Here is a 54748-nt window from a genome sequence, read left to right on the forward strand (position 1 = left end):
CTCCACTTTGTCCATCGCAAACGGTTGGTTGCACGAAATCAGACCTAGCAGAGCGACGGTCAGGAACAAGGCTCGCATTGTACTCTCTTGGTCACGGACATGCCGAGCACTGTACCCTGTCTTCACTAAAGGTTTGTCATTTGATCCGCTGGTTGCTCTCGTTTGAGACGGCACGGCATCGGGGCTTGTCGATTTTTGCCGACCGGATTGCCCAGCACAGTTAGCGTAGCCATATGGGAGGTGCGCCCTTAGGGAGCACTGGCATGAAGCTAGATGCGGAAACTTATTCCGACCTTATCACTTCGCTAGAGCAATCCGCGTACATTTTCGCCGAGCTAGCGACCCTTCAATCCCACGCTCGCTGTGCTGAGGACTACCTAAAAGCCGCGACTAACGCTCGCAACATGAGCTTGTTGCTTTGTCAGCGCGGACCCCTCGGTCCTTGGACAGTTGGTGAGCTTGCCGCATTTCACGCGGCGCTCGATCATTTTGCCGAATATGCGCGAGAGCGAGGCTGGTCCGGGTAAGGTTTATCGGCTGGCGAGCCCGTTTGCCGTAGGGCATCGCACACTCAAGTCTGCACCATTCGAGCGGGCGAACGAAGCCGCTGCATACCCTCGGGGACGGTTCTGTGACTAAGCTCACCGACCTGGCGCTCCTGTGTGCCAACTGTCATCGGATGGTCCATGCGCGCCGTCCTTGGCTTTCGATGGACGAGTTACGCGCATTGAGACAGCCGGAATAGCTTGCAACCTTGACGACGGGGCATATCTCATCCCCATGGATTTCAGAACGCCTGACGTCGGTCGGATCATGCTCGCGATGGCGAGAGTCATCTCTTGGCACGATGGTCAACGGCGGAAAGGCGAAGCCAACGAGCCCTATGCGGTTCATCTCTGTCACGTCGCCCAGCTTGTAGCCGAGGCGGGCGGCGACACGGACATGATCATCGCGGCGCTCTGTCATGACGCAATTGAGGATGCCAACGTTAGCCGCGACACACTGGAGATGTTGTTCGGCGAAGGCGTGGCGAGCCTGGTCGTGGAGCTAACGGACGACAAGACACTACCGAAGGACGCACGCAAACAGGCTCAGATCGACAACGCGCCGAAAAAGTCACCTCGCGCCGCCGTGCTTAAGCTCTGCGATAAAATCAGCAATGTTTCGGCTGTTGGGTCGTCGCCACCGAAGGACTGGAGTTCTGAGCGCCGCGCCGCGTACGTTGAGTGGGCTGAAGCGGTTGTCGCGAGATTGCCTGAGCCGGACGCTGATACGGCGCACGCGAGGGCTTTCCTAGAACGTGAATTCGAAGATGTGTGCCGGGTTGCGCTTCACAAAGTTGAGCTTTTGTGAGCGAACGGCGCTCCTAGTTTGTAGGAGGATCGGGCTAACGACCGGCGTCAGTTCTCTTTCGCGCAAGTTCGCGCGATTCAGCCATACGAAGCAAGCGAAGTACCGGGTTCTCGGCATCTGTTGAACTTTTCATGCATGCAATCTGCCGTTCAAGATCGTTTATGCCGAAACGCAGGAAACGTCCCAGCCGCATTGAAGGCTTGAACCCGAGCTTACGAAAAGTCGAAACGCTCATCCCGCAGTACTGAGATGCCTCCTTCTGGCTGAGATATTGCTTCATTCCGCGCGCTCCATCGTGGATGATGTGAGCACATGGTAAAGCGCGCGTCAACCGAAGAATCCGAGCACAAATAGCCGGTGTATGTCAGTTCAAAAAATGATCATTCTTGTAAAAAAAAGATTATATCACTGAAGAGGCTGAAGAGATTTTAGTTTGTTTCTCAAGTGTATCCTTAAGTCTGCATGTCTAGAATAATGTTCTCCCATCGTGGACGATTTCTGACCTAAGAAATCTGCAACATCATCTCTTGACCAGCCCTGTTCACGCAATTGGCTAGCGCAAGTGTGCCGTGTTCCGTGAAACGTAAGGTTCGGACGGACCTTACGCGTGTCTCCTTCGGACAGGCGGCGAATGAGGTCGTGAAAGGCGCTTTGGAGAGAACCAAGTTTCCAAGGATTGCCAGCCGTATTGCGGCAGATTATCCCATCGATTGGCAGCCTAGCCAAAAGTTCAGTCAGCACCTCAGGACGAATATAATGATTTAACTCAACGCCAGCCTTAGAGGTTTTTAGGTGAATATAATACTCTTCGCCTATAGTCTTTATGTGTTTAGTGTCAAGTCGACAGATGTCTCCAATTCGCAATCCTTGATATAAGCCAAGCATTATCGGCAACCGTAAGCTTGCATTACATTCTGCAATTACGATGTCGATTTCTGATTTCTCCCAAGCGAGGTTCGGGCGCTGGTCAGTTCCATCGCGCGCCGGACGATACTTGGGAACGGTTGAGACGGGGTTAGGCGGCTGAACAAGCCCACTTTCGATTGCAAACGAGAGAAGAACACTCAAGACAGCCCGAACACTGTTTGCACGGTGCCTGCCGTGTTTTCGGAAGACGCGAGCCAAAAGCGCCTGACACGCGACTCTATCAACTGCGCCAAGTTCAATACCGGACACGTCCGACAGGACACCAATGGAAGATACTCGCCTTAAGGTTCTTACGTCCGCTTCGTAGTCGGCTTGTGTGCGCGGGGAAAGAGCGCGCCAACGATCGCTTTTCCGGTACGCATCCCATAGCGCACCAAAGGTGCCCGGCTGCCCATTTTGCTCGAGCAAAACGGCTCGCTCATACGCAGTTACCGCTGCCAGATAGTCAGCCATAAAGCCGGCGCTTCCCTGCGGCGTGCGAAGCGGGGCTTTCCAATCGGTCCCTGAGCCCGGTATGGCTCGTCGATAGTACAGGTACTCCTTGCCTTTCACACGGACTCTGAGAACGTAGGGTGTCGCCGATCTGGCCATTTTGCAAATTCCAATTGCAAAACCGTTTAAACGAGTGTCAGAATTATATAGGGACTGCAACGAGATGGAAGAGATATTCATCTGGTGATGGAGCCGGACTTCAAATCCGGTGGGGGCCGCGAGCCGGTCTCTGGTGGGTTCGACTCCCACTCTCTTCCGCCATCTCGTTCCGCCGCTTTCCAGGAGCCGCAATGACGCCGGCGTCCAGCCCCGATGCAGTTCTGGCCGACTTCCGCGAAGCCGCCGCCGCGGCGGATCGCGCCGAGGAAGAGTATCGGCGCGACCACGCGCGCCGCCTGGAGGAGCTCGCCCGCGAGCGCACCTTCGCGTACCGGCGCTTCAACCTGGTCCGCGAGATGCTGACCTACGCGCAGGCGGTGGAAGCCCCGGATGGCGCGGCCAACGCGGCGTTGGCGGCGGTTCGGCGCGAGTTGAACTGGGACGATGACACGCCGGTCCGCACCGCAATCCTCGGCCGGCTTGAGCCTGTCGCGGCGGCCGTCGCCGCGATCGCGCTGCCGGGCGAACCGACCGAGGTCGATCCCGGCGCTGAACTCGGGCCCGCCTTGGCGGCCTTCGAGAGCTGGCATCTGGCGGAGTACGGCGCCCCATTCTGGGCGCTGTTCGACGTCTATGTGCCGGAGCGCCCCGTTGTCGACTTCTGAGGAGCCCGCCGACGACTTCGACGGCTGGGTCAAGGCCGAGTTCGCCGCCCGCAACGCGTTCACCGCGCTCGTGCTGCTGGTGAAGATCGGCAAGCGCCGGATCTCGCCGCTGCGCTCCACCTTTGTGCACGTGATCGGCGACGAGCTCGACTGGGGCGAGATCACCCGGCTGTTCAGCAGCGCGGGCGTCGCGTGGGACGGCGCGGCGTTCTTCCCGGAGGTCGCCAAGGCCGGCGGCCCGCTCGACAACGCCGCCGCGCGCCTGCGGCTGCGCATGCTGGAGACCCGGGTCGACGACGACCGCCTCGCCCTCAACGACGGCCATTTCTTCGACGCCTGGGGCCGGCGCATGCGGGTCGACGAGATCGGCTAGGAGCCCCTGAGGAGCGTTGGGGCGGTTGAAAAATTCAGGCGCCTTTCTCTCCGTCATGGCCGGGCTTGTCCCGGCCATCCACGCCGGAGCCCAGCGCGTGGATCCCCGGGTCGAGCCTGGGGATGACGGTGGAGGGATGGCGCATAGGCACCCAAGGTTTCCGGCCCCGCGCCGCTCCAACAATCCCCTCATCCTGAGGAGCATCGCCCCTTGGCGATGCGTCTCGAAGGACGAGGGTCTCCAGAGCGCCCGACGCTTCAGCGTCCTGGACCCCTCGTCCTTCGAGACGCAGGCCCAAGGGGGCCCGCTCCTCAGGATGAGGGGCGTTGGGGCGGTTGAAGAATTCAGGCGCCTTCCTCTCCGTCATGGCCGGGCTTGACCCGGCCATCCACGTCGGAGCCCAGCGCGTCATCCCCGGGTCGGGCCCGGGGATGACGGTGGAGGGTTGGCGGCAGGAGCCGGTCCGGCGCCTTGGACAGCGCGGCTCCGGTGCCCCCCCGCCCTCACACGCTGCGCGTCGCGCCGCCGTCGATGCGGATCTTCGTGCCCGTCACGTAGGAGGCCGGCTCGCCCGCCAGAAACGCCACCACGTTGGCGAACTCCTCGGGCGTGCCGTAGCGGCCGGCCGGGATCTGCGCCATCGCGGATTGCGCGATCTTGTCGATCGAGACGTTCAGCCGCTCGGCGTTGGCCTGGTCGAGCTGGCCGATGCGCTCGGTCTGGATGCGGCCGGGCAGAACCATGTTCACCGTGATGCCGTCCTGCGCGACCTCGTTGGCGAGCGTCTTGGACCAGCCGAGCACGGCCGAGCGGATGCCGTTGGAGAGCGCCAGGTTCGGGATCGGCTGCTCGATGCCGGACGACGCCACCGTGATGATGCGGCCCCATTTCTTCTCCTGCATGGCGGGCAGCAGGCGCTGGGTGAGGTGAAACAGGTTCGCCGCCATGGACTGGAACTGCGTCAGCCAGGCGTCGCGCTTCACGTCCTTGGCGACGCCGGGGGGCGGGCCGCCGGTGTTGTTGACCAGCACGTCCACGCCGCCCTCGGCCAGCAGCTTGTCGGCCGCCGCGTCGATCTGCGCGAGGTCGCCGGTGTCGAGCTTCAGGGCCGAGACGCGCCCGCGCACGCCGGCCGGCAAGGCGGCGATCCAGGCCTCGATCTTGTCGACGCTGCGCGCAGCCGCCACCACGGTCGCGCCTTCGGTGGCGAGCGCCCGCGCGATGGCGGCGCCGAGGCCGCGGCTGGCGCCAACGACCAGCGCCTTCTTGTTGTTCAGTCCGAGATCCATGGTCGTTCAACTCCCGACGCGGCATGTTGCAAAGCGCGGAGCCTAATCCGGCGCGCCGCCGCCGCATAGCGCGGAGGCGCATGGCGGATCGGCCGCAGCAGGCGGGCCGAACGGAAGCGCCGCGGCTGCGTTCTCGACCCGGAACCCAGAACCGGACGATGACCCGCATCCTTACCTACAACGTGCACCGCTGCCTCGGCGTCGACGGCAAGCTCGATCCGGCCCGGATCGCGGCCGTGATCGCGGCCTGCCAACCCGACATCGTCGCCCTGCAGGAACTCGACGTCGGCCGCAAGCGCACCGGCGGCGTCGACCAGGCCCGGCTGATCGCCGACCAGCTCGGCATGCAGATGCATTTCCATCCCGCCATGCGGGTGATGGAGGAGCTCTACGGCGACGCCATCCTGACCGCCCGGCCGTCCCGGCTCGTCAAGGCCGGGCCGCTGCCGCTGCGCGCCGGGGCCGAGCCGCGCGGCGCGCTCTGGGCCGCCGTGCAGGCGCAAGGCGGCGAGCTGCAGGTCGTCAACACGCACCTGGGCCTGCGCGGCTTCGAAAGGCTCAACCAGGTGCAGGCCTTGCTGGGCCCGGACTGGCTCGGCGGCCCGAAATGCACCGCGCCGTTTATTCTTCTCGGCGATTTCAACGCCGTGCCGCATTCGCGCGCATACCGGCGCATCGTCGCCAAAATGCGCGACGCCCAAGCCGCGCCACTGGTGCACCGGGCGCAGCCCACCTTCCCGGGCCGCATGCCGGTGCTGCGGATCGACCACGTCTTCGTGTCAGCCGGCGTCGAGGTGACGCGCGCCGAGCCGATCCGCACGCCGCTGGCGCGCCGGGCGTCCGATCACCTGCCCCTGTTGGTGGAATTCCGGCTCACGATCCCGAGCGCGCCCGCGCTGCGGATCAACGGCGCCGATGCGGCGTTGAGCCTTCCGGAGGCCGAGCCCGCATGACCCTGGCGCAAGACGCAATCCCGGCCCGCCGCTTGGCGGGCGAAAACGCCGGCTCGGCTGGCGAAGCCGTCCGCCCCTCACGGGAAGACGCCCGAGAGGCGGAGCCGGCCAACGAGGGCGGCCGTCGCCGTTTCTGGTCGCGACTGATCGGGATCGCGGCCGTGCTGCTCTCGGCCTTTCTGATCTGGCACACGCTGCGCCAATACAGCCTCGACCAGATCGTCGCCTCCGTGAAAGCGGTGCCGGCAGCCCGGCTCTGGGCCGCCGGCGCCTTCGCGGCCGCGAGCTATTGCGCGCTCACGGGCTTCGACTATCTGGCGCTGCGCTATGTCGGCAAGCCGTTGCCCTACTGGAAGGCCGCGCTGGCCTCCTTCACCAGCCTTGGGCTCGGCCACAGCATCGGTTTCGCGGGGGTGAGCAGCGGCGCGATCCGCTATCGTTATTACGCCCGCTGGGGCCTCACCATCGGCGAGGTCGCCAAGCTGGTGGTGTTTTGCGGCGTCACGGTCGGCGTCGGGCTGGCGGCTCTGGGCGGGATCGCGCTGCTGGTGCGCCCCGAGCTTGGCGCCCGCGTCACCGGGCTGGACGAGGGTGTCACGATCACGCTCGGCGCGCTCTGCCTTGTCACGGTCGCCGCCTATGTGGGGCTCGCGTTCCGCTACGGCGGCAAATCCGTGCGCTTTCGACGCTGGTCCATGGACATGCCCGAGTGGCGGCTTGCGGCCGCGCAGGTGGTCGTCGGGGCCGTCAATTTCGCCCTCGTGGCCGGCTGCCTCCACCAGGCGCTCGCCGCCCAGGCGGAGGTCGGCTACTTGCCGGTCGCGTCCGTCTACGTGATCGCCAACACGGCCACGATGATCACGCACGTGCCGGGCGGCCTTGGCGTGATCGAGAGCGTTGTCTCGGTGTTGCTGCCCGGCGCCAACCTCATCGGCGGCCTGCTGGCGTTCCGGGCCATCTATTTCTTCATCCCGCTCGGCCTCGCGGCGCTGCTGTTCGGCGCGAGCGAACTCGTGATTCGCAGGCGAGGGCGCCCGGCGGCCTGACGCGGCCGGCCGGCCAGACCCTGCAAACCGCGCCTCAACCGCCGAAGAGCTTGTCCAGCAGGCTGCGCTCGGGGGGCGGATAGCCTTGCCGCGGGGCGCCTCCGCCGCCGTTGGGCACGGAGCCCGGCGGCCGGAGCACGCCGTCGTCCGACACCACCCGTCGCGGCTGCGGCTGCGGCTGCGGGCCGCCCTGCGCCAGCGGGCTGATCGTGAGAGGCGCGCCGCGGGCCGCCACGGGGGCGGGCGAAACGAGGCCGTAGAGCGTGTCGGCTGGATTGCCGGAATCCGCCATCGGCACGCCGCCCGGTGGGGTGGGAGCCTGCTGATCGGCCGGCATGGGCCACATCTGCTTGTAGGCGCCGCCCGGCAACGGCGTCGGCGGGGTGGTGGCCAGCGCGGTCTTCATGAACCGGCTCCAGACCTCCACGGGCAGGTTACTGCCGCTGGTCTTCTTGGTCGGCGAGCCGTCGTCGTTGCCCATCCACACGCCCGCCAGCAGCGAGCCCGTGTAGCCGACGAACCAGGCGTCGCGGTGGTCCTGGCTTGTGCCGGTCTTGCCGCCCGCCTCCCAGCCCGGCAGGTCGGCCTTGCGGCCCGTGCCGGTGAGCAGCGTCTCGCGCAGCATCGCGTTCATCATGCCGACCGTCTGCGGCTCCAGCACCTTGCCGAGCCCGGTGCCGGAACGCTTGTACACGGTGACGCCGTCGCTGGTGCGCACCTGCGTGATCACATAGGGCTGCACCGCGATGCCGCCGTTCGCGAACGGCGCATAGGCCCCCACCAGCTCCAGCGCGGTCACCTCCGAGGTGCCGAGCGCGATGGAGGCGTTGGGCTCGAGCTTCGACTGTATGCCCATCCGGTGCGCGGTCGCGACAACGGCCTTGGGGCCCACCTCGACACCGAGCTTCACCGCCACGGTGTTAATGGAGAGCGCCAGCGCCTGCCGGAGCGTCACCGGGCCGCGATATTCGCGCGTGGAGTTCTCCGGCTGCCAGCCCTTGATGTTCACCGGGCTGTCGTCCCGCACCGTGCTGGGCGTCAGCCCCTTCTCGATGGCGGTGAGATACACGAACGGCTTGAACGCCGAGCCCGGCTGGCGCTTGGCCACGCTGGCGCGGTTGAACTGCGAGTCGGAGTAGTTGCGCCCGCCCACCAGCGCTTTCACGGCGCCGTCCGGCTGCAGCGCCACGAAGGCGCCCTGGCTGACGCCGAACTTGTCGCCCTTTTGCGCCAGCTCCTCCACCAGTGCCTTCTCGGCGATGTTCTGCATGCCGGGGTCGATCGTGGTGCGCACCACGATGTCCTTGTCGATGGTGCCGATATAGTCGTCCAGCACGTCCATGACGTAGTCGGCCGCGTAGTTCACCGAGCCGGCGCCGCCCGGCTTCACCGGCTGGCCGGGGTTCATCAGCGCGATCTTGGCCATGTTGTCGTTGACCAGGCCCTCGCGCGCCATGGCGGAGATCACCATCGCGCCGCGCGCCTGCGCGGCCTCGGGGTTGCGGTTCGGCGCTAGGCGGGACGGCGCCTGCACCAGGCCGGCCAGGATGGCGGCCTCGCCCAGCGTCACGCTGCGGGCCGTCTTGCCGAAGTATTTCTGCGACGCCGCCTCGACGCCATACGCGCCGGAGCCGAAATAGACGCGGTTGAGATAGAGCTCGAGGATCTGGTCCTTGGAGTAGTTGCGCTCCAGCCAGAGCGCCAGGATGGCCTCCTGGATCTTGCGCGAGGCTGTGCGCTCCTGCGTCAGGAACAGGTTCTTGGCGAGCTGCTGCGTCAGCGTCGAGCCGCCCTGCATGGAGGAGCCGCTGCGCGTGACGTTGCGCACCACCGCGCGGGTGATGCCCACCGGGTCGATGCCCCAGTGGTGGTAGAAGCGATGATCCTCGATCGCCACGAAGGCGTTCGGCAGGTAGGGCGGCAGCTCCTTCAGCGTCACGGTGCGGCCGCCCGTCTCGCCGCGATTGGCCAGCAACGAGCCGTCCGCCGCCAGGATGGCGATGTTCGGCGGCCGCTTGGGCACCGCGAGACTGTCGATCGGCGGCAGCTTGGACGCGTGGTAGGCCACGAGCCCGCCCACCGCCATCAGCACCCAGACGCCGAGCACGAATCCGTAATAGACCAGCGTTCCGAGGATGCCCCGCCGCTTGCGCCCCTTGGCGGCCGGCTTGCGGCCCCGCTCGGCCTTGTCGCCGCGCTCGGTCTTGTCGCCCGAGCCGCGGCCGCCGGATGAAGGCTTGCGAGAGGATCGCGCCATGCTGTTTCGCGGAGCGTCCGCGTCCTCGTCATCTGCCGGCGGCGTCGCGCGCACGGTCTCGCGGCTGCGTCCGTCGTCCCGCCTGCGCCGTGTTTCGGCGAGCGGGTCGAGCGCGGGAGCGATCACGGGGTCGAAAGTGGGGTCGCGGCGCCCGCCGCGGTTGCGCGGGGCGTCGCCGTCCCGGTCCGTGTAGCCGGGCCGATCGTCGCGGCTGAGCCGAAGGTCCAGCGACGCGGGCGCGATGGGCTTTCCGCCCAGCACCGGTTCGCGTCTTTCCCCCGATCGGTCCCGCCGGTCCGTCATACCCTCGTAGCGCCCCTGCTCGCGTGGGCGTCGCGCGACGGCCTTCTGCCGTTCACGATCCGCCTTGCAGCACATCGACGCTAAATGCGGCGGATTAAGGGGTCGTTAGCGATGGGGGTGGGGCCCTGCCGTCATTGCGAGCGCAGCGAAGCAATCCAGACGCGGGGCCCAGGCCTCGATCATCAGCTGGATTGCTTCGCTGTCGCTCGCAATGACGGGAGGAAAGGACTACTGCGCCGCCTCGGCGACGATCTCCTCATGCGCCGGCGCGCCCACCACCTTCGGCTCGGCCCGCGTCAGCACGCGGCAAAGCCGCGCTACCGTGGCCTTGAGCTCGTGCCGGTGCACCACCACGTCCACCATGCCGTGGGCGCGCAGGAAGTCGGCGCGCTGGAAGCCCTCCGGCAGCTTTTCGCGGATGGTCTGCTCGATCACGCGCGGGCCTGCAAAACCGATCAGCGCGCCCGGCTCGGCGATGTGGATGTCGCCCAGCATCGCGTAGGAGGCCGTCACGCCGCCGGTGGTCGGGTTGGTGAGCACCACGATATAGGGCAGCTTGGCCCGGCGCAGGCGCTGCACCGCCACGGTGGTGCGCGGCATCTGCATCAGCGAGAACATGCCTTCCTGCATGCGCGCGCCGCCCGAGGCCGCGAACAGCACGAAGGGCGTGCGCCGGTCCACTGCGGTTTCCATGCCCTTGATCACGGCCTCGCCGGCCGCCATGCCGAGCGAGCCGCCCATGAAGTCGAAGTCCTGCACGGCGATGGTCAGCGCCGCGCCCTCGACCTGGCCGACGCCCACCTTCACGGCGTCAACCGCGCCGGTCTTGGTCCGGGCGTCCTTCAGGCGGTCGACATAGCGCTTCTCGTCGCGGAACTTCAGCGGGTCGACCGGGACCTCCGGCAGCGCGATGTCCTCGTACTGCGCGTCGTCGAACATCGACTTCAGGCGCGCCACGGCGGACATCCGCATGTGGTAGTTCGAACCCGGGATCACGAACTGGTTGGCCTCGACATCCTTGTGGAACACGAGCTGGCCGGAATCCGGGCACTTGATCCACAGGTTCTCGGGCGTGTCCCGCCGCAGGATCGACCGGATCTTCGGCCGCACCACGTTCGAGATCCAGTTCATCGGGCTCGTATCCATGCCGTCTCCAATGCTCCTGGTCGTCGATCAGGCCGCCGCCTTCGCCACGCGCCGGACGCCCGACGCGACCTCACGCACCTTGGCGGCCACCGCCTCGACGGTGCCGGCCGTGGCCTTGCCGGACGCATCCAGCGAGCCCTTCAGCGCGTCCACCAGCGCGGTGCCGACCACCACGCCGTCGGCGCTGCGCGCGATGGTCTCGGCCGAGTCGGCGTTCTTAACGCCGAACCCCACCGCGACCGGGAGATGGGTATGGCCCTTGATGCGCGCAACCGCGTCGCCGATCTTGGCGTAGTCGCCGATGGCCGACCCCGTGATGCCGGTCACCGCCACGTAGTACACGAAACCGGACGTGTTGGTGAGCACCTTCGGCAGGCGCTTCTCGTCCGTGGTCGGGGTGGCGAGCCGGATGAAGTTCAGGCCGGCCGTGAGCGCCGGCACGCAGAGCTCCTCGTCCTCCTCGGGCGGCAGGTCGACGACGATCAGGCCGTCCACGCCCGCCGCGCGCGCGTCCAGCAGGAAGCGGTCGACGCCGTAGATGTAGATGGGGTTGTAGTAGCCCATCAGGATGATGGGCGTGTCGGCGTCCGTTTCGCGGAAGGCCTTCACCAGCGCGATGGTCTTGCGCAGGCTCATGCCCGCCCCGAGCGCCCGCAGCCCGGCGGCCTGGATGGAGGGGCCGTCCGCCATTGGGTCGGTGAACGGCATGCCGATCTCGATCACGTCCGCGCCCGCGGCCGGCAGCGCCTTGACGATGGCGAGCGACGTCTCGGGGTCGGGGTCGCCGGCCATCACGAAGGTCACCAGCGCGGCCCGGTTCTGCGCCCGCACGGCCGCGAAGCGGCGGTCGATGCGGGTTGTGGTCGCCTCAGTCATTCCATGCCCCCGAGATGCTCGGCCACCGTGAAGATGTCCTTGTCGCCGCGCCCGCAGAGGTTGACGATCATGAGGTGGTCCTTCGGCTTCTTGGCCGCGATCTCCACCGCCTTCGCGATGGCGTGCGCGGGCTCCAGCGCCGGGATGATGCCCTCGAGGCGCGACATCATCTGGAAGGCGTTCAGCGCCTCCTCGTCGGTAGCCGAGATGTAGTTCACCCGGCCGACATCGTGCAGCCAGGAGTGCTCCGGCCCGATGCCCGGATAATCGAGCCCGGCCGAGATCGAGTGCGCGTCCGTGATCTGGCCGTCGTCGTTCATCAGCAGGTAGGTGCGGTTGCCATGGAGCACGCCCGGGCGCCCGCCCGTCAGCGAGGCCGCATGGAGGCCCGACGACAGGCCGTGGCCGGCCGCCTCGACGCCATAGATCTCGATGCCGGGATCGTCCAGGAAGGGGTGGAACAGGCCGATCGCGTTGGAGCCGCCGCCGATGGCGGCGATCAGCGAGTTCGGCAGCCGACCCTCGCGCTCCAGCATCTGCTCGCGCGCCTCGCGGCCGATCACGCACTGGAAGTCGCGCACCATGGCCGGGTAGGGGTGCGGCCCCGCGACGGTGCCGATGCAGTAGAAGGTGTTCTCGACGTTCGTGACCCAGTCCCGAAGCGCCTCGTTCATGGCGTCCTTCAGGGTCTTGGATCCGGACTGCACCGGCACCACCTCGGCGCCCAGCATCTTCATGCGGAACACGTTCGGCTTTTGCCGCTCCACGTCCACCGCGCCCATGTAGACGATGCATTGCAGCCCGAAGCGCGCGCAGAGCGTCGCGGTGGCGACGCCATGCTGGCCCGCGCCGGTTTCGGCGATGATGCGGGTCTTGCCCATGCGCCGCGCCAGCAAGATCTGACCGAGCACGTTGTTCACCTTGTGCGCGCCGGTGTGGTTCAGCTCGTCGCGCTTCAGGTAGATCTTGGCGCCGCCGCAATGCTCGGTGAGCCGCTCGGCGAAATAAAGCGGGCTCGGCCGGCCCACGTAATGGGCGAGGTAGCTCGCCATGTCGCTGGCGAAGCCGGGGTCAACCTTCGCGGCCTCGTAGGCGGCCTCCAGCTCGAGGATCAGCGGCATCAGGGTCTCGGCGACGAAACGTCCGCCGAAAAGGCCGAAATGGCCGGTCTCGTCCGGCCCGGTTCGAAACGAGTTCAGGGTGGGTGCGCTCACGCTTTCGTCCTCGCTCGGCCGCAGCCGCTCAACTCACGCCCCGCGTGCGGCCTTCACGAAAGCCGCGATCCGCTCGGGGTCCTTGTCGCCGGGCGCGCGCTCCACCCCGGAGGACACGTCCACGCCCGGCGCGCCCGTGATCCTCAGGGCCTCGGCGACGTTTCCGGGCTCCAGCCCCCCTGACAGCATGAAGGGCTTCGCAAGGTCAAGGCCCGCCAGCAACCGCCAGTCGAACGCCACCCCGTTCCCGCCCGGCAAAACGGCCCCGCGCGGCGGCTTGGCGTCGAACAGGATGCGGTCGGAAACGGCCGCGTAGGCCGGAACCTGCGCGAGATCGCCCGCCTCGGCGACGCCAATCGCCTTCATCACCGGCAGCCCCGTGCGCGCCTTGGTCGCGGCCGTTCGCTCCGGCGTCTCGTGGCCGTGCAGCTGGATGATGTCGGGCCGCACCTCGTCCCGGATCGCGTCCAGCAGCGCGTCGTCGGCGTCCACCGTGAGCGCGACAACGAGCGCGCGCCCGCCAACCCGCTCCCGCAGCGCCTTCGCTTCCGCAATCGAGACATTCCGCGGCGAGCGCGGAAAGAACACCAGCCCGACCATGTCGGCCCCAGCCGCAATCGCCGCCTCGACCGTCTCGGGCGTGCGCAGACCGCAGATTTTCACCAGCGTGCTCATGGGCCGTGTCCTTGCCACGCTGGACCGAAACTGTCCACGACGGGGAGAGGGCAGCAAAAGGGCTCGCCCGCCCCACCGCCTCGTCGTGCGCGTCCCTCTCCCGCCTGCGAGAGAGGGGCAGGGGTGAGGGCGCCGGGCTTGTCCGATCCAAAGGACGCCTCGCCGTCATTGCGAGCCGGAGGCGAAGCAATCCAGTCTAAAGGCCGGGCGCGACGCCCGGCGGTGGGGCTGCTCCCAACCGCCTGGATTGCTTCGCTGCGCTCGCAATGACGGCGAGGCGCTGCATGGTCGTGCGCGTCCCTCTCCCGGGGGGAGAGGGAACACGCCCGCAATATGAAAATAATCCTTGACATTCCGCCCCGTTTCCCGCACCATTGCGCCACTCTCGACCCAGGGAGGGGGCGCTTCCGGAGCGGTCCGTTGCGGGGTCGGGGCGCGGCGCCTGCGCGGGTGGGATACCGGACCCACCCTCCCGGGAGGCCTTTCCGGAGCGGCCGAAGGATGGGTTCGGGGGTAAAAGCCCGGCAAGCCCGCCTATCGGCAGTCAGCCCGCCCGCCCCACACTACGGTGGGGCCGTGGACGCGGCCACCTTAACACCCTCGCGGTCGCTGCCCACAAGGAGCGGCCCCGAGGAAGGAGCGCGGGTCGGAAAGGTTCAAAATCGCCGGTCGCGAGGCGTCGGCCCGTCCGAATCCTACGCGTAAAACCCATGATGGGCCGGCGCCTCGCGGCGCCCCTCCACCAGATTGCCTCACCTCCGCCCGGGCGGAGAACGCGCACTCGTGCCCACCTCGAAGGCTCACACTTCTCCGCCGTCATCCCCGGCGGCGCGGAGCGCCGGGAAGGGGATCCAGGGGCCAAGGCCCGCACGGGACCCAGTCCCCTGGATCTCCTTCCCGACCCGCTTCGCGGGTCGCCGGGGATGACAGCGGCGGGAAACGGGCGCCTTCACCACACACGCGAGAAAGCCCAGCACGCCCTCACGCAGTCTTGGCCAGCTCCCGCTCGATCGCGGCGCGCACGGCCGGGTCGCCGGGCTCCACGCTGGTGGGGAACACGGCCGCGACGTGCCCATCCACGCCGACGAGGTATTTGTGGAAGTTCCAGCGCGGCGGGTCGCGGGGCTTTTCGGCCAGGGCCCAGCGGAAGAACGGGTGGGCGTCCGCGCCCAGGACCTTCGCCTTGGCGGCCATCGGGAAGGTGACGCCGTGCTGGCGCGCGATCCCGGCCGTTTCGGCCGAGGGGCCGGGCTCCTGCCCGCCGAAGTCGTTGGAGGGGACGCCCACCACGGTGAGCCCACGTCCCTTGAGGTCGGCGTACAGCGCCTGCAACCCGCCGAGCTGCGAGGAAAAGCCGCAGAACGAGGCCGTGTTCACCACCAGGATGGGCCGGGGCGCAAAGGCAGAGAGACGCAGTTCGCCGCCGTCCAGCTTGTCGAACGTGAAGCTGGACGCCGTGCGGCCGCTCATGGCCGGCGCGGAGGATTGCGCCAGGGCGCGACCTGCGGGCGCAAACGCCAGGGTGGCGAGGAGAGTGCGGCGGTCGAGAAGCATGGGGCGGCTCCGTCGAAAAATGCGCCAAGACGGGAGGCGCAGCATAAACCATTACGGGCGCGCAGGGCTGCCGGTTTCGCCATCCCGCTTGCCTTCGCGACCGCAAAGCCGCACATCAGCCCGATGACCGCTCAGCTTCCCTTCGACGCCGGCTTCGGAGTGTATATCCACTGGCCGTTCTGCGCGTCGAAATGCCCGTATTGCGACTTCAACAGCCATGTCCGCCACGCGCCCGTGGACGAGGCCCGCTACGTGGCGGCCTTTGCGCGGGAGATCGCCCACCAGGCCGCGCTGGCGCCGGGCCGCACCGTGTCGACCATCTTTCTGGGCGGCGGCACGCCCTCGCTGATGCAGCCCGCCACCGTGGGGGCGATCCTCGACGCGGTCGCGGCCAACTGGGCCGTCGCGCCGGACGTCGAGGTGACGCTGGAGGCCAACCCCACCAGCGTCGAGGCGACGCGCTTGCGCGGCTACCGGGCTGCCGGCGTCAACCGGGTCTCGCTCGGCGTCCAGGCCATGAACAACCGCGACCTCGTGGCGCTCGGGCGGCTGCATTCGGCCGAGGAGGCCATGGCGGCCGTGGAGGTCGCCGCGGGCGTGTTCGACCGCTACTCCTTCGACCTCATCTACGCCCGGCCCGACCAGACGCCCGCCGCCTGGGCGGCCGAGCTCAAGGACGCCATCGGCCGCGCCGCCGAGCACCTGTCGCTGTACCAGCTCACCATCGAGCCCGGCACGATGTTCGAGCGCCTGCGCGACGCCGGCAAGCTCGTGGTGCCGGACGCCGACGCGGCCCGCGCGCTCTACGAGACCACCCGCGAGGTATGCGAACAGCACGGCCTGCCGGCCTACGAGATTTCCAACCACGCCCGCCCGGGCGCGGAATGCCGCCACAACCTCGTGTACTGGCGCTACGGCGAATATGCGGGCGTCGGCCCCGGCGCGCATGGCCGCCTCGGGACGGCCTCGGGCCGGCTGGCGCTCTCCACCGAGCTCGTGCCGGAATCCTGGCTCGCCCGCGTCGAGAGCGAGGGCCACGGCGTCACGGAGGTGGAGCGGCTGTCGGCCGAAGCCCAGGGCGACGAATTCCTGCTGATGGGCCTGCGGCTCGTGGAAGGCGTCGATCCGGCCCGCTACGCGGCGCTGGCCGGGCGCGGTCTCGACCCGCGCCGGGTCGAGGATCTCGCCCGCGACAACCTCGTGGAGCGCACGCCCGAGGGCCGCATCCGGGTCACCCCGGAGGGCTTCCCGGTGCTCGACGCCATCGTGGCGGACCTGGCCGCCTAGGCGGCTTACGCGACCTTGCGCGGCACCAGCCGCTCGGAGGCCAGCGCCTGCTGCGCGCCGGACTCGCCGGACTCGTGGTACTCGGCGTCCTCGTTGACGTCCCAGATGTCGTAGAGGCGCTCGCCGGTCAGGATGTTGCGGACCGTCAGCATGGCGGTCATCATCGCGTGGTCCTGGTTGTTGTACTTGTGCATGCCGTTTCGGCCGACAAGATGCAGCGTCGGGAAGCGCGTCTCGAGATCGAGCCGCACCAGGCCGACATGCTCCTTGTAGTCGTCGTCATAGACCGGGTAGGCCTTGGCCTGCCGCACCACGCAGGCGTCCACCACCTCATCCTCGCGCACCAGGCCGATCTTGGCGATCTCGGCCTTGGCGAGCGCGATCAGCTCCTCGTCCGGGGCCGCCCACACGCCGTCGCCCTCGAAGCAGAAATATTCGAGGCCGAGGCAGGCGAGGTTGGGGTCCGGCACCATCTCGGGCGACCAGGAGCGGAAGTTCTGGATGCGGCCGACCTTCACGGACGGGTCGTGGATGTAGATCCAGTTGTCCGGGAACAGGTCCTGGCGCGTCGTGATCAACGCGACGGTGAGGAAGTCGCGGTAGCGCAGCGCCCGGGCGCTGAACAGCGATATCGGCGTCGGCTTGATGGCGTTGGTCAGCTCGGTGATCGGGGCGGACGAGATCACGTGGTCGGCCGTGAAGGTCTCGACGGAGCCGTCGCCGCGCGTGGCCGTCACGGTCCACAGCCGGGCGTTCTCGTCCCACTCCATGGAGGCGAGCGAGCGATCCATCAGGATCTCGCCGCCCTGCTCGCGCGTCTTGCGCGCCGCCGCGTCCCACATCATGCCGGGACCCTTGCGGGGATACTGGAACGACTCGATCAGAGTCTTGATGACCTCGCCGTCCTTCTGCTTCGGCTTGCCCCGGAAGGTGCGGGTCAGCGCATTCATGACGGCCGAGCCGAGGCTCAGGCCCTTGATGCGCTGGGCGGCCCAGTCCGCCGAGATCTCGTCGCAGGACATGCCCCACACCTTCTCGGTGTAGGTTTTGAAGAAGATTGAGAACAGCCGCTCGCCAAACGCGTTGCGCACCCACTGGTGGAACGTGCGGGGGTTCTCGATGGGCCGCAGCTTGGCCAGCCCGTAGCTCGCCATGCACAGCGCGCTCTGGAACACGCCAAGGTTCCAGAGGGCCTCGAAGGCTTTCAGCGGATACGAGTAGAGCTTGCCCTTGTAGTAGATGCGCGAGATGCGCGGCCGCTCGATGAAGTCGTCCGGCAGGATCTCCTTCCAGAGATCGACCACCTCTTTTGCCTTGGAGAAAAAGCGGTGGCCGCCGATGTCGAACAGGAAGCCCTTGTAGTTCACCGTGCGGCTGATGCCGCCCACCATCGTGGGGTCGCGCTCCAGCACTGTGACGCTGCGCCCTTCCTTGGTGAGCAGGTAGGAGGCTGTCAGGCCGGCCGGGCCGGCGCCGACGATAAGAACTTCGCTGTGCTGCGGCATGGAATGAACCTCGGAAATCAAGAAACGGCCCGAGCGGGCTTGAATGCGTAGAAGCGATGGCCGGCGAAGCCCGCGAAGGCAGCGAGCCCGGCCCCGGCCAACAGGGCGAAGAGCCGCGGCAGCGTGGGAACCGAGTAGACGATCGACAGGAACACCGCGTAGCTGAAGCCCTGCGCCATCAGGGCGACGGCCGCGTAGCGCACCGCCTCGGCGACCTGCCGGCGACCGCTCGCCGCGAAGGTGACGCTGCGGTTGAGGCGCCAGGTCACCATCGTGGCGGCCAGCAGCGACAGGGCGCGTGATAGCTCGGGAGCCACATGCGCATGGTCGAGCGCCGAAAAAATCGACGCGTCGACCGCGAGGCCGACGACGCCCACGCTCAGAAACTTCGCGAACCCCTGGGCGAGAGGGTGAGCCAGGAGCGAGGAAAGGCGCGGACCGACAAACCGCGCCGCGAACGTCTCCCGCGGGGGGGCGGCGCCGAGCGCGATGGAAGTACGCGCCAGTGCTGTTGCTTCCTGCATGCAAACGCCCTTCTTGGCCCGGCAGTGGTCCAGCGACCCATTCCCGACCTTTCTAGAAGGCAAGCTTGGAATTTTCGGTAAACGGACCCGCGCGTTCCTGCGCCATCTCGATCGCGAGAGCGCACGCGCTTAACGGAGATGAAATTCAATCCCGGTAGACCTGCAGGCGTTGTTTGCAGGACTTTTCAATGACCGACCTCAGCCACGCCGCCCCCCGGAGGTCAGCGGAAGGCCTGCTTGGGAACGGGGCCGTGATGGTTCTGTTCTGCTGGGCCCTCGCTGCGGCCATGCGCTTCGGCTCGGTGGACCATGTCGGCATCCGGTTCAACGACACCGATGATGCGAGCCGTCTCTCTCAGGTCCGAGACCTCCTCAACGGCCAGGGTTGGTTCGATCTCGTCCAGCACAGGCTCGATCCCGCATTCCCGGTCCCGATGCATTGGTCGCGCCTCGTCGACGCGCCGATCGCGATATTGATCCTCTTCTGTGAACGGTTCACGGACGTCGCGGCGGCCGAGCGCCTGGCCATGACGGTCTGGCCCTTGATCGTCCTGCTCGCCGCGATGGCTGCAGTCTGGTCGGTTGCCGTCCGGATCGGCGGCGTGCTCGCGGGCGCGCCTGCCGTGTTGCTGCTGGCCTTTGGGCTGTCGGTGCTTTGGCAATTCGACCCTGGGCGGATCGATCACCACAACGTTCAGGTCGTCCTGTCGCTGCTTATGTTCGCGGCCGTTTTCGGCCAGTCACGCAGGGCCGGCGCCCTGGCGGGGCTCATCTGCGCCCTGATGCTCGCCATCGGGCTCGAAACCATCCTGCTGTTGGCGAGCGCGAGCTTGGCGGCGGTATATCGCTGCCTGATGGAGCCGCAATCGCGCACATGGGCGAGGGCGTTCGGGACCTCTCTTGCGGCCGGCGGCATAGGTCTGATGCTCACGACCGTGCCGCCCGCATTGTGGCAGGTCGGCGTCTGCGATTCGCTCTCGGCCAATTACGCGGCGCTCGCCGTTCTGGGCGGCGGTGGTCTTGCGCTCGTAGCGTCGGCCGATCTGCGCCATCGCCGGATGTGGATGGGTGGCGTCGCCGCCGTCTCGGTCGTGGTCTTCGGCTGGATTGAGCCTGCCTGCCTTCGCGGACCTTTCGGCCAGGTGGACCCGCGCCTCTGGCCGATTTGGCTGGACCATGTCGAAGAAATGAAGAGCGTCTGGAAAGCGCTTGGACCAGACCTGACCTCGATCACAGCCATGCTCTCCGGGCCTGTGCTGGCGCTCGGGGCGAGCTTGTTCCTTCTTCGGCTGCCCGAAATGCGGCGAAGCCCGGCGTATTGGGCTTATGTCGCCTCGTTCTCGGCGTCATTCGCGATCGGCTGTTTTCAGATCCGAACCCTGTTCTACGCCAACATGTTGGCGATCCCGCTGATCGCCGCCGCCATCGCGCTGGTGTGCAGGATGGCGGCCGACACAGGCCGATCCGCCATTCTGGTCTTGGTCGCCGCCGTCCTGGCGACCAACAATTCCAGCGTCGTGCTCGCGGCCGTCTCGCTCCTGCCGCAGGCGCCTGCCAAAGCGGTCGCAACCCAAAGCGACGAACGCTCCCGCGCCTGCATGGACTTGCGGGAATACGCCGGGCTCGCCCGCGAACCGGCCGCCCTGGTGTTGAGCACCCTCGACATGGGCCCCTTTATCTTGGCGGCGTCGCCTCACGCCGTGATGTCGGCGCCCTATCACCGCCAGGCGACCGGCATTCTCGACGGACACCGCATTCTGGCGGCGGCTCCCGATGAGGCGTTCGCCTTGCTGAAGGCGCGGGGGATCAGCCTTGTCGCGCTGTGCTCACGCTCGCCTCACAATGCGCTCTATGCGAGCATGGCGCCGAACGGACTGCAAAGCCGACTCACGCGCGGCGAAGCGGTCGATGGGCTGCAGCCTCTCGAAACGCGCGGCGTGGTCCGCGTCTTCCGGGTGGCCGCGCCCTGAACGGCCGAACAGGCCTTTGGAGCGTCCCATGCGCCTGCTCGTGCTGATCGCCGCAAGCGTTTCCGTGCTGCCTCTTGCAACCCCCGCCCGCGCCGAGCCGCCCGCCAAGGAGCTCTTCGGCGCGGTCACCCGCCCGGCCGACATGCCCTCCCGGGTGCTCGGGTTCTACGCCAAGGGTTGCCTCGCCGGGGCCGAGGCGCTGCCGGTGGACGGCCCAGCCTGGCAGGTGATGCGCCTGTCGCGCAACCGCGCCTGGGGACACCCGGCGCTGATCAACTTTCTTGAAAAATTCGCCCGCGAGGTCCCGCGCGTCAACGGCTGGCCCGGCATCCTGGTCGGCGACATCGCCCAGCCCCGCGGCGGGCCAATGAAGACCGGCCACGCCTCGCACCAGATCGGCCTCGACGCAGACGTCTGGCTCACGCCGATGCCGAACCGTCCGCTGTCGCGCGCCGAGCGCGAAGACATGGCCGCCGCCGACATGGTGCGAGACGACAAGCTCGACGTGTCGCAGAACTGGACCAAGGGCCAGCACGCCCTGATCAAGGCCGCCGCGCAGAAGTCGCAGGTGGAGCGCATCTTCGTGAACGCGGCTATCAAGAAGGCGCTGTGCCGGGAAGCGACTGGTGACCGCAGCTGGCTGCAGCGGGTCCGGCCCATGTACGGCCACAACTGGCACATGCATATCCGCATGGCGTGCCCGGCCGGGGAGGCGGACTGCCAGTCGCAGGATCCCGTTCCGGCCGGCGAGGGCTGCGGCAAGGAGCTCGACTACTGGTTCTCGGACGCCGTGCTGCACCCGCGCCCCGGCGGCAAACCCAAGCCGCCTATGGAAATGTCGGCGCTTCCGAACGCCTGCCGGGCGGTGCTGAACGCACCTTGAGGCCCGGGGGCGAGAGCGGACGGATCAGTGTCCCTTAGAGTCGCCCGCGATCTTGTCCGTCATCGCCAAGACGATGCCCGAGCCGACGAAGACGAGGTGGATGATCACGTACCACATCAGCTCGCGATCGCTGATGTTCTTGACGTTCATGAAGGCTTTGAGCAGCTGGATCGCCGAGATGGCGACGATCGACGACAGGAGCTTCAGCTTCAGTCCGGTAAAGTCGATCTTGCTCATCCAGTCGGGCCAGTCCGCATGCGCGGAGGCGTCGATCTTGGACACGAAGTTCTCGTAGCCCGAAAAGATCACGATCACGATCAGCGAACCCGTGAAGGTGAGGTCGATCAGCGCCAGGACGCCCAGGATCACGTCCGACTCGGTGGAAGACGGAATGTTCAGCACGAAGTGCCAAATCTCCTGAAGCGTCTTGACCAGCAGGGCCGCGAGGCTGAACACCAGCGCTACGTAGAAGGGCGCGAGCATCCAGCGGCTCGCAAACAGGAAACGCTCCAAAAGCCGCTCGACCAAACCTGCCCCCTCAACTGGCAGCGAGCGCAAAATGCGCCCGCCGTATGCGTCGCCGCCGCTCAGGCCGCCGTCACGCCCGTGCCGATCGGGCACGCGACGCCCGTTCCGCCCAGGCCGCAATAGCCCATCGGGTTCTTCGCCAGGTATTGCTGGTGATAGTCCTCGGCGAAATAGAACGGCCCACCGTCCACGATCTCGCTCGTGATCGGCCCGTAGCCGTTTTGCGACAGCACGCGTCCATAGGCAAGCTTGGAGGCCTCCGCGGCGGCGCGCTGCGCGGGCGTCGTCGGGTATACGCCGGACCGGTACTGCGTGCCCACGTCGTTGCCCTGCCGCATGCCCTGCGTCGGGTCGTGGCTTTCCCAAAACGTTTGCAGCAGCGTGTCGAAGCTGATCACGCCCGGATCATAAACGACCAGCACCGCCTCGGTGTGGCCTGTCATGCCCGAGCAGGTCTCCTCGTAAGTCGGGTTGGGGGTGACGCCGCCTACATAGCCAACTGCCGTCACCCAAACGCCGGGCAATTGCCAGAACTTGCGCTCGGCGCCCCAGAAGCAGCCCAGCGCGAAAATTGCGGTCTCGAAACCGGCCGGGTAAGGGCCTTTCAGCGGGTTGCCGTTGACGAAATGAGTTTCCGCGGTGCGCAGCGGCGTCGCCCGCCCGGGCAGCGCCTCGGCGGCGGTGGGCAGGGCCGTCTTCTTGCGGAATGCGAACATGGGGGAACCTCGCTCCGATTGCGATCAGCCCCCAATGTGGGGTTTCACCCCCGAAAACGCGAGGGCGCGAAAACGTCACATCAGGCGCGCGCGTCGTAGCCGATGGGCTGCTCGGGCTCCAACGCCAGCCAGACGAACAGCAACCCCACGCACAACAGCGCCAGGGTCAGGGGCGCCCGCATCAGCAATGCGCCGCCATTGTCCCACAAGGTGAGCTGGCTCCGCCCCAGCAGCCCCTGCAGCCAACCCTGCGCGGCTGGCGCGAACCGGTCCAGCGCGGCTCCGATGGAGGTCAGGGTGAGCGCCGAGGACGCAATGGAGCGCGTTCCGTCCACGGCGGCGCTGACGAATGCCCCGGCCAGCGCCAGGTACCCGAGCACGCGGATCAGAAAGCGAATCATCGAAGGCTCCTCGCCAGCCCGGCCGCCGCGAATGGGCTGCTCCCAAGGGCTACCCGCCGCCGGCCCCCAACGCAACCCGCGACACGGACCCCTGGTTTCCGATCGCCGTTCCAATCGCCTTGCATCCGGGCGCACGATGATCTAGGAGCCTCCCCTGCGCCGCAACGCGCACGGAGGGGTGGCCGAGTGGTTGAAGGCGCACGCCTGGAAAGTGTGTATACGGGAAACCGTATCGCGGGTTCGAATCCCGCTCCCTCCGCCACTACCGCCCGCCGGGGCGAATTTGCGCTCCGCCTTCGTGACGATGCGCAGCGTCTCGCCAAGGCGGTAGACGCGTCCGAAGAAACCCACAGTCGCCGTAGCCGCTTCAGAGGAAGAACCATGATCGATCGTCCTCGTCGCGGCGTTGATCCGTTCAAGGCCGCCAACGCGGTTTTCAAGCCAAAGGACGCGGAGGCGACGCCTGCGCCGGTCGCAAAGCCCGTGGCGCCGCGCGCCAAGGAGACCGTGTCGCTGCGGCTGGATGGCGACGTGCTCGCGCATTACCAGGAGGACGGGCCCGGCTGGCAGGACCGCATCAACGACGCGCTCCGCAAGCAGGCCGGCCTCTAGTTCGGGCCGGCGCTCAGGCCGCGCCGACGCGCTTCCACACCAGGATGGCGGCCGCGAGATCTTCCAGCGACGCGCCGACTGACTTGAAGAACGTGATCTCGTCGTCGCGCGTCCGGCCGGGATGGCGGCCCGATGCAAGGTCGTGAAGGTCGGCGCGGATGTCGGCGGTCGTGATCACGCCGGCCGCGATGGGCTGGGCGAGGTCGCCGCCCTCCTTCAGGGCGCCGCCGCGCGTGTCGCAGAACAGGGTGGCCCGGCGTACGACGTCGTCGTCGGTTTCCCGCATCGACGGTTTGAATGCGCCGGCGCAGTCCACGTGAGCGCCGGTCTTAAGCCAAGCGCCGCGAACCAGCGCGGTTTCGCTGAGCGTGGCGCAGGACACGATGTCGGCCTCACGCACGGCGGCTTCGAGATCCGAGACGGCGCGCACGGGCAGGCCCGCTTCGCCGAGTTCGCGCGCGAGAGCCTGCGCCCGCTCGGGGCGATGATTCCAGAGCGCGATGTCGCCGAGCCTGCGTTCGGCCGCATGGGCGCGGATGAAGAAGGGCGCCAGCGCCCCGGCGCCCACCATCACCATGTGGGCGGCGTCCTTCCGGGCGAGGCTGCGCGCCGCCAGCGCGGACGCCGCGGCCGTGCGCCAGGCGGTCAGGCGCGTCCCGTCGATAATGGCGCGCGGCTCGCCCGTCGCGCCATCCATCAGCATGTAGGAGCCCAGCACGGCCGGCATCCCGCGCGCGCCGTTCTGCGGAAACACCGTGACGATTTTCGCGCCCAGAAAAGCCTCGGCCGCGGACGGCCCCGTCCAGGCCGGCATCAGCAGCAGCGTGCCTGAGCCACCGTGCCGCTCGACCTCGTGGTGATGGCGAACCGGCGCGACGATGTCGGAGCGGAACGCCTCCGCGAGCGCGTCCGCCACCGATGAGGGATCAAGGACGCGATCGACCTCGTCGGCGGACACGAATTGCATGGCGGTTCCGGCGGCAGGAGAAAGGGAGGTCGGCTAGTGGATCGCCGATACGGCCGGAAGGGCGCGCGATGCAGGGGCCTCCTCGCGGACGCGTTCGAGTTCGGCGCGGGTGCGGGCCGCCTCGCGGGCGTGAACCCGCGCGGCCCTGCGATAGCGCATCTGGCCGAACCAGACGCCCATCCCGCCGACAAGCACACCGATCGCGAGCGTCACGAGCAGCACCAGGAACAAGGGCGGGTTCAACGTCCAGTTCTGGTCGGACCAGCCCAGCGGATCGAGCTGGAGCACCACGGGCGTCTTGTTGGCCACCGCGAAGACGGTGAGCAGGAGCGCCAGGGGCACGAGCACGAGCGCTTTCAGAAATGTTTTCATCGCATCCGTCAATACAGCTGCAGGCCGTGCGCGACCCCTTTGGATCGCCGAACGGCCGCGTCATCGTCAGGTCAGCCGACGCTCACCTTGCGGGGCGCGGCGGCGCGCGCCGGCGTGGGCTCGCGGTTCAGGCGGACACGCATTTCCTTGCCCGCCTTGAACACCGGCACGAACTTCTCGGAAACGGGAACGTGCTCCCCCGTGCGGGGGTTGCGGCCCAGCCGCGCATCCCGCTTCTTGACCGAGAACGCCCCGAAGCCGCGGATTTCGACCCGGTCACCCCGCGTCAGCGCCTGGACGATTTCCTCCAGGATCGCATTCACGACGTTCTCGGCGTCCCGCTGGTACAGCTCGGGATAGCGCTCGGCGATTTTCTGCACGAGTTCCGACTTGATCATCGGTTCTTCCCTGGTTGCCCGCCAAACGTCATTTACCGACTATTTGATTGAAAAAACTTCGAAATTATATCATCCACGAGGTTGCCAGACGACCAGCAGCCCGTCAAGGACGGGCGATTGCGCAGAGTGCTCCACGGCGCGCAGCAGATTGGCCGCGGTATCGAGCCCGAATGCCCCCGCCACGGCTCCGGCCGCGCTCCACAGGCCGAGCGGGCTGCCGTCCTTCGGCTTCCAGTCGCGGATCGGCAGGTCCTTGCTGAGCTTCTTCTCGCTTTCGAGCCAGCTCACAGCCTGCTTCTCGCCGCCGATCTCGTCGATCAGCTTGAGCGGCAGCGCCTGCCGGCCCGTGAACACGCGGCCGTCGGACACGGTCGCGAGGCCGCCGGCGTCCATGCCGCGGCGTTCGGCGACTAGCCCCTTGAACCACCCGTAGGTATCGGCGATCAGCGCCTCCACGGCGGCCTGCGAGGCCGGCGTCGGCGGCTCGAACGGGCTCGGCGCGGCCTTCAGCGGCGCGGACTTGATGGTCTCCATCTTGACCCCGATGGTGTCGAGCAGCTTCACGACGTTCGGAAACTGGAACAGCACCCCGATGGAGCCCACCATGGCGGTCTGGCGCGCCACGATGCGGTCTGTCGCCAGCGCCGCGATATAGGCGCCCGAGGCCGCGATGCCGTCCACCACCGCGACGGTGGGCTTGGCGGCCGCGAGCTCGCGGATGGCGTCATAAAGCTCCTCGGAGCCCGAAACCGTGCCGCCGGGACTGTTGATGTTCAGCAGCACGCCCTTCACGGCGTCGGACTTCTGCACCCGCTTCAGGAGATCCAGCGTCTTGCGGTCGCCGGTGATCAACCCCGAGATCTCGACCCGCGCGAGCTGCGGCGCTCCGGCCACGCCCATCTGGCGACCCGCCACCGCGACGGCGGCGCCCACCACGGCCAGGAATACGGCCACGAACGCCAGAACGCGCCAGAAGGTGACCCGCCGCTTGAGGCGACGACGGTCGACGAGATAGTCGGTCTCCGACGACATGGAGGCGCTCCGCTGTTGTGCCGCCACGGCGGCCCTTTGGTTGTTCGTAGCCCCGCGCCGGCGGGAGGGCAACCGGCTGGGCCGCCGCGGCCGGTTTCGGCCAGCCGTGGTCGGCCGCGAGGTTGCGTCGCCCCTGGCCCGGCGCTAGTGGTCCGGTGACGCCAGCTTGCCGGCGATCATCACCCAGCAGGAGCCCGGATGGAGCCCTCGGACGCGATTTTGGCGCGCTTTCTCGCGCTTCATCCCAAGCTGATCGACCTGTCGCTTGGCCGGCTGCAGCGGCTTCTGCTGGCCCTTGGCGAGCCGCAGAAGCGCCTGCCGCCCGTGATTCACGTGGCCGGCACCAACGGCAAGGGCTCCACCATCGCGTTCATGCGCGCCGTGCTGGAGGAGGCCGGCCTCGCCGTGCATGTCTACACGTCCCCGCACCTGGTGCGATTCCACGAGCGCATCCGCATCGGCGCGCCCGGCGGCGGCCGGCTCGTGCCGGAATCGCTGCTGGTCGACGCCTTTCGCCGCTGCGAGGCCGCGAACGAGGGCGCGCCCATCACGGTGTTCGAGATCACCACCGCGGCGGCCTTTCTGCTGTTCTCCGAACAGCCCGCCCATGTGCTGCTGCTGGAAACCGGCCTTGGCGGACGCCTGGACGCCACCAACGTGGTGGACCGGCCCTTGGCCGCCGTTGTGACGCCGGTTTCACAAGACCATTCGGAATATCTGGGCGACAGCATCGCCAAGATCGCGGCCGAGAAGGCCGGGATCTTGAAACGCGGCGTTCCGTCCGTGATCGCCCCGCAGGACCATGACGACGCGCTCGCGGTGCTGGAGCGCGCCGCCGCCCGCACGGGCGCGCGGACATGGATTGGCGGGCAGGATTTCCATGTCGGCGAGGAGAATGGCCGCCTGATCTACCAGGATGACGACGGGCTTCTCGACCTACCGCTGCCGCGGCTGCCCGGACGCCACCAGCACGTCAACGCCGGAACCTCCATCGCGGCGTTGCGGGCCGCGGGCTTCGGCCGGCTGTCCCCGAAGGCGTTCGAGGCCGGGATCGGCGGGGCCGATTGGCCCGCCCGCCTGCAGCGGCTCGCCAAGGGACGGCTCGCCGCGCTGCTGCCGCCGGATGCGGAACTCTGGCTCGACGGTGGCCACAACCCGGATGGAGGCCGTGCGCTGGCCGCCGCCATGGCGGAGTTCGAGGAGCGTCGACCCCGACCGCTCGTGATGGTGGTCGCCATGCTGGGCACCAAGGATTCGGCAGGGTTCCTGGAGCCTTTCTCCGGGCTGGCGCAGTCCGTCACCGCCATCCCGATGCCGAGCCAAACGGCGGCGCGTCCGGCCGGCGAAGTCGCCGCGATCGCGCGCGCGTCGGGGCTTCAGGCCGAACAGGCCGACAGCATCGAAGCCGCGTTGACGCGCATCGGCGCGGCCGTCTGGCCAAGCCCGCCGCGCGTCTTGATCTGCGGCTCGCTCTACCTGGCGGGGGAGGTCCTCGCCGCCAACGGGACGCCGCCCACCTGACCGGGGCGGCGGCGACGGAACCGTGGCCGGAAAAAAGAGTTTCAGCCACGAGAGTTTCCCGTCGCGTCTTTGCCCCGTGAGCCCGTGCTGAAAATCGACGAATCCTACGCCGACCTCATCGAGAGCGACGCTCCCGCCAGGCGCGAGCCGATCCTGCAACCCGGCCGCAACTGCTGGCGCGTGGAGGCCGCGCCTCGCGCCGCCGTGCTGGTGGACGGGGCCTCCTATTTCGGGGCGCTGGAGGCGACGTTGCGCAAGGCGCGCCGCTCCGTGCTGATCGCCGGCTGGGACTTCGACAGCCGCATCCGGTTGCGCCAGGACGCGCCTGAGAGCGAATCGCCCCAGCTTGGCGAGTTCCTGCTCCAGCTCGTGGAGGCGAACCCGCAGCTCGAGGTGCGGATCCTCGTGTGGTCTGTAGCCGTCGTGCACGCGCCCAGCGCGCCGACCGAACTGCTGATCGGCCGCGAGTGGCTGAAGCACCCGCGCATCACCCTCAAGCTCGACAACACCCAACCGCTTTACGCCGCGCACCACCAGAAGATCGTATGCGTGGACGACAAGCTCGCCTTCGTGGGCGGCATCGACCTCACGGTGGGCCGCTGGGACCGCGACCCGCATGCGCCCGAGGATCCCGCGCGCCTCGACCCGGACGGCGAGCGCTACGACCCCGTGCACGACGTGCAGATGGCGGTCGACGGCGACGCCGCCCGCGCGGTCGCCGAACTGTTCCGGGCGCGTTGGACGGTGGCGACGGGCGAGACATCGCGCCCCGAGGTGGTGGCGCACGATCCCTGGCCGGATCACGTCGCGCCCGACTTCCGCGACGCCTTCGTGGGAGTCGCCCGCACCATGCCGGGCTATGCGGGGCGGTCCGAAGTCACGGAGGTCGCGACCCTCAACACGGACGCGCTGCTCGCCGCGCAACGCATCGTCTATATCGAGGCGCAGTATCTGACGACGCCTGCCATCGGCCGGGCGTTGATCCGGCTCCTGGCGAAGCCGGACGGCCCCGAGGTCGTGGTTGTGATGACCCGCGCGTCGCGCGGTTTCGTCGAGCATTACGCCATGGGCAGCAACCGCGACCGTTTGATCCGCCGCCTCAAACGCTCGGACCACCATGGCCGGCTGCGCGTGTGTTTCCCGGTCGTGACCGACCAGAAGGGCGAAGAGCAGCACGTGATGGTGCACGCCAAGGTCATCATCGTGGACGACGTGTTCATGCGGATCGGCTCGTCGAACCTGAACAACCGCTCGATCGCGCTCGACACGGAATGCGACCTCGCCATCGAGGGCATGCGCCCGGCCCATCGCGACGCTATCGCGCGGGTCCGCGACACTCTCATGGCCGAGCATGTCGGAGCCGACGCGGCGACGCTGCGGGACGCCGTGGAGCGGCACGGGTCCTACGTGGACGCGCTCGACGCGTTGGGCCATGACGGCCGAAGGCTTCATTGCTTCGAAGGCTGGCGCACCAAGGGCCCGACCCGGCCGATCTTCGGCACCTTCCTGCTGGATCCGCGCCGGCCGTTCTGGCCGTCGCGCCTGCGCCGAAAGCCGAAGCGGATCAGATAAGCCTGCTCACTTGCCGGTTTTCACCTTCTGCCACCCGCGCGCAACCTGCTTTTGCGCCCGCTCGTCGAAAGGGGGGCTCGCAAACAGCCGCCGCATGACGTCGGCCGGCGGAAAGATCGCCGGGTCGTTGGCGATCTCGGGCTTCATCAGCGCCCGCGCCCCCTGCACGGCGTTCGCCAGGCCGAGCGCGTCGGCGTTGCGGGCCGCGATCTCAGGCCGGAGAACGAAATCCACGAAGGCGTAGGCGGCGTCCCGGTTGGGCGCATCGGCCGGGATCACGAGGCTGTCGATCCAGATCGGCGCGCCTTCGCGCGGGATCGTGTAGGCGATCTCGACCCCGTTGTCGGCCTCGCGGGCGCGGCGCCGCGCCAGCAGGATGTCGGCCGAACTGGCCGCCGCCACGCAGGCTTCTCCGCTCGCCAGCCCGTTCGCGGCCTCGGCCGTGCCGAATTTGTCGATCTGGCCGCGTGCCCGGAACAGGACGTCCGTGACCCGGTCGAGATCGCCGATGCGCCGGCTGTCCTGCGGCAGCCCGAGCATGCGCAACGCCGAGGGGTAGATGTCGTCCGGCGCGTCGGCCAGAACCACGCCGCAATCCTTAAGGCGGCCGTTCTCGGCCCGCAGCGCCATGTCCCAGCCGCCCGACGCCTTGTCGCCGAGGCGCTCCCGCACCTTGCGGACATTCGTCCCGATGCCGAAAGTTCCCCACGCATAGGGAATCGCGGTCGCGCCGGTCGGGTCGAAGACGCGGAGCTTCTCGGCGATCTCCGGCGAAAGCCCCTTGGCGTTCGGCAGCCGCAGCCGGTCGAGCCGGACCAGCAGGTTCCTGGCGGTTAGCCGCGACACGGCGGGGCCGGACAGCACCGCCACGTCGTAGCGCCCGGCTCCCGCGCGCTGCTCGGCCGCTTCGGCGCTGTCATAGGGGTCCACCGCGACCGATATACCGGTCTCGCGGGTGAAGCGGTCCAGCACGCCAACGTCGAAATAGTCGGGCCAGGCAAAGATCGCGATGGTTTTGGCCGGCGAGGCGGCCCAGGCCGATGGCGCCAGGCAGCCGGCCGCCAGCGCGAGCGCATGGAGAAAGAGCCGCCCCGCGCCCCTCATGCGGCCTTCCGGGCGACGCCGTCCAGCCGCCCCAGCGCGCCGTCCAGCACGGCGTCTCCCTTGGCGAAGCAGAAGCGCACGGCGCTGCGGATGGCGTCCTGCGCATAGAACGCCGAAACCGGGATTGCGGCGACGCCATGCTGGCGAACCAGACGCTCGCAGAACGCCACGTCGTCAGTCTCGCCGAGCGGCGCGATGTCGACATTCAGGAAATACGTGCCGGCGCTCGGCAGCACCGCGAAGCCGCGCTCGGCGAGCCCCGCCGCGAAATGGTCGCGGCTGCGCTGCAGATCGGCGCGCATGCCGGTGAAGTAGGCGTCGTCCTTGCCAAGCCCATACGCGACGGCGGCCTGCAGGTTGGGCGGCGTCGTGAAGGTGAGGAACTGGTGCGCCTTGGCGAGGACCCGCAGGATTTCGGGCGCGGCGCAAACGAAGCCCACCTTCCAACCGGTGAGCGAGAAGATCTTCCCGGCGGATCCGATCTTGATCGTCCGTTCGCGCATGCCGGGCGCGTTCAGCATGGTGGAGTGGCGCAGGCCGTCGAACACCACGTGCTCCCACACCTCGTCGCAGATCGCCACGGCGTCATGCCGGACGCAGAACCGCGCCAGCAGGGCGAGGTCCTCGGCCGAATACACGACCCCGGCCGGGTTCAACGGGTTGTTGAACAGCACCGCCTTGGTCTTCGGCGAGAACGCCTCGGCCAGCATGGCCTCGGTGAAGCGCCAATGCGGCGGCTGCAGGCGCACGAAGCGCGGCACGCCGCCGGCGCGCAGCACCAGCGGCAGGTAGGCGTCGTAGAGCGGCTGGAACAGCACCACCTCGTCGCCGGGCTCGATGATCGCCATCAGCGCGCCCGCCAGCGCCTCGGTCGCCCCCGAGGTGATCATGACTTCGCGCTCGGGATCGAGCGTCACGCCCTGGTGGTGCGCATAGTGCGTCGCCACCGCCTGTCGGAGCTCGGGCATGCCCATCATGGGCGGATATTGGTTCCAACCCGTCATCACCGCCTCGGCGGCGGCGCGGCGCACGTCTTCGGGGCCCGGCGAATCAGGAAAGCCCTGGCCCAGATTGATGGCCCCGGTCTCGCGCGCGAGGCGCGACATGACCTCGAAAACCGTGGTGGGCAGGTCGGCAAAAATGGGATTCATGGCAGATCGGCTCGTGTGCCGCTCCCCGCGACAGGAACGCCGTGCTTAGCACGACGCCGGCGGGCGGCTCCACCGCGGGATGCGGGATGGAGCGATGCGGGACGAGGGCGGCTGGAGCCATTCGGCCCCGTCAAACCTTTCAATCACCCCAATCCCCTCATCCTGAGGAGCGTCGCCCCTTGGCGATGCGTCTCGAAGGACGAGGGACTCCAGCAGGCGAAATGAACGAGCGCTCTGGACCCTCCTCCTTCGAGACGCAGGCCCAAGCGGGCCTGCTCCTCAGGATGAGGGCTTTGAGAATGGCTGGAACGAGGAGACGTAGAACTCAGACCTGCCGGTCCACGCCCTCGCCGGTCGATCCGGGCTTCGGGCCGCCCTTGGCTACGCCCACCAACGCGGGGCGCAGCACGCGATCGCCGATCACGAAGCCGGACTGCACCACCTCGCGAACGGTGCCGTTGGGCACGGACGGGTCCGGGACCTCGAACATGGCCTGATGGAAATTGGGGTCGAACTTCTCGCCCTTGGGGTCGATCTTGCGGATGCCGTGGCGTTCCAGCGTTTTCAGCAGGTCGCGCTCGGTGAGCTCAACGCCTTCGATCACGGCCTTGAGCGCGCCTTCGGCGGCCGCGGCGGCCTCGGGGGGCAGGCTCTCCAGCGCGCGGCGCATGTTGTCTGCCACGTTCACCATGTCCTTGGCGAAGTTGGTGGTCGCATAGGTGCGGGCGTCCGCGACTTCCTTCTCGGTGCGGCGGCGCAGGTTCTCCATCTCGGCCAGGGTGCGCAGCACCTTGTCCTTGAGGCTGGTGTTCTCGGCGTTGAGCGCCTCGATCACCGAATGGATGTCGCGCTCGCCCTCGGCGCCGGGCGCTTCGCCGGCCGAGGCCTCGGGACCGGGAGCGCCGGTTTCGACGGGAGTCTCGGTCTGCGGATCAGGTTGGGTCATGGCGTCGCTTGTTCACGCAATTTCACTGGGGATGGCCGGCATATCAGCCTGCCGCACGTGAAAATCAAGAGCGACGCGCTGATGAAGCTCCAGCGTCAGCAGCTCAGCTGCCCGGCGCGAAGGTCCGCGGCGCGGCGCTGATCACGCTGGACGAGCCGGTTCCGACCTGCAGCACCGCCAGCCCGCGCTGGTTCACGCCGTCCTGGCGGAAGCGAAACAGCCCATCCGTGCCGATGATGCCGTCCGGATTGGTAAGCGTCGGCTCGTTGAAGGCCTGGGCGCCATATTTCGCGTTCAGCGCGTTCACCAGAAACACGGCGTCATACGCCAGCGTGGCGAGGCGCGTCGGATCGCTGCCGAAGCGGGCGCGATAGCGGGCCGCGAAGTTGTTGAAGCCCGCCTTGTCGGGCGCGGCGTACCATCCGCCCTGCAACGTTTTCGCGCCGAAGACTCGCGCGTCGTCCCACAGGCCCGTGCCCAGGAATTGCATCCGCGCATTCGTGACGCCGTTGGCGGCCAAGACCGGGCCTACCAGCGCCAGGCCCTCGCCGCCATCCGGGATCAAGAGGGCGTCGGCTTGGTCGCCCAGGGCCGCGATGCGCTTGGCGGTGACGTCGATCGACGCCTTGTCCTGGTTGTAGCGCTCCAGCGCGGCCACGCGCACGCCGCGCCGGGATGCGGCCTCCTGGAAGGCGGCCGTCACAACCGTGCCGTAGGCCGTGTTGGGGATCATGGCCGCGATTGAGCGCTTTCCGCGAGCCGCCGCGAACTCGACGATCCGGTCGACCTCCGACTCGGGCATGAAGCTGAGCAGGTAGACGCCCCGCGTCGCCGCGCTCGCGTCGGTCGAGAACGCAATCACGGGCTTGCCGGCCTGCCGAGCGACCTGCCCGGCCGCCTGCACGGAGGAGGCGAAGAGCGGGCCGACGATGACCTCCGCGCCCTCGCCGAGCGCCTGCTGGGTCGCCTCGCGCGCGCCGTCCGGCGAGCCGCGATCGTCCTTCACCAGCAGGGCGACGTTGGAGTTGGAGAACTCGGCGACGGCCATTTCGGCCGCGTTGCGCAGCGAGTTGGCCGCCACCGCGGCGTTGCCCGCGCCCGTGAGGGGCAGCACGAGGCCGACACGCAGCTTACCGGCTTCAATGGCGGGAGCCGCCGGCGCCGGGGCGGGCTCGGGCGCGGCGCCGAAACCGCCGCCCACGCCGGGCATGTTGCCGGCGCATCCCGAGGCCAGGGAGCCCAGCACGAGGGCGGCCAGGATGTTGCGCAACGCGCCGGCGCGCGAAGTCCCGTTGGCGTTTTTCGTCGACTGGGACACGGGCGCAACCTCCGGCGGCGTGACGGCAGAACGCCGCCTTGCCTGCGCCGCGCTCGCGACGCGGTCTGGCGGCCCGGCGGCTTCAGCTCCAGCTTGTGTTTACCTGCCGTCGCGGCTTTTGCGAAGGGCAAGCGGGCGTGCCATGGTCGTCCGGACGGGAATCGAGGCAATGACGCAACACCCTCACGCGCCGGGCGAGCGCTCATCCAGCTTCACGGCCTTCGGCATGCGCGCCGAGGCCACCACCTTGCGGCCGGGCCTGCACGTGGTCGCGACGCCCATCGGCAATCTCGGCGACGTCTCGTTCCGGGCGCTCGGCACGCTGGCGGCGGCCGCCGCGGTGCTGGCCGAGGACACGCGCGTCACCAAGACGCTGCTGGCCCATTACGGGATCACGACGCCGCTGACGCCCTATCACGAGCACAACGCCGAGGAGATGCGGCCGCGCATCCTAGCGCGGCTCAAGGCGGGCGAATCGCTGGCGCTGGTGTCCGACGCCGGCACCCCGCTGGTGTCGGATCCCGGCTTCAAGCTCGTGCAGGCAGCCGTGGCCGAGGGCATCCCGGTGACGGGCGTGCCGGGCCCCTCCGCCGTGCTGGCCGCGCTCGTGGTCGCCGGGCTGCCGACCGACCGCTTCTTCTTCGAGGGCTTCCTGCCCGCCAAGAGCGCCGGGCGGCGCGAGCGCCTTGAAGCGCTGCGGCCCGTGCCCGGCACGCTGGTGTTCTTCGAATCGCCACGCCGCGTCGCCGACATGCTGGCCGACGCCCGCGACGTGCTGGGCGACCGCGACGCCGCGGTGGCGCGCGAGCTGACCAAATATTTCGAGAACGTCCGCCGGGGCACGCTGGGTGAGCTGGCCGAGCGCTACGCCGCCGAGGATGCCCCCAAGGGCGAGATCGTGGTGCTGATCGGCCCGCCGACACAGCACGCCGCCGAGACGCAGGCGCAGGGCGACGACGCCATCGACGCCAAGCTGCGCGAAGCGCTCGCCAAGCTCTCCGTGAAGGACGCCGTCGCGATCGTCGCGCAGGACACCGGCATGCCGCGCAAGCGCGTCTACGCCCGCGCGGTCGCGCTGGTGAAGGAATAGGTGGCCGGCGGCCGCGCTCCAACCGACCGTCGCGCGGCGCTGCGGCGAGGCATGCACGCAGAGATTGCAGCCGCTGGATACATGCTCGCGAAAGGCTACAGGGTGCTGGCCTGGCGCTACAGCGGCGGCGGCGGCGAGATCGACCTGATCTGCCGGCGCGGCGACGCAATCGTGTTCGTGGAGGTGAAGGCCCGGGGCGATCTTGACGCCGCCGGGTGGGCGATCGGGCCCACCAAACAACGCCGCTTCATGCGCGCCGCGCGGCACTGGATCGCCCGCAACGGCTGGGCGGCGTCGCTCTCCTGGCGCTGCGACGCGGTGTTGCTCGCCCCCTGGCGCTGGCCGCGCCACGTGCCGGATGCGTTTCAGCTCACCTTCTAGCCTTGCAAACACGCAAGCGCGCCCCGGGTTGCGCCGCACGGTGAAGCGGTGGAAGGTGCGGCCGGCCGCGTCGGCCAGCCTTGCCAGGAGATCCCCATGTCGTTGACCGTGGCCGTCCAGATGGACCCCATCGAGCGCATCAACATCGCCGGGGATTCCACCTTCGCGCTCATGCTCGAAGCCCAGGCGCGCGGCCACAAGCTGTTCTACTACACGCCCGACAAGCTCTCGATGCGCGACGGCGTCGTTACGGCCCCGATGCAGTCCGTGCAGGTGCGCGACGTGAAGGGCGACCATGTCACGCTGGGGGAGGCGGAGACCCGCGACGTCGGCCAGATGGACGTCGTGCTGCTGCGCCAGGACCCGCCCTTTGATCTCGCCTACATCACGTCGACGCATCTTCTGGAGCGCATCCACCCCAAGACGCTGGTGGTGAACGACCCCGCGCAGGTGCGCAACGCGCCCGAGAAGATCTTCGTGCTGGAATTTCCCCAACTGATGCCGCCGACGCTCATCACGCGCGACAAGGACGCCATTAACGCCTTCCGGGCCGAGCACGGCGCCATCGTGATGAAGCCGCTCTATGGCAATGGCGGCGCGGCGGTGTTCAAGGTGGCCGAGAAGGACCCGAATTTCGGCTCGCTGTTCGACCTGTTCTCGGTGACGTTCCGCGAGCCGTGGGTGGTGCAGCAGTTCCTGCCGCAGGTCAGCGAGGGCGACAAGCGCATCATCCTGGTGGACGGCGAGCCGCTCGGCGCGGTGAACCGCGTGCCCGCCGAAAACGACATCCGCTCCAACATGGTGCGCGGCGGCGCGGCCGAAACCACCATGCTGTCCGACCGCGAGCGCGAGATCTGCGAGACCATCGGCCCGCATCTGCGCAAGATGGGGCTGCTCTTCGTCGGCATCGACGTGATCGCCGGCAATCTCACCGAGATCAACGTGACGTCGCCCACCGGCCTGCGCGCCATCAGGCGCCTGGGCGGACCCGACCTCGCGGTCTCGATCTGGGAGTGCATCGAGGACAAGGTCGGGCGCAGCTGAGGCGCGTCCCGCCGTCATCCCCGGCGACCTGCGGAGCAGGTCGGGAAGGGGATCCAGGGGCAAAGGCGCTCACTCCTGGATCCCCTTCCCGGCGCTGCGCGCCGCCGGGGATGACGGCGAGGTTCGATTGCCCGCCCTCTCAGCCCCGGTTCACCTGCACGCTGAGCTGCGGCTTGGTGTTGATGGTCTGGAACACCACGCAATAGCGCTCGGTGAGCTTGATCAGCGAGTCGATCTTCTCCTGCGGGGCATCCGTATCGAGATCGAAGGCGAGCCGGATGGCGCGGAAGCCCACCGGCGCATCGCGGTCGACGCCCAGGGTGCCGCGAAAATCGAGGTCGCCCTCGGCCCGCACCACGCCCTTGCGCAGCGGCACCTCGAGGGCGGTCGCGACCGCCTTCAGGGTCACGCCCGCGCAGGCGACCAGCGCTTCAAGCAGCATGTCGCCCGAGCACAACTCCGCGCCGGAGCCGCCCGTGGCCGGGTGCAAGCCCGCCATCGCAAATGCGCGGCCGGTCTCGACCTTGCAGGCGATCTTGGCCTCGTCGATCTCGCCGGAGGCCTTCAGGGTGATCACGGCCGCGTCCGGCGCGTCCTTGTACTTGGCCTTGATGGGCGCCTGCATGGCGCGCAGCGCGGTGGCGTCGATTGAATCGGACATGGTTCACTCCCTGCGGGTTTTGGTCACCACCACAGCTCGGCGCCGCCGGCGGATGGCGTTTGATGGTCTTCGGCAGTCTTCAGCGACCGGTCGAGCGCATTCAACACGCGGCGCTTGGCCTTGTCGAACCCGGGCGCGAGCTTGTCGCGCGGCCGGCCGGCCCGCACCGAGATGGTCTCGAACACGCGGCCCGGCCGGGGCCGCATCACCACCACGCGGTCGGCCAGCGACACGGCCTCCTCGACGTCGTGCGTGACAATCACGACGGTCGGTCGGCTCGCGGCCCAGAGCGTCAGCAGGTGCTCATGGAGGCTGGCGCGCGTGAAAGCGTCCAGCGCCGAGAACGGCTCGTCGAGCAGCAGCACCTTGGGCCGGGCGACCAGCGCGCGCGCAATGGAGACGCGCTGCTGTTGACCGCCCGAGAGCTCGCGCGGCCAGCGCTGGGCATGCTCGGCGAGGCCAACCCGCTCTATCGCCTCGGCCACGCGCGCTTCGCGCTCGCCGCGGGGCAGGTCCATGACGCCGAAGCCGACATTGTCGGCGACGCACAGCCATGGCAGCAGGCGCGGCTCCTGGAACGCGATGCCGACGGCTGGATGCGGGCCAAGGATGGGCTCGCCGTCCACCGTGATCGCGCCCGACGTGGCCGTGTCGAGCCCGGCGACGAGGCGCAGCAGCGTGGTCTTGCCGCAGCCCGATCCGCCCACCACAGCGAGGATCTCGCCGGCTTCCACCGCGAGATTGATGCTTTGCAGCGCGTGCGTGCCGTCCGCGTAGGTTTTCGAGAGGCCCTGGACGACGAACATCAAAGACGCCCCCGCCGCAGGTCCTGCCACGCCGTGAGCGGCGCGGTCGCTGCCACCACGATGCCGTCGCAAACCTTGCCGAGCAGCGCGAACGCGATGATGGCGGCGAGGATCTGGTCCGGCCGACCCATCTGCTGGCCGTCGAGCAGCAGGTAGCCGAGGCCCTCGGACGCGCCCATGAGCTCTGCCGCCACCACGAACATGAAGCCGAGGCCCAGGCCGGAGCGGATCGCGATGATCCATTCGGGCAGGACCGCCGGCAGCATCACCCGCCGCACAGTCGCGAAGGGCGACAGCCGAAACACGCGCCCGACCTCCAGCAGCTTGCGGTCGATGCCCGCGATGGCGCCCGCGACGCCGAGATAAACCGGAAAGAACACCCCGACGGCGATCAGGATGATCTTGGACGTCTCGAAAATGCCGAACCACAGCAGGAACAGCGGCACCCATGCGATGGACGGCACGGCGCGCAGCGCTTGCAGGGTGGGATCGAAGATCCAGCGGAAGCGCTCGGATGCGCCCGCGAATGCCCCCAGCAGCGTGCCGAACAGGGCCCCGAATGCAAAGCCCGCCAGCACGCGCCCGAGCGTGGCGCCGACATGCACCCAGAGCTCACCGGTGCGGGCCAGCGACCAGAACGCCTCCAGGATCTTGGACGGCGGCGGCATCAGCCGGCCCTGCGCCAGCCCGAGCCGCACGGCCAACTCCCAGCCGAGCGCCAGGCCGACGGGCAGAACGAAGCCGAGCAGCCAGGGCCGGGCCGTCCGCCTGGCCCGGACAGCCGAACGCGGCGTCGTCAGGGACGGCGCCGCGTTGGTTGCATCCGTCGGGAGGGAGGTCGACGGCTGCGAAGGAAGAGTGGAGGCGTCCAAACGCGAAGTCTCGGTGAAGCTCGCGGAGCCTTACTGGGTCTGCGTCTTGGAAGCGAGATACTTCGGCTCGATCAGGCCGTTCACGGTGGCTTTCACGTCAACGGCGGCGTCGATCACGCCGGCCTGCTGCAAGGCGAGGCCGGCCGCCAGGATGGTGTCCGCCTGGGGCTGGCCGATCGGCCCATGCGTCAGCTCGGTGCGCTCCAGCTGCTTGGCGATTACGGCGTCCGGCAGCTTGGTGGCGGCCACCAGCGTGGCGCTGAGGTCCTTCGGGTTGGCGAGCGACCACTGGCGGGCCTGCTCGTAGACCTTCAGGACGCGCGAGACAAGCTCGGGATTTTTTTGCGCGAACTCCTCGCGCACGTTGAGGATGCCCCAGGTGTTTGCGGCGGCGTTGCGGAAGAACAGCTTGGCGCCGCCCTCCACCTCGGCGGCCGCCATCAGCGGGTCGAGCCCGGCCCAGGCTTCCACGTCGCCACGCTCCAAGGCGGCGCGGCCGTCGGGATGCTGCAGCAACACGAGCTTCACGTCCTTTTCGGTGAGCTTGGCGTCCGCCAGCGCGCGCACCAGGAAGATGTGCGGATCGGTGCCGCGCGTCACCGCCACACGCTTGCCCTTGAGGTCCGCCACCGTCTTGATGGCGTCGCCCTTGGTGACCAGCGCGGTCCACTCGGGGCGCGAATAGACATAGACGGACTTGATCGGGTTTCCGTTGATCTTGGCCACCAAAGCGGCCGAGCCGGCCGTGGAGCCCAGATCCAGCGATCCGGCGTTCAGAAATTCGAGCGCCTTGTTTGAGCCGAGCGACTGGACCCAGCGGATGGTGATGCCGTCCTTCTTGAACTCCTCCTCGAGCAGGCCCTTGTCCTTCAGCACGAGGCTGACGGGGTTGTAGGTCGCCCAATCGATCCGGATTTCCTTGACCTGCGCGGAGGCGACCTGGGCCGATCCGGCGCCCAGGCAAAGTGCGGCGGCCAGCGCGAGAGTGTGGCGACGGTTGATCGTGAACATGCGTCCCTCCTGGTGCGGTCGTGGGAGGAGGGATGTCCACCCGCGGCGCTTTAGCTGCATTTGTCGGGCCCAAGAGGCTGATCTCTCGTCCCGGCGCGCCCAGCAAGCTGCTCGCTCAAATCGGCGCGTGTTCCGTTTATAGGTTCATCCGTTCGGTATGTCAAACGATGTGTGATATAAGATTCAATACGAAGTATTTTGTGAATTGCTGCGATCCTGGGTTGTAGCCCGCCGCTGCTTCGTTGTTCGAACCAACCATTTCTCAATGCCTCTCGTGCATGCTGGCCGGAGAGGATGGAATGAACGCGCTTCAATTCAGCACCGCCGGGTGGCTCTCGCTTCTGGTTTTCGGCTCGTTATCGGCCCTGGCGCTGATCGCGGCCGCGCTGCTGCTGCGCGACTATTTCAGGATCGAGGCGCGCGCCGCCGCGCTGGAGGCCAAGAACGAGAAGCTGCAGGATCACATCTGGGAGCTGCGCGAGAGCGAGGACCGGTATCGCAGCCTGATCGAGGGCCAGGACGACCTCATTCTCCGGCGCGACCAGGCTGGACGCCTCACTTATGCTAACGAGGCCTTCGTGGCCCTCGCGGCCGTGCCGCGCGAGCAATTGCTCGGGGCCGAGTTCCAGATACCGGCCCTCGAGACCAGCGATGAGCGGCAGGGCGATGATGGTTCGCGCAGCTACGACCAGGCGATCGCGACCGAGAAGGGGCAGCGCTGGATCTCCTGGCTCGAAAGCCCGGTGCGCAGCGCGCGCGGCGAGACCGAGATCCAGGCCGTGGGCCGCGACATTACGGATCGCCGCGAGGCCGAGGCGGCGCTCGCGGCCGAGCGCGCCAAGGCGCAGGCCGCCAACGAGGCCAAGAGCCGCTTCCTCGCCACCGTGAGTCACGAAATCCGCACCCCGCTCAACGGCGTGCTCGGCATGGCCGACCTGCTGATGGGCACCAAGATCGACCCCGAGCAGCATACCTATGTGCGCGCCGTGAAGACCTCCGGCGAGGCGCTGCTGTCGATCATCGACGAGATCCTCGACTTCTCGAAGATCGAGGCCGGCAAGCTCGAGCTTTCCGCCGAGCCCTTCGACCTCGCCGCCCTGGTGGAGGGCGCGGTGGAGCTCCTGGCCCCGCGCGCCCAGGGCAAGGGCATCGAGATCGCCGGCTTCGTGGCCGCGAACGCCCGGCGAATGGTGGTGGGCGACGCCGCGCGCCTGCGCCAGGTGCTCACCAACCTGGCCGGCAACGCCGTGAAGTTCACCGACGAGGGCGGCGTCGGCGTGCTGGTTGAGCGGGACGCCGCCGGCCGCATCGCGTTCAGCGTCTCGGATACGGGCGTCGGCATCCCGGCCGACCGGCTGGCGCGCATCTTCGAGGAGTTCGAGCAGGTCGACGGCTCGGCTTCCAGCCGGCACGGCGGAACCGGGCTCGGCCTGACGATCTCACGGCGCCTCGTGGCCGGAATGGGCGGTGAGCTGACGGTCACCAGCGAACCCGGCCGCGGCTCGGTGTTCGCGTTCTCGCTTGATTTCGAGGCGGCCGACGCGGGCCCGGACGCCGCAAGCGCGTCTCCTGCGCTGTCCTTTGCGGGCATGACCGCCCTTGTGGTGTCGCGATCGCCCTTCGAGGGCCCGTTCATGCTGCGCCGCCTCCAGGAGCTCGGCGTCCGCGCGCATGGGGTCACCACCACGCAGAGCGCCGTCGTGCGCCTCAACGAAGGCGGCTTCACGCCCGACCTTCTGGTGATCGACGGCGCGGTGGGCGAGGACGACGCCCGCATGGTGGCGGCGCTGGCCAAGCGCTGCGGAGTGGTGCGCCGCCTCGTGCTGCTGTCCCCCTTCGAGCGCCGCTCCTTCGGCCCGCCCTCTGCGGCGGGCTTTGACGGCTATCTGGTGAAGCCCGTGCGAGCCCGCGCGTTGGCGTCACGGCTGGAGCCGGAGAGCGAGGCCGCGCCGGCGCCCATCGTGGCCGACATCGGCGGGGCGCAGCCCGACGCGCCGAAGCACGCCGGCCCGGCCGCGCAGGGCATGCGTGTGCTGCTGGCTGAGGACAACGACATCAACGCCCTGCTGGCCACCAAGCTGATGCAGCGCATGGGCGCAAGCGTGGACTGGGCGAAAAACGGCCGCGAGGCGGTCGCGCGCTTCGAGGGGTCTTTGCGGGCCGGCGAGCGCTACGATCTCGTGCTCATGGACGTTCGCATGCCGGAGCTCGACGGGCACGAGGCCACCCGCCAGGTCCGCGAGCTGGAAAGCCGCCACGGTGCGGCGCGGGTGCGCATCGTCGCGCTCACCGCCAACGCTTTCGAGGAGGACCGCGGCCTCGCACTGGCGTCCGGCATGGACGCTACGGTGGCGAAGCCGCTCGATCCGGCCGCGCTCACACGGGCGATCGGCCTGGAGACGCTTGCCCGGACGGGGTGAGCGCCGGGCTTGAACGGAGCGTTCATCGAACCGTCCGATTTGTCACAATCGCGTCAGCCGACTATGATCAAGAGGTTGCGTCAGGGCGACGCGTCACCCTTGCGAGCCGGCGCTGGCGTCGCCTCCGGCGTTGGGGGTCTTCGCCAATGTGGCAACCGATGCAAGCCGCCAAACCGGCCTCGCACGCCGCCGCCTCGCTCACGTCCCGGGTCATCGTGAATTTCCACCGCCAATCCGCCGGCTTCCTGACGCGCGCCAGGCTCCGCCCCGATCCCGCGCCCGAAGGGCTGGCGGGAACGCTCGGGCGCATCGGCTCGCTCGAGGTGCGGCTCGCGCAGACCAAGAAGGACGTGAAACGCGCCCAGAAGCTGCGCTATCGCGTGTTCTACGAAGAGTTGGCGGCCGTGCCTGACATGCTCTCGCGGCTGAAGCGGCGCGACATCGACGCTTATGACCTCATCTGCGACCACCTGCTGGTGATCGATCATGAGGCTCCCGCCGAGCTGTTCGGCAAGCCCCATGCGCGCAAGCGCAAGCCCAAGGTGGTCGGCACCTACCGGCTGCTGCGCCAGGAGGTCGCGGAACGGCATGGCGGCTTCTATTCGGCGGGCGAGTTCGACATCGGCCCCATTCTGCGCAGCCATCCGGGCCAGCGTTTCCTGGAGCTCGGCCGCTCGTGCGTGCTCGCGCCCTACCGCGACAAGCGCACCGTGGAGCTGCTCTGGCACGGCGTATGGACCTATGTGCGTCGTCACCGCATGGACGTGATGTTCGGCTGCGCGAGCCTGGAGGGAACCGACCCGGCCCAGCTGGCGCTGCCGCTCAGCTTCCTCCATCACCACGCCATGGCCCCGGCAGAATGGCGCGCCCGAGCGCTGCCGGGCCGCCACGTTCCCATGGACGTGATCGACAAGACCGCCATCAACCCCAAGGCGGCGCTTCATAGCCTGCCGCCGCTGATCAAGGGCTACCTGCGCGTGGGGGCGACCTTTGGCGATGGCGCGGTGGTGGACCGGCAGTTCGGCACCACGGACGTGCTGGTGGTGCTGCCTGTCTCGGCCATCAGCCCGCGCTATATCGGCCATTTCGGCGCCGACGCGGAGCGGCACGCGGCCTGAGGGCGGGGCGCGGTCCTAGAGCCGTCAGCCACTTACGATCCCCTCATCCTGAGGAGCGTCGCCCCTTGGCGATGCGTCTCGAAGGACGAGGGTCTCCAGAGCGCACGATGATTGAGCATCCTGAAGCCCCTCGTCCTTCGAGACGCAGGCCCAAGCGGGCCTGCTCCTCAGGATGAGGGGTGTTGTGGAAGCTGACGGATCGCTGATTGTAGCCAGGTCTGGGCCCTACTCAGCCCCGCCCGCTTCACCTTCGCCCCGGCCGTCGCCCGCCTCGGCCAGCGCCTGCAGGGCTTCCCGGTAGGTCGGATACTTGAACGCGTAGCCGAGCTCGTCGCGCACCCGGCGGTTGGAGACGCGCTTGTTCTCGCCATAGAAGCTGCGCGCCATCGGCGACAGCTCGGCGGTCTCGAAAGCGAGTTCGGGCGGCGGCTCGACGCCCAGCAGTCCGGCCGCGTAGGTGACGACGTCCTGCGGCGGCGCGGGTTCGTCGTCCGTGACGTTGTAGATCCCGCCGTCGGGCTTGCGCAGGGAGGCGGCCAGCACGCCCGCGATGTCGTCGACATGGATGCGGTTGAACACCTGGCCGGGCTTCACCAGGCGCCGCGCCGTGCCGTTCTGCAGGTTCACGAGCGCGTTCTGTCCGGGACCGTAGATCCCGGACAGGCGAAAGATGTGAACGGGCTTGCGCGTCTGGCGGCCCAGCGCCAGCCATCCCTCCTCGGCGTGGACCCGGCGGGCGGAGCGCTCGCTGATCGGCCGCGGCGGCGTGGTCTCGCTAACCCAGGCCCCGGCATGGTCGCCATAGACCCCGACGGTGGACAGATAGCCGATCCAGCGCAGGTTGGGCGCCGCGCCGATGCGTTCGGCGAAAACGCGCAGAACCGGGTCGCCCTCGTTGTCGGGCGGAATGGAGACCAGCATCGCGTCCGCGGCGTCGATCGCGGCCGGAAGCGCCGCGTCCCAGCCGGTGGCGTTGAACACGAGCCCGCGCACGCCCTCCTGCGCCAGTGCGGCGGCTTTCGCCGGCGAGCGCACCGTGGCGGCGACGTCCGAGAATGCGTCCTGCTGCGCGCTCACGAAAGCGCGGCTGGTGTAGCCGTAGCCGAAAACGAGGAGATTCACGGGGGGCTGCTCCATTCGGCCTGGACGTCAGGGTCGGTCTCACGCGGCGCCAGAGCCGCCCGCGCCCGTGCGAACCGCTCCGGCGCGAGCCGTCCCAACGCCCATATAGCGGCTCCGCGCACCAGCGGCGAGCCGTCCGCCAACAGCGCTTCCGCATCGGGCGCGAGCGCAGGATTGCCCGAATTGCCGATCGCGACCAGCACATTGCGCACGAAACTGTCCCGTCCCGTACGTTTCACGGGCGTTCCGGCAAATTTGACCCGGAACGCCGCGTCGTCCAGCCGCGCGAGTTCGGCGAGCGGCAGGGCGTCCAGATCAGCGCGCGCCTGAAGCTTGGCGTCACGCCCCGCGGCCGCGAACTTGTTCCAGGGGCAGACAGCGAGGCAATCGTCGCAGCCGAAGACGCGGTTGCCGATCCCGACGCGCAGGTCTCGCGGGATTGGCCCCCGGTGCTCGATCGTCAGGTAGGAGATGCAGCGCCGCGCATCCAGCCGATAGGGGGCCGGAAAAGCGTCCGTCGGGCAAATGTCGAGGCAGCGCGTGCAGGAGCCGCAATGGTCGGCCTCGGCGGCGTCCGGCGGCAGGTCGGCGGTGGTGAAGATCGCGCCCAGAAACAGCCAGGAGCCATGCTGGCGCGACACCAGCACGCTGTGCTTGCCCTGCCAGCCGACCCCGGCCGCCTGCGCGAGCGGCTTCTCCATCACGGGCGCGGTGTCGACAAACACCTTCACCTCCCCGCCCGACTTGGCTTTGAGGCGGCTTGCGATCTGTTTCAGCCGGCCTTTCAGCACATCGTGGTAGTCGCGGCCACGGGCGTAGACCGAAATCACGGCGCGATCGCGCAGCGAGAGCCCGGCCAGCGGATCGCTTTCAGGCGCATAGCTGGCGGCCAGCATCACGACGCTGCGGCACTCCGGCCACAACGCCCGCGGGTCGGCGCGCTTGTCCGGCTCGTCGGCGAGCCAGTCCATGTCGCCATGGCGCCCTTCCGCCAAGGCCGCCAGGAGCTGCGCTCGCGCTTGCGGGATAGAGCCGGGCGTCGTCACCCGGACGACGTCGAAGCCTTCGCGCCGAGCGTCCGCGACTAGCCGGGCCTTCAGGGCCTCGCCGGTCAGAAGTCCAGGTCGGCGTAGTGTTCCGACGGCTCCATCCCGAGCACCCGGTCGGCGAGAAGCGGCCGGAACGACGGCCGGGACTTCACCCGCGCGTACCAGTGCTTGGCTGTCTCGTTCTCGTTCCACGGCACGTCGCCCAGGTAATCCGCCGCCGACAACTGCGCGGCGGCCGCGAGGTCGGCCCAGCTCAGCCGGTCGCCGGCCAGCCAGTTCCGGCTCCCCATCAGGAAGCCGATATACGACAGATGATAGCGGATGTTGGATCGCGCCGCCCGGATGGCCGCCATGTCGGGCGCGCCGCCGCCCAACTCGGCTGGCATGAAGCGCTTGAACACCTTCTCGGTCACCAGGTAGCCCGTGACCTCGTCATGCATCTTGCCGTTGAACCAGTCGACGAGGCGGCGCACCTCCACCCGGCCCATCGGGTCGGACGGCAGCAGCCTCCGCTCGCCCAGCGCGAGCCCGCGCGTCTCGTCGAGATATTCGGCGATCACGGCCGCGCCCGGCACGGCGCCGCTCGGGTCCTCCACGAACACCGGCGTGGTTCCGGCCGGGTTCATGACGAGGAACTCGGTGCGCCGCTCGAAGGCGCGCTCCTCCACGAGCGCGACGTCGATGCCGAACTCGCCCAGCACAAGCCGGACGAAACGCGAATGGGGGCAAAGCGGGTGATGATAGAGCGTCGCCATCTGCGGCTTCGACTCCGAAAAATGCAGGCCTGAAGGAGGCGAGGGGATCGAAAGCCCGCCAGGCGGAACGCTCAGGGTGGCGCCGCGCGAGGGCAGCGTATAAAACCGCCACGCGTTCGGGACAACCCGAATCGTCCCCCTGCGCACAAGCCTGTCCGGTGCGCCCCGCCTCGCGCCGGCCTTCTCCAAAGGAATTCCGCATGGACCTCGCGCTCGCCCTCAAAGCCATCGTGCTCGGGATCCTGGAGGGCTTCACCGAATTCCTGCCGGTGTCATCCACCGGCCACCTGCTGCTGGCCGAGCACTTCCTCGGGCTGAACTTCGGCGACGAACAATTCGACAAGACGTTCGCGGTGCTGATCCAGCTCGGCTCGATCCTCGCCATCCTGGGAGTCTACCTGCGCAAGCTGCTGCAGATCGCCTTCGCGCTGCCGAGCGACCCGAAGGCGCGCAATTTCGTGATCGGCGTGCTGGCCGCCTTTCTGCCCGCGGCCGTGATCGGCGCGATCCTGCACGGCTTCATCAAGGGCGTGCTGTTCAACCCGCTGGTGGTCTGCATCGCGCTGATCGTCGGCGGCCTGGTCCTGCTGGTGATCGACGAGCGTGCGCCCGCGCCGCGCTATCACGACGCCACGACTTTCCCGCTGTCCATGTACGTCAAGATCGGCTTCGCCCAATGCCTGGCGATGATCCCGGGCGTGTCGCGCTCCGGCGCCACCATCGTGGGCGCGATGCTGATGGGGGCCGACAAGCGCGCCGCCGCCGAATTCTCGTTCTTTCTGGCCATGCCCACGATGGCGGGCGCCTTCGCGTATGACCTCTTGAAGAACTACAAGACGCTGGACACCAGCCATGTCGGCATCATCAGCGTCGGCTTCGTGGCGGCGCTGATCGCCGGCCTGCTGGTCGTGAAGGGCCTGCTCACCTACGTCACCAAGCACGGCTTCGCGGTGTTCGCCTGGTGGCGCATCCTCGTCGGCGCGGCCGGCTTGGCCGGGCTGTGGGTCTACGGCTGAGGTTCGGCGCTCGCTGTCGAGTGATCCGAACCGCCCTGTCCCCTGATGGGGAGAGTGGGCCGCCTGCGGCCATTTCAAGAGAACTCGCTTTGCCGAGAAACACGCGCCGACGGAGCGCGTGCCTTCTCCCCACCAGGGGAGAGGGACAGGGTGAGGGTCTTGCCAGCCGCCGTTACTCCTGCAGCGGCGCGTCCTCGGGATCCGCGCCGGGCGGCGGGCTCTGGCCCGGCAGCGTCTTCGGCTCGAAGCGGCAGATGTCGCTGACGATGCAGCGGGGGCAATCCGGCTTGCGGGCCTTGCAGACATAGCGGCCGTGCAGAATGAGCCAGTGGTGGGCGTGGAGGCGGAATTCCTCGGGGACTGCCTTCTCGAGCCCTAGTTCCACATCCAGCGGCGTCTTGCCGGGCGCCAGCGGGAGACGGTGCGACACGCGATAAAGATGCGTGTCCACCGCAATGGTGGGCCGGCCAAAGGCGGTGTTCAGCACCACGTTCGCGGTTTTGCGGCCCACGCCCGGCAGCGTTTCAAGCGCCTCGCGGCTGTCCGGCACCTCGCCGCCGAACTCGTCGATCAGCTTTCGCGACAGCGCGATCACGTTCTTGGCCTTGTTGCGGAAGAGTCCGATCGTCTTGATCGCCTCGCGCACCGCGTCCTCGCCCAGCGCCAGCATCTTCTGCGGCGTGTCCGCGACTGCAAAGAGCGGCCGCGTCGCGATGTTGACGCCCTTGTCGGTCGCCTGCGCGGACAGCACCACGGCGACCAGCAGCGTGAACGGGTTGCTGTGCTCCAGTTCCCCCTTGGGCTCCGGATCGGCCTCGCGGAAGCGCGTGAAGAGCTCGCGCACCAGCGGCGGCTCCAGCGGCTTCGGGGCTTTCGGCGCCCTGGCCTTCTTCGCCGGCTTCGCCTTCGCGGCCGGCTTGGCGCCGGCCGAGGTCTTCGGCTTGGGGCTGGGCTTCGCGGCAACCTTCCCGCGCGCGGCATCCGCGGCGATTGGCCTCGTGGAGAGTTGATCGGCGACGGGCTTTCTCGGCGGCATGGCTGACATATAATTTTCCAGATGGAAGGGCGGCAAGCTCAAACCCAGGCAGGCAACCTCCAATGTCCCCCGAAGAGGCGCCACCCGTTTTCTCCGCGGTGCTGCATCCGCACCGCTCGCTGAACCTGCGCGGCGTGCGGCTCGTGATGGTGCTGGTCGCGCTGGCGAGCTGCGTCGCCAGCATCCCGTTCATCGTGCTCGGCTTCTGGCCAGTGGCGGGGTTCTACGGTCTCGACGTGGTGCTGCTGTTTTTCGCCCTGCGCGCCAGCCTCGCGGAAGCGCGCTCCTCCGAGGAGGTGCGGGTCAGCGCCCTGGAGGTGTTCCTGCGCAAGAACCCCGTGAAGGGCCCCTCGGCGGAATGGCGGTTCAACCCGGCCTGGACGCGGCTTCATCGCGAGGAACACGAGGAATTCGGCGTCCAGCGGCTCGCGCTGGTGTCGCGCGGCCAAATGGTGGGGCTCGCTGCGTTTCTGTCGCCGGACGAGAAAGCCAACTTCGGCGACGCGCTCTCGGCCGCGCTGGCCGAGGCACGGCAGGGCGTGATCTACAATCCCTATTCGCCGTCCTGATCAGGCGGCCCCGCAGCTTTCGGGTGTCGGGCCTTTCGGCGACCGCCTAGTGTGGCGGTCGACACGGAGAGCCACGATGTTGCAATCCACCGCCGAATTCGCCCCCGTGGGGGTCGCCGACCTTCAGCCCGGACCGCTGGAGGATTATGACCGCGTCCGCAAGGCGCTGGCCTTCATGACCGAGCACTGGCGCCGCCAGCCCTCGCTGGACGAGGTCGCCGCGCAGGTGGGCGTCTCGTCCTCGCACCTGCACCACATCTTCCGGCGCTGGGCGGGGCTGACCCCCAAGGCCTTCCTGCAGGCGCTGACGCTCGACAGCGCCCGCGCGCTTTTGCGCGACTCGGCCAGCGTGCTGGACGCCGCCTACGAGGTCGGCCTCTCGGGCCCGAGCCGGTTGCACGATCTGTTCGTCACGCACGAGGCCATGAGCCCGGGCGAATGGAAGGCCGCGGGCGCCGGAGTCGCGATGGCGTATGGCTTCCACCCGTCGCCCTTCGGCGAGGCCATCGTGGTCGCGACCGCGCGCGGTCTCGCGGGCGTGGGCTTCGTGGACGATGGCGACCGCGAATCGGCGCTGGCCGACATGGTGCGGCGCTGGCCGCGGGCGCAGTTTCGCGAGGACCCGGCCGCCACGCAGGCGCTGGCCCAGCGGGCTTTCGATCCGGAATGCTGGCGCTCCGACACGCCGCTGCGCGTGGTGCTGATCGGCTCGGATTTCGAGGTGCGGGTGTGGCAGACGCTGCTGCGCATTCCGATGGGCCGGGCCACCACCTATTCGGACATCGCCCGCCACATCGGCGCGCCCAAGGCGGCGCGCGCCGTAGGGGCGGCGGTGGGCCGCAATCCGATCTCCTTCGTCGTGCCCTGCCACCGCGTGCTCGGCCGCTCGGGCGCGCTCACGGGCTACCATTGGGGTATCACCCGCAAGCAGGCGATGCTGGGCTGGGAAGCCGGGCAGACCGCCGCCTGATTGGCGGCGCGGCGCCGCCTACCGGAAGATATCGAAGATCGACTTGGTCGCCGGTGGGGGAGGCGGCGGGGCCGTCGCGGGCCGCGTCGGCAGGGCCTCGGCCGGGGCCGCGGTCATCAGGCCGCCATCGGACGCGGGCTTGGGCTTCGGCTTGGGCGCGGGCTTGGCGGCCACGATGGCGTTCTCGGGCTTGCCGTCCAGCCGGTTCAGGCGCGCCGCGAGGCTGGCCGCCCGCCATTCCGTGTAGCGCGATGCGCAATAGCCGTGCGCGGCCTCGCGGGCGTAGCCGCCGCAGATGGTTTCGCGCTCGGACGTAAAGCCGGCCTGCTCGGCCGCCACCTGCTTGATCTCGGCCTTGCCCTTGGTGCGGCTGAGCAGCGCCTTGAAGTTGTCCCGCACCGCCTTGTCGGCGCGCCCGCGGTCGCTCTCGATGCCGCCCACCGCCTCGATCGCGCTGGGGGCCGGCCCCCACATGCCGCGCGGCTCCACGCGGCAATCGGCTTCCGTGAAGGTGCAGCTCGGCGACGCGCTCGTCACCAGCACCGCGCCGTCCAGCATGTCGAAGGTGAGCGGGCAGGCCGGGAAATCCAGCGTATAGCGCAGCACCCCGTCCGGTCGACCGGCCGGCTTCAGGTCGATGGGCCTTCCGCCGCCAAGATCAATGCCGCAGGCCTCGGTCGGCTTCGAGATCTTGTCGCCGGACGCGATCACGGTGGCGGCCAGGGACGTCTTGTCCTTGCGCTCGATCACGAGCTTGCCGCGCGTGCCCTTCAGGAACAGCGACTTGCCGACCAGCGCGTCCTCGCCGGCGATCTTCACCGCCGCGGGCCCGGCCGGCGGCCGTGGCGCCGCCGGGGCGGAGGGCGCAGCCTGGCCGGGCGACGCCGGCTGAACGGCGCCTTGCGGCGTCGGGGCGGAAGCGCCCGGCAGCATGAGCTGCGCGGCGGCGGGCGTGGCCCATGCCGCCGCGAGCGCGAGCGTGGCGAAGAGGCGGGGGGCTGAAACGCGAAGGGGCAAGGCGAGGGCTCGTGTTGCGGCGATTGCAACAAGGTTACCACGGCGTTGCTTAACAGCGAATCGCCGCCGGCGCGTCGGCCGTGCGAAGCTCGAGAGCTGTGACCTTCTTGCGCGGCTGCGGCGATCGCGATGCGGGCAGGATCTCGCCTTGCAGCCCCGGCGGCGCCTCCTTATATACCCGCCGACGCGGGGAATACCCGCCAATCCTAGGGGATCAGGCTCCCGGTCCCGCCTCGGTCGGGGCGTGACGGGGAACCTCTGGCCGGAGCGCCTTCGGGGCTCGGTGATCTCGCCGAAAAAGGGGACCTACGACATGGCAAAAGTCATCGGCATCGACCTCGGAACCACCAACTCTTGCGTCGCCATCATGGAAGGCGCGACGCCCAAGGTGATCGAGAACGCGGAAGGCGCGCGCACCACGCCCTCCATCGTCGCATTCACGGACGAAGGCGAGCGCCTCGTCGGCCAGCCGGCCAAGCGCCAGGCGGTCACGAATCCCGAGCGCACCTTCTTCGCCATCAAGCGCCTCATCGGTCGCACCTACGACGATCCGATGACCCAGAAGGACAAGGGCCTCGTGCCCTACACCATCTCGCGCGCCGGCAACGGCGACGCCTGGGTCGAGGCGGACGGCAAGACCTACTCGCCCTCGCAGATTTCCGCCTTCATCCTGCAGAAGATGAAGGAGACCGCCGAGGCCTTCATCGGCCAGCCGGTCACGCAGGCGGTCATCACCGTCCCGGCGTACTTCAACGACGCCCAGCGTCAGGCCACCAAGGACGCCGGCAAGATCGCCGGCCTCGAGGTGCTGCGCATCATCAACGAGCCCACCGCGGCGGCGCTCGCCTACGGCCTCGACAAGAAGAAGACCGGCGTGGTCGCCGTGTACGACCTTGGCGGCGGCACCTTCGACGTCTCGATCCTCGAGATCGGCGACGGCGTGTTCGAGGTGAAGTCCACCAATGGCGACACCTTCCTGGGCGGCGAAGACTTTGACATGCGCCTCGTGGAATACCTCGCCGAGGAGTTCCGCAAAGAGTCGGGCATCGACCTCAAGAAGGACAAGCTCGCCCTTCAGCGCCTGAAGGAGGCGGCCGAGAAGGCCAAGATCGAGCTCTCCTCCGCGAGCCAGACCGAGATCAACCTCCCCTACATCACGGCTGACGCGAGCGGCCCGAAGCACCTGACGCTGAAGCTCACCCGCGCCAAGTTCGAGGCGCTGGTGGACGATCTGGTCCAGCGCACCATCGAGCCCTGCCGCAAGGCGCTCAAGGACGCCGGCGTGACGGCGGCCGAGATCGACGAGGTCATCCTGGTCGGCGGCCAGTCGCGCATGCCGAAGGTCCAGGAAGCCGTGAAGCAGTTCTTCGGCAAGGAGCCCCACAAGGGCGTCAACCCGGACGAGGTCGTGGCCATCGGCGCGGCCGTCCAGGCGGGCGTGCTGCAGGGCGACGTCAAGGACGTGCTGCTGCTCGACGTGACCCCGCTGTCGCTGGGCATCGAGACGCTGGGCGGCGTGTTCACCCGGCTCATCGACCGCAACACCACGATCCCGACCAAGAAGAGCCAGGTCTTCTCCACCGCCGAGGACAACCAGACGGCCGTGACCATCCGGGTGTTCCAGGGCGAGCGCGAGATGGCGGCGGACAACAAGCTGCTCGGCCAGTTCGACCTCGTCGGCCTGCCGCCGGCTCCGCGTGGCGTTCCGCAGGTCGAGGTCACCTTCGACATCGACGCCAACGGCATCGTCAACGTGTCGGCCAAGGACAAGGCTACCGGCAAGGAGCAGCAGATCCGCATCCAGGCGTCGGGCGGCCTCAGCGAAACCGACATCGAGAAGATGGTGAAGGACGCCGAGGCGCACGCCGCGGACGACAAGAAGCGGCGCGAGCTGGTCGAAACCCGCAACCAGGCCGAAAGCCTGATCCACCAGACCGAGAAATCGGTCGCGGATCTCGGCGACAAGGCTGCGGCCGCCGACAAGTCGGCCATCGAGGGCGCGATCGCGGCGCTGAAGACCGAGATCGCCAGCGAGGACGTCGAGGCCATCAAGGCCAAGACCAACGACCTGATGCAGCTCTCCATGAAGCTCGGCGAGGCCATGTACGCCGCCGAGCAGGGCCGCGCGGAAGCTGACGCCGCCGCCGACGCCAAGAAGGATGACGTCATCGACGCGGACTTCCGCGAAGTGGGCGACGACGACAAGAAGAAGCGGGCCTGATCGCTCGCTGAAGAAGGCGCCTCGGAGAGTATCCGGGGCGCCTCACCTTTCGTGAATTCATCGGCCGCCCGGCCCGATCGCCACGCCGCGTCGTTGCAGGCGTCGCGATTCTGTGGCGCTGTAGGCTGGCGGCCCAGCCGAGTTTAATTTCCATCGACCGCGCCGGACATCCATGGCCAAGACAGACTATTACGAACTGCTCGAGGTCAGCCGCACCGCGACCGAGACGGAGCTGAAATCCGCGTTTCGCAAGCTCGCGATGAAGCATCACCCGGACAAGAACCCGGGCGACAAGCAGGCCGAGGCGAAGTTCAAGGAGCTCAACGAGGCCTACCAGGTGCTCTCGGACGGGCAGAAGCGCGCCGCCTATGACCGGTTCGGCCACGCAGCCTTCGAGAATGGCGGCGGTGGCGGCCCGGGCTTCGGCAACGACTTCGCGTCCTCGATGGCGGACATCTTCGAGGACCTGTTCGGCGACTTTTCCAGCCGTGGCGGCCGGCAGCAGCCCAACGGGCGCGAGCGCGGGTCCGACCTGCGCTACAATCTCGAGATCACCCTCGAGGAGGCCTATGCGGGCAAGACCGCGACCCTGAAGGTGCCGACCTCCATCGCGTGCGAGGCCTGCTCTGGCACGGGCGCCAAGCCCGGCTCCAAGGCGAAGCAGTGCCCCACCTGCGGCGGCTATGGCCGCGTGCGGGCGAGCCAGGGATTCTTTTCCATCGAGCGCACCTGCCCGAACTGCCAGGGGCGCGGGGAGGTGATCGAGGATCCCTGCCGGTCCTGCAACGGCGCCGGGCGCGTCACGCGCGAGCGCACGCTGTCGGTGAACATCCCGGCCGGCGTCGAGGACGGCACCCGCATCCGGCTCGCCAACGAGGGCGAGGCGGGGCTGCGCGGCGGCCCCAACGGCGATCTCTACATCTTCCTGTCGCTCAAGGCGCACCCCTTCCTGCAGCGTGACGGCGCGGATCTGTTCTGCCGAGTCCCCGTCAGCATGGTGACGGCCGCGCTCGGCGGAGAGATCAGCGTTCCGGTGCTGGACGGCGAGGAATGCAGCGTCAAGGTCCCGGAAGGCACCCAGACCGGCAAGCAGATCCGCATCCGCAGCCGCGGCATGCCGATCCTGCGGTCGCGCGACCATGGCGACCTTTATATCCAGGTCGTGGTCGAGACGCCGCAGAAGCTCAGCGGCCGGCAGCGCGAGTTGCTGCGCGAATTCGAGCGCGAGAGCTCCAAGGACACGCAGCCCGAGAGCGCCAGCTTCTTCGCCAAGGTGCGCGACTTCTTTGGCGGCTCCGCCGAATAGGCGAACGCCTGCCGGCGGCAGGGCGCCTTTCCGCAACCCAGGCGCGTTGACCCCATGACCGCTCGGCTCTAGCCTTGCGGATCTGCGCATACGGAGCCAGTTGCGTTGCAGCCCGAGCCCCGCCGCCACTCGCGCGGCGCCAGCCCCGAGAGGAAGCCCAAGCTGAAGGAGCCGCTCGCCCGGCGCCTGCAGGACGAGGCGCGTTTTCTCAAGAGCTGGCTCGACAATCCCCTCCAGGCGGGAGCCATCGCGCCC

54 protein-coding genes, 2 tRNA genes and 1 pseudogene (2 of these 57 only partly in view) are annotated in these 54748 nt (G+C 68.4%); 24 read left to right on the forward strand and 33 right to left on the reverse strand.

Annotated elements, in window-relative coordinates; translation table 11 throughout:
* Positions 1-78: the start of a hypothetical protein gene (locus IEV99_RS01455; protein ID WP_188515962.1), read on the reverse strand. The gene continues 759 nt to the left of window position 1, outside the view; the window shows 78 of its 837 coding nt (coding positions 1-78); the start codon lies at positions 76-78; its stop codon lies beyond the left edge, outside the window.
* Between the two features lie 702 nt (positions 79-780).
* Between IEV99_RS01455 and IEV99_RS01460 the strand changes: the two genes are divergently transcribed.
* Entirely contained in the window at positions 781-1353 is a 573-nt protein-coding gene (locus IEV99_RS01460) for an HD domain-containing protein (protein WP_188515963.1), read from the forward strand.
* Between the two features lie 34 nt (positions 1354-1387).
* On the opposite strand, the gene IEV99_RS01465 is transcribed toward IEV99_RS01460, so the two are convergent.
* Positions 1388-1633, reverse strand: a complete 246-nt coding sequence (locus tag IEV99_RS01465) for a hypothetical protein (protein WP_188515964.1) — start codon at positions 1631-1633, stop codon at positions 1388-1390.
* Positions 1634-1758: 125 nt separating this feature from the next.
* Entirely contained in the window at positions 1759-2733 is a 975-nt protein-coding gene (locus tag IEV99_RS01470; protein WP_188515965.1) for a tyrosine-type recombinase/integrase, read from the reverse strand.
* A gap of 204 nt (positions 2734-2937) precedes the next feature.
* Here IEV99_RS01470 and IEV99_RS01475 point away from each other — a divergent pair.
* From IEV99_RS01475 to IEV99_RS01485, 3 genes are all read left to right on the forward strand, one after another.
* Positions 2938-3033, forward strand: a tRNA-Sec gene (locus IEV99_RS01475).
* Positions 3034-3062: 29 nt separating this feature from the next.
* Positions 3063-3536 carry a hypothetical protein gene (locus IEV99_RS01480; protein WP_188515966.1) on the forward strand — a complete coding sequence of 158 codons (474 nt, stop codon included), beginning with the start codon at positions 3063-3065 and terminating at the stop codon, positions 3534-3536.
* Complete coding sequence (locus IEV99_RS01485; protein WP_244643447.1) at positions 3523-3909, forward strand: hypothetical protein; 387 nt, start codon at positions 3523-3525, stop codon at positions 3907-3909. The genes IEV99_RS01480 and IEV99_RS01485 overlap by 14 nt, the downstream gene beginning before the upstream one ends.
* A 34-nt stretch (positions 3910-3943) precedes the next feature.
* Here IEV99_RS01485 and IEV99_RS23940 read toward each other — a convergent pair whose 3' ends face one another.
* Both IEV99_RS23940 and IEV99_RS01490 read right to left on the reverse strand, forming a co-directional pair.
* A complete protein-coding gene (locus IEV99_RS23940; RefSeq protein ID WP_371875756.1) occupies positions 3944-4060 on the reverse strand; it encodes an ABC transporter in 117 nt (38 codons plus the stop codon).
* A 352-nt stretch (positions 4061-4412) separates the two neighbouring features.
* A complete protein-coding gene (locus IEV99_RS01490) occupies positions 4413-5198 on the reverse strand; it encodes an SDR family oxidoreductase (RefSeq protein WP_188515968.1) in 786 nt (261 codons plus the stop codon).
* 158 nt (positions 5199-5356) lie between these two features.
* Between IEV99_RS01490 and IEV99_RS01495 the strand changes: the two genes are divergently transcribed.
* Positions 5357-6151 (forward strand): endonuclease/exonuclease/phosphatase family protein, encoded by a 795-nt coding sequence (locus IEV99_RS01495; RefSeq protein ID WP_188515969.1) that lies wholly within the window; start codon positions 5357-5359, stop codon positions 6149-6151.
* The gene (locus IEV99_RS01500) at positions 6148-7197 is read left to right on the forward strand and encodes a lysylphosphatidylglycerol synthase domain-containing protein (protein WP_188515970.1); all 1050 of its coding nucleotides are present in this window, start codon (positions 6148-6150) and stop codon (positions 7195-7197) included. The genes IEV99_RS01495 and IEV99_RS01500 overlap by 4 nt, the downstream gene beginning before the upstream one ends.
* A 34-nt stretch (positions 7198-7231) precedes the next feature.
* On the opposite strand, the gene IEV99_RS01505 is transcribed toward IEV99_RS01500, so the two are convergent.
* The 6 genes from IEV99_RS01505 to IEV99_RS01530 all read right to left on the reverse strand — a co-directional run bounded on the left by IEV99_RS01505 (position 7232) and on the right by IEV99_RS01530 (position 15222).
* Positions 7232-9454 (reverse strand): transglycosylase domain-containing protein, encoded by a 2223-nt coding sequence (locus tag IEV99_RS01505; protein ID WP_244643747.1) that lies wholly within the window; start codon positions 9452-9454, stop codon positions 7232-7234.
* 531 nt (positions 9455-9985) lie between these two features.
* Entirely contained in the window at positions 9986-10888 is a 903-nt protein-coding gene (gene accD, locus IEV99_RS01510; protein ID WP_188517592.1) for an acetyl-CoA carboxylase, carboxyltransferase subunit beta, read from the reverse strand.
* Between the two features lie 42 nt (positions 10889-10930).
* The gene (gene trpA / locus IEV99_RS01515; protein ID WP_188515972.1) at positions 10931-11779 is read right to left on the reverse strand and encodes a tryptophan synthase subunit alpha; all 849 of its coding nucleotides are present in this window, start codon (positions 11777-11779) and stop codon (positions 10931-10933) included.
* Positions 11776-12993, reverse strand: coding sequence for a tryptophan synthase subunit beta (gene trpB, locus IEV99_RS01520; protein ID WP_188515973.1), 1218 nt, complete (start codon positions 12991-12993; stop codon positions 11776-11778). Before trpB ends, trpA begins: the two co-directional genes overlap by 4 nt.
* Before the next feature lie 33 nt (positions 12994-13026).
* Positions 13027-13668: a phosphoribosylanthranilate isomerase gene (locus tag IEV99_RS01525; protein ID WP_188515974.1), complete on the reverse strand. Its 642-nt coding sequence runs from the start codon at positions 13666-13668 to the stop codon at positions 13027-13029.
* Positions 13669-14649: 981 nt separating this feature from the next.
* Positions 14650-15222 carry a glutathione peroxidase gene (locus IEV99_RS01530; protein WP_188515975.1) on the reverse strand — a complete coding sequence of 191 codons (573 nt, stop codon included), beginning with the start codon at positions 15220-15222 and terminating at the stop codon, positions 14650-14652.
* A gap of 123 nt (positions 15223-15345) precedes the next feature.
* Between IEV99_RS01530 and hemW the strand changes: the two genes are divergently transcribed.
* Positions 15346-16509, forward strand: a complete 1164-nt coding sequence (gene hemW / locus IEV99_RS01535; protein WP_188515976.1) for a radical SAM family heme chaperone HemW — start codon at positions 15346-15348, stop codon at positions 16507-16509.
* 5 nt (positions 16510-16514) lie between these two features.
* Here the strand turns inward: hemW and IEV99_RS01540 are convergent, their stop codons facing one another.
* The gene (locus IEV99_RS01540; protein WP_188515977.1) at positions 16515-18014 is read right to left on the reverse strand and encodes an NAD(P)/FAD-dependent oxidoreductase; all 1500 of its coding nucleotides are present in this window, start codon (positions 18012-18014) and stop codon (positions 16515-16517) included.
* Positions 18015-18031: 17 nt separating this feature from the next.
* Positions 18032-18538: a GtrA family protein gene (locus tag IEV99_RS01545; RefSeq protein ID WP_188515978.1), complete on the reverse strand. Its 507-nt coding sequence runs from the start codon at positions 18536-18538 to the stop codon at positions 18032-18034.
* Positions 18539-18726: 188 nt separating this feature from the next.
* On the opposite strand from IEV99_RS01545, the gene IEV99_RS01550 reads away from it, so the two are divergent.
* Entirely contained in the window at positions 18727-20508 is a 1782-nt protein-coding gene (locus IEV99_RS01550; RefSeq protein WP_188515979.1) for a hypothetical protein, read from the forward strand.
* 28 nt (positions 20509-20536) lie between these two features.
* Entirely contained in the window at positions 20537-21391 is an 855-nt protein-coding gene (mepA, locus tag IEV99_RS01555) for a penicillin-insensitive murein endopeptidase (protein WP_188515980.1), read from the forward strand.
* Between the two features lie 24 nt (positions 21392-21415).
* Here mepA and IEV99_RS01560 read toward each other — a convergent pair whose 3' ends face one another.
* The 3 genes from IEV99_RS01560 to IEV99_RS01570 all read right to left on the reverse strand — a co-directional run bounded on the left by IEV99_RS01560 (position 21416) and on the right by IEV99_RS01570 (position 23036).
* On the reverse strand, positions 21416-21919 hold the full coding sequence (locus tag IEV99_RS01560) for a TIGR00645 family protein (RefSeq protein ID WP_188517593.1): 504 nt from the start codon (positions 21917-21919) through the stop codon (positions 21416-21418).
* 59 nt (positions 21920-21978) lie between these two features.
* Positions 21979-22635, reverse strand: a complete 657-nt coding sequence (msrA, locus tag IEV99_RS01565) for a peptide-methionine (S)-S-oxide reductase MsrA (RefSeq protein WP_188515981.1) — start codon at positions 22633-22635, stop codon at positions 21979-21981.
* Between the two features lie 80 nt (positions 22636-22715).
* The gene (locus IEV99_RS01570; RefSeq protein ID WP_188515982.1) at positions 22716-23036 is read right to left on the reverse strand and encodes a PetM family of cytochrome b6f complex subunit 7; all 321 of its coding nucleotides are present in this window, start codon (positions 23034-23036) and stop codon (positions 22716-22718) included.
* A gap of 172 nt (positions 23037-23208) precedes the next feature.
* Here IEV99_RS01570 and IEV99_RS01575 point away from each other — a divergent pair.
* Positions 23209-23298 (forward strand) — tRNA-Ser (locus IEV99_RS01575).
* A gap of 119 nt (positions 23299-23417) precedes the next feature.
* Positions 23418-23648: a BrnA antitoxin family protein gene (locus IEV99_RS01580; protein ID WP_188515983.1), complete on the forward strand. Its 231-nt coding sequence runs from the start codon at positions 23418-23420 to the stop codon at positions 23646-23648.
* A 13-nt stretch (positions 23649-23661) separates the two neighbouring features.
* Here IEV99_RS01580 and lhpI read toward each other — a convergent pair whose 3' ends face one another.
* The 4 genes from lhpI to sppA form a co-directional block, all read right to left on the reverse strand.
* A complete protein-coding gene (lhpI, locus tag IEV99_RS01585) occupies positions 23662-24615 on the reverse strand; it encodes a bifunctional Delta(1)-pyrroline-2-carboxylate/Delta(1)-piperideine-2-carboxylate reductase (protein WP_188515984.1) in 954 nt (317 codons plus the stop codon).
* Between the two features lie 33 nt (positions 24616-24648).
* Positions 24649-24987, reverse strand: a complete 339-nt coding sequence (locus tag IEV99_RS01590; protein WP_188515985.1) for a lipopolysaccharide assembly protein LapA domain-containing protein — start codon at positions 24985-24987, stop codon at positions 24649-24651.
* 71 nt (positions 24988-25058) lie between these two features.
* Positions 25059-25385, reverse strand: coding sequence for an integration host factor subunit beta (locus IEV99_RS01595; protein WP_188515986.1), 327 nt, complete (start codon positions 25383-25385; stop codon positions 25059-25061).
* A gap of 69 nt (positions 25386-25454) precedes the next feature.
* Entirely contained in the window at positions 25455-26417 is a 963-nt protein-coding gene (gene sppA, locus IEV99_RS01600; RefSeq protein WP_188515987.1) for a signal peptide peptidase SppA, read from the reverse strand.
* Between the two features lie 198 nt (positions 26418-26615).
* Here sppA and IEV99_RS01605 point away from each other — a divergent pair, with 198 nt between their 5' ends.
* Positions 26616-27938, forward strand: coding sequence for a bifunctional folylpolyglutamate synthase/dihydrofolate synthase (locus IEV99_RS01605; RefSeq protein WP_188515988.1), 1323 nt, complete (start codon positions 26616-26618; stop codon positions 27936-27938).
* A gap of 84 nt (positions 27939-28022) precedes the next feature.
* Entirely contained in the window at positions 28023-29510 is a 1488-nt protein-coding gene (locus tag IEV99_RS01610) for a phospholipase D-like domain-containing protein (RefSeq protein ID WP_244643449.1), read from the forward strand.
* A 6-nt stretch (positions 29511-29516) separates the two neighbouring features.
* Here IEV99_RS01610 and IEV99_RS01615 read toward each other — a convergent pair whose 3' ends face one another.
* From IEV99_RS01615 to IEV99_RS01630, 4 genes are all read right to left on the reverse strand, one after another.
* On the reverse strand, positions 29517-30614 hold the full coding sequence (locus IEV99_RS01615; protein WP_188515989.1) for an extracellular solute-binding protein: 1098 nt from the start codon (positions 30612-30614) through the stop codon (positions 29517-29519).
* Positions 30611-31765, reverse strand: coding sequence for an aminotransferase (locus IEV99_RS01620; protein ID WP_188515990.1), 1155 nt, complete (start codon positions 31763-31765; stop codon positions 30611-30613). The genes IEV99_RS01615 and IEV99_RS01620 overlap by 4 nt, the downstream gene beginning before the upstream one ends.
* Positions 31766-32090: 325 nt before the next feature.
* Positions 32091-32711: a nucleotide exchange factor GrpE gene (grpE, locus tag IEV99_RS01625; RefSeq protein WP_188515991.1), complete on the reverse strand. Its 621-nt coding sequence runs from the start codon at positions 32709-32711 to the stop codon at positions 32091-32093.
* Positions 32712-32814: 103 nt separating this feature from the next.
* Positions 32815-34029, reverse strand: a complete 1215-nt coding sequence (locus tag IEV99_RS01630) for a penicillin-binding protein activator (protein ID WP_244643454.1) — start codon at positions 34027-34029, stop codon at positions 32815-32817.
* 169 nt (positions 34030-34198) lie between these two features.
* Between IEV99_RS01630 and rsmI the strand changes: the two genes are divergently transcribed.
* The 3 genes from rsmI to gshB all read left to right on the forward strand — a co-directional run bounded on the left by rsmI (position 34199) and on the right by gshB (position 36544).
* Complete coding sequence (gene rsmI / locus IEV99_RS01635; RefSeq protein ID WP_188515992.1) at positions 34199-35119, forward strand: 16S rRNA (cytidine(1402)-2'-O)-methyltransferase; 921 nt, start codon at positions 34199-34201, stop codon at positions 35117-35119.
* Positions 35120-35500: a YraN family protein gene (locus IEV99_RS01640; RefSeq protein ID WP_280514626.1), complete on the forward strand. Its 381-nt coding sequence runs from the start codon at positions 35120-35122 to the stop codon at positions 35498-35500.
* Positions 35501-35596: 96 nt separating this feature from the next.
* Positions 35597-36544, forward strand: a complete 948-nt coding sequence (gene gshB, locus IEV99_RS01645) for a glutathione synthase (RefSeq protein WP_188515994.1) — start codon at positions 35597-35599, stop codon at positions 36542-36544.
* A gap of 139 nt (positions 36545-36683) precedes the next feature.
* Here the strand turns inward: gshB and IEV99_RS01650 are convergent, their stop codons facing one another.
* The 4 genes from IEV99_RS01650 to IEV99_RS01665 form a co-directional block, all read right to left on the reverse strand.
* A complete protein-coding gene (locus tag IEV99_RS01650) occupies positions 36684-37193 on the reverse strand; it encodes an OsmC family protein (RefSeq protein ID WP_188517596.1) in 510 nt (169 codons plus the stop codon).
* A 35-nt stretch (positions 37194-37228) separates the two neighbouring features.
* Positions 37229-38011, reverse strand: a complete 783-nt coding sequence (locus tag IEV99_RS01655) for an ABC transporter ATP-binding protein (protein ID WP_188515995.1) — start codon at positions 38009-38011, stop codon at positions 37229-37231.
* Positions 38011-38811, reverse strand: a complete 801-nt coding sequence (locus IEV99_RS01660) for an ABC transporter permease (protein ID WP_244643749.1) — start codon at positions 38809-38811, stop codon at positions 38011-38013. The genes IEV99_RS01655 and IEV99_RS01660 overlap by 1 nt, the downstream gene beginning before the upstream one ends.
* A gap of 102 nt (positions 38812-38913) precedes the next feature.
* A complete protein-coding gene (locus IEV99_RS01665; protein ID WP_188515996.1) occupies positions 38914-39894 on the reverse strand; it encodes an aliphatic sulfonate ABC transporter substrate-binding protein in 981 nt (326 codons plus the stop codon).
* A 299-nt stretch (positions 39895-40193) separates the two neighbouring features.
* Between IEV99_RS01665 and IEV99_RS01670 the strand changes: the two genes are divergently transcribed.
* A complete protein-coding gene (locus IEV99_RS01670) occupies positions 40194-42314 on the forward strand; it encodes an ATP-binding protein (protein WP_188515997.1) in 2121 nt (706 codons plus the stop codon).
* Positions 42315-42472: 158 nt separating this feature from the next.
* A complete protein-coding gene (gene olsB / locus IEV99_RS01675; protein WP_188515998.1) occupies positions 42473-43432 on the forward strand; it encodes a l-ornithine N(alpha)-acyltransferase in 960 nt (319 codons plus the stop codon).
* A 225-nt stretch (positions 43433-43657) separates the two neighbouring features.
* On the opposite strand, the gene IEV99_RS01680 is transcribed toward olsB, so the two are convergent.
* From IEV99_RS01680 to IEV99_RS01690, 3 genes are read right to left on the reverse strand one after another with little or no spacing between them, the layout of a single operon-like run.
* Entirely contained in the window at positions 43658-44554 is an 897-nt protein-coding gene (locus IEV99_RS01680; protein ID WP_188515999.1) for an SDR family oxidoreductase, read from the reverse strand.
* Positions 44551-45669: a tRNA epoxyqueuosine(34) reductase QueG gene (queG, locus tag IEV99_RS01685; RefSeq protein ID WP_244643755.1), complete on the reverse strand. Its 1119-nt coding sequence runs from the start codon at positions 45667-45669 to the stop codon at positions 44551-44553. Before queG ends, IEV99_RS01680 begins: the two co-directional genes overlap by 4 nt.
* On the reverse strand, positions 45666-46358 hold the full coding sequence (locus tag IEV99_RS01690; RefSeq protein WP_188516000.1) for a glutathione S-transferase family protein: 693 nt from the start codon (positions 46356-46358) through the stop codon (positions 45666-45668). The genes queG and IEV99_RS01690 overlap by 4 nt, the downstream gene beginning before the upstream one ends.
* A 200-nt stretch (positions 46359-46558) precedes the next feature.
* On the opposite strand from IEV99_RS01690, the gene IEV99_RS01695 reads away from it, so the two are divergent.
* Complete coding sequence (locus IEV99_RS01695) at positions 46559-47374, forward strand: undecaprenyl-diphosphate phosphatase (RefSeq protein WP_188516001.1); 816 nt, start codon at positions 46559-46561, stop codon at positions 47372-47374.
* Positions 47375-47546: 172 nt separating this feature from the next.
* On the opposite strand, the gene nth is transcribed toward IEV99_RS01695, so the two are convergent.
* The gene (gene nth, locus IEV99_RS01700) at positions 47547-48419 is read right to left on the reverse strand and encodes an endonuclease III (RefSeq protein WP_188516002.1); all 873 of its coding nucleotides are present in this window, start codon (positions 48417-48419) and stop codon (positions 47547-47549) included.
* A 53-nt stretch (positions 48420-48472) separates the two neighbouring features.
* Between nth and IEV99_RS01705 the strand changes: the two genes are divergently transcribed.
* Both IEV99_RS01705 and IEV99_RS01710 read left to right on the forward strand, forming a co-directional pair.
* The gene (locus IEV99_RS01705; protein ID WP_188516003.1) at positions 48473-48979 is read left to right on the forward strand and encodes a DUF2244 domain-containing protein; all 507 of its coding nucleotides are present in this window, start codon (positions 48473-48475) and stop codon (positions 48977-48979) included.
* A 76-nt stretch (positions 48980-49055) separates the two neighbouring features.
* On the forward strand, positions 49056-49949 hold the full coding sequence (locus IEV99_RS01710; protein WP_244643455.1) for a bifunctional helix-turn-helix domain-containing protein/methylated-DNA--[protein]-cysteine S-methyltransferase: 894 nt from the start codon (positions 49056-49058) through the stop codon (positions 49947-49949).
* Positions 49950-49967: 18 nt separating this feature from the next.
* On the opposite strand, the gene IEV99_RS01715 is transcribed toward IEV99_RS01710, so the two are convergent.
* The gene (locus IEV99_RS01715) at positions 49968-50966 is read right to left on the reverse strand and encodes a hypothetical protein (protein WP_188516004.1); all 999 of its coding nucleotides are present in this window, start codon (positions 50964-50966) and stop codon (positions 49968-49970) included.
* 313 nt (positions 50967-51279) lie between these two features.
* Here IEV99_RS01715 and dnaK point away from each other — a divergent pair, with 313 nt between their 5' ends.
* The 3 genes and pseudogenes from dnaK to IEV99_RS23945 all read left to right on the forward strand — a co-directional run.
* Complete coding sequence (gene dnaK / locus IEV99_RS01720; protein WP_188516005.1) at positions 51280-53187, forward strand: molecular chaperone DnaK; 1908 nt, start codon at positions 51280-51282, stop codon at positions 53185-53187.
* Positions 53188-53359: 172 nt separating this feature from the next.
* A complete protein-coding gene (gene dnaJ, locus IEV99_RS01725) occupies positions 53360-54493 on the forward strand; it encodes a molecular chaperone DnaJ (RefSeq protein WP_188516006.1) in 1134 nt (377 codons plus the stop codon).
* 162 nt (positions 54494-54655) lie between these two features.
* Positions 54656-54748 (forward strand): annotated as a pseudogene (locus IEV99_RS23945) (class I SAM-dependent methyltransferase); its annotated part runs 480 nt beyond the window's last position; the annotation flags it as partial.

It is taken from the genome of Alsobacter metallidurans (assembly GCF_014636935.1).
Lineage (GTDB): Bacteria > Pseudomonadota > Alphaproteobacteria > Rhizobiales > Beijerinckiaceae > Alsobacter > Alsobacter metallidurans.

What these genes read in the sequence shown, in the direction of transcription:
- IEV99_RS01460 (WP_188515963.1), top strand. Translation starts at nt 781, where the DNA reads ATGGATTTCAGAACGCCTGACGTCGGTCGGATCATGCTCGCGATGGCG.
- IEV99_RS01465 (WP_188515964.1), bottom strand. Translation starts at nt 1,633, where the DNA reads ATGAAGCAATATCTCAGCCAGAAGGAGGCATCTCAGTACTGCGGGATG.
- IEV99_RS01470 (WP_188515965.1), bottom strand. Translation starts at nt 2,733, where the DNA reads ATGGCTGACTATCTGGCAGCGGTAACTGCGTATGAGCGAGCCGTTTTG.
- IEV99_RS01480 (WP_188515966.1), top strand. Translation starts at nt 3,063, where the DNA reads ATGACGCCGGCGTCCAGCCCCGATGCAGTTCTGGCCGACTTCCGCGAA.
- IEV99_RS01490 (WP_188515968.1), bottom strand. Translation starts at nt 5,198, where the DNA reads ATGGATCTCGGACTGAACAACAAGAAGGCGCTGGTCGTTGGCGCCAGC.
- IEV99_RS01495 (WP_188515969.1), top strand. Translation starts at nt 5,357, where the DNA reads ATGACCCGCATCCTTACCTACAACGTGCACCGCTGCCTCGGCGTCGAC.
- IEV99_RS01500 (WP_188515970.1), top strand. Translation starts at nt 6,148, where the DNA reads ATGACCCTGGCGCAAGACGCAATCCCGGCCCGCCGCTTGGCGGGCGAA.
- IEV99_RS01505 (WP_244643747.1), bottom strand. Translation starts at nt 9,454, where the DNA reads ATGGCGCGATCCTCTCGCAAGCCTTCATCCGGCGGCCGCGGCTCGGGC.
- accD (WP_188517592.1), bottom strand. Translation starts at nt 10,888, where the DNA reads ATGAACTGGATCTCGAACGTGGTGCGGCCGAAGATCCGGTCGATCCTG.
- trpA (WP_188515972.1), bottom strand. Translation starts at nt 11,779, where the DNA reads ATGACTGAGGCGACCACAACCCGCATCGACCGCCGCTTCGCGGCCGTG.
- IEV99_RS01525 (WP_188515974.1), bottom strand. Translation starts at nt 13,668, where the DNA reads ATGAGCACGCTGGTGAAAATCTGCGGTCTGCGCACGCCCGAGACGGTC.
- IEV99_RS01530 (WP_188515975.1), bottom strand. Translation starts at nt 15,222, where the DNA reads ATGCTTCTCGACCGCCGCACTCTCCTCGCCACCCTGGCGTTTGCGCCC.
- hemW (WP_188515976.1), top strand. Translation starts at nt 15,346, where the DNA reads ATGACCGCTCAGCTTCCCTTCGACGCCGGCTTCGGAGTGTATATCCAC.
- IEV99_RS01540 (WP_188515977.1), bottom strand. Translation starts at nt 18,014, where the DNA reads ATGCCGCAGCACAGCGAAGTTCTTATCGTCGGCGCCGGCCCGGCCGGC.
- IEV99_RS01545 (WP_188515978.1), bottom strand. Translation starts at nt 18,538, where the DNA reads ATGCAGGAAGCAACAGCACTGGCGCGTACTTCCATCGCGCTCGGCGCC.
- IEV99_RS01550 (WP_188515979.1), top strand. Translation starts at nt 18,727, where the DNA reads ATGACCGACCTCAGCCACGCCGCCCCCCGGAGGTCAGCGGAAGGCCTG.
- mepA (WP_188515980.1), top strand. Translation starts at nt 20,537, where the DNA reads ATGCGCCTGCTCGTGCTGATCGCCGCAAGCGTTTCCGTGCTGCCTCTT.
- msrA (WP_188515981.1), bottom strand. Translation starts at nt 22,635, where the DNA reads ATGTTCGCATTCCGCAAGAAGACGGCCCTGCCCACCGCCGCCGAGGCG.
- IEV99_RS01570 (WP_188515982.1), bottom strand. Translation starts at nt 23,036, where the DNA reads ATGATTCGCTTTCTGATCCGCGTGCTCGGGTACCTGGCGCTGGCCGGG.
- IEV99_RS01580 (WP_188515983.1), top strand. Translation starts at nt 23,418, where the DNA reads ATGATCGATCGTCCTCGTCGCGGCGTTGATCCGTTCAAGGCCGCCAAC.
- lhpI (WP_188515984.1), bottom strand. Translation starts at nt 24,615, where the DNA reads ATGCAATTCGTGTCCGCCGACGAGGTCGATCGCGTCCTTGATCCCTCA.
- IEV99_RS01590 (WP_188515985.1), bottom strand. Translation starts at nt 24,987, where the DNA reads ATGAAAACATTTCTGAAAGCGCTCGTGCTCGTGCCCCTGGCGCTCCTG.
- IEV99_RS01595 (WP_188515986.1), bottom strand. Translation starts at nt 25,385, where the DNA reads ATGATCAAGTCGGAACTCGTGCAGAAAATCGCCGAGCGCTATCCCGAG.
- sppA (WP_188515987.1), bottom strand. Translation starts at nt 26,417, where the DNA reads ATGTCGTCGGAGACCGACTATCTCGTCGACCGTCGTCGCCTCAAGCGG.
- IEV99_RS01605 (WP_188515988.1), top strand. Translation starts at nt 26,616, where the DNA reads ATGGAGCCCTCGGACGCGATTTTGGCGCGCTTTCTCGCGCTTCATCCC.
- IEV99_RS01615 (WP_188515989.1), bottom strand. Translation starts at nt 30,614, where the DNA reads ATGAGGGGCGCGGGGCGGCTCTTTCTCCATGCGCTCGCGCTGGCGGCC.
- IEV99_RS01620 (WP_188515990.1), bottom strand. Translation starts at nt 31,765, where the DNA reads ATGAATCCCATTTTTGCCGACCTGCCCACCACGGTTTTCGAGGTCATG.
- grpE (WP_188515991.1), bottom strand. Translation starts at nt 32,711, where the DNA reads ATGACCCAACCTGATCCGCAGACCGAGACTCCCGTCGAAACCGGCGCT.
- rsmI (WP_188515992.1), top strand. Translation starts at nt 34,199, where the DNA reads ATGACGCAACACCCTCACGCGCCGGGCGAGCGCTCATCCAGCTTCACG.
- gshB (WP_188515994.1), top strand. Translation starts at nt 35,597, where the DNA reads ATGTCGTTGACCGTGGCCGTCCAGATGGACCCCATCGAGCGCATCAAC.
- IEV99_RS01655 (WP_188515995.1), bottom strand. Translation starts at nt 38,011, where the DNA reads ATGTTCGTCGTCCAGGGCCTCTCGAAAACCTACGCGGACGGCACGCAC.
- IEV99_RS01665 (WP_188515996.1), bottom strand. Translation starts at nt 39,894, where the DNA reads ATGTTCACGATCAACCGTCGCCACACTCTCGCGCTGGCCGCCGCACTT.
- IEV99_RS01670 (WP_188515997.1), top strand. Translation starts at nt 40,194, where the DNA reads ATGAACGCGCTTCAATTCAGCACCGCCGGGTGGCTCTCGCTTCTGGTT.
- olsB (WP_188515998.1), top strand. Translation starts at nt 42,473, where the DNA reads ATGCAAGCCGCCAAACCGGCCTCGCACGCCGCCGCCTCGCTCACGTCC.
- IEV99_RS01690 (WP_188516000.1), bottom strand. Translation starts at nt 46,358, where the DNA reads ATGGCGACGCTCTATCATCACCCGCTTTGCCCCCATTCGCGTTTCGTC.
- IEV99_RS01695 (WP_188516001.1), top strand. Translation starts at nt 46,559, where the DNA reads ATGGACCTCGCGCTCGCCCTCAAAGCCATCGTGCTCGGGATCCTGGAG.
- nth (WP_188516002.1), bottom strand. Translation starts at nt 48,419, where the DNA reads ATGTCAGCCATGCCGCCGAGAAAGCCCGTCGCCGATCAACTCTCCACG.
- IEV99_RS01705 (WP_188516003.1), top strand. Translation starts at nt 48,473, where the DNA reads ATGTCCCCCGAAGAGGCGCCACCCGTTTTCTCCGCGGTGCTGCATCCG.
- IEV99_RS01710 (WP_244643455.1), top strand. Translation starts at nt 49,056, where the DNA reads ATGTTGCAATCCACCGCCGAATTCGCCCCCGTGGGGGTCGCCGACCTT.
- dnaK (WP_188516005.1), top strand. Translation starts at nt 51,280, where the DNA reads ATGGCAAAAGTCATCGGCATCGACCTCGGAACCACCAACTCTTGCGTC.
- dnaJ (WP_188516006.1), top strand. Translation starts at nt 53,360, where the DNA reads ATGGCCAAGACAGACTATTACGAACTGCTCGAGGTCAGCCGCACCGCG.